47 protein-coding genes (2 of these 47 cut by a window edge) are annotated in these 57671 nt (G+C 70.9%); 20 read left to right on the forward strand and 27 right to left on the reverse strand.

Translation table 11 applies throughout. The features are described 5' to 3' along the window. Nucleotides 1–1362 carry the 5' portion of an ABC transporter substrate-binding protein gene (locus tag ACWEOE_RS21030; protein WP_452011719.1) on the reverse strand. 426 nt of this gene lie to the left of the window's left edge, so the window shows 1362 of its 1788 coding nt (coding positions 1–1362); it begins with the start codon at nucleotides 1360–1362; its stop codon lies beyond the left edge, outside the window. A gap of 342 nt (nucleotides 1363–1704) precedes the next feature. Here ACWEOE_RS21030 and ACWEOE_RS21035 point away from each other — a divergent pair, with 342 nt between their 5' ends. Together ACWEOE_RS21035 and ACWEOE_RS21040 are read left to right on the forward strand one after the other, a co-directional pair. Then, nucleotides 1705–2532 carry a M55 family metallopeptidase gene (locus ACWEOE_RS21035; RefSeq protein ID WP_452011566.1) on the forward strand — a complete coding sequence of 276 codons (828 nt, stop codon included), beginning with the start codon at nucleotides 1705–1707 and terminating at the stop codon, nucleotides 2530–2532. Then, nucleotides 2525–3847, forward strand: a complete 1323-nt coding sequence (locus ACWEOE_RS21040) for a M20/M25/M40 family metallo-hydrolase (RefSeq protein ID WP_452011568.1) — start codon at nucleotides 2525–2527, stop codon at nucleotides 3845–3847. The genes ACWEOE_RS21035 and ACWEOE_RS21040 overlap by 8 nt, the downstream gene beginning before the upstream one ends. Nucleotides 3848–3874: 27 nt before the next feature. Here the strand turns inward: ACWEOE_RS21040 and ACWEOE_RS21045 are convergent, their stop codons facing one another. From ACWEOE_RS21045 to ACWEOE_RS21055, 3 genes are all read right to left on the reverse strand, one after another. Next, nucleotides 3875–5884, reverse strand: a complete 2010-nt coding sequence (locus tag ACWEOE_RS21045; protein ID WP_452011570.1) for a cytochrome P450 — start codon at nucleotides 5882–5884, stop codon at nucleotides 3875–3877. Nucleotides 5885–6099: 215 nt separating this feature from the next. Next, nucleotides 6100–6513, reverse strand: a complete 414-nt coding sequence (locus tag ACWEOE_RS21050) for a hypothetical protein (protein ID WP_452011573.1) — start codon at nucleotides 6511–6513, stop codon at nucleotides 6100–6102. Between the two features lies 1 nt (nucleotide 6514). Continuing rightward, nucleotides 6515–7177: a class I SAM-dependent methyltransferase gene (locus ACWEOE_RS21055; RefSeq protein ID WP_452011575.1), complete on the reverse strand. Its 663-nt coding sequence runs from the start codon at nucleotides 7175–7177 to the stop codon at nucleotides 6515–6517. A 285-nt stretch (nucleotides 7178–7462) separates the two neighbouring features. On the opposite strand from ACWEOE_RS21055, the gene ACWEOE_RS21060 reads away from it, so the two are divergent. The 3 genes from ACWEOE_RS21060 (at nucleotide 7463) to ACWEOE_RS21070 (ending at nucleotide 17360) form a co-directional block, all read left to right on the forward strand. Further along, nucleotides 7463–11770 carry a GH92 family glycosyl hydrolase gene (locus tag ACWEOE_RS21060; protein ID WP_452011578.1) on the forward strand — a complete coding sequence of 1436 codons (4308 nt, stop codon included), beginning with the start codon at nucleotides 7463–7465 and terminating at the stop codon, nucleotides 11768–11770. 341 nt (nucleotides 11771–12111) lie between these two features. Beyond that, nucleotides 12112–15255, forward strand: coding sequence for a GH92 family glycosyl hydrolase (locus ACWEOE_RS21065; protein WP_452011579.1), 3144 nt, complete (start codon nucleotides 12112–12114; stop codon nucleotides 15253–15255). Continuing rightward, nucleotides 15252–17360, forward strand: coding sequence for an FUSC family protein (locus ACWEOE_RS21070; RefSeq protein ID WP_452011582.1), 2109 nt, complete (start codon nucleotides 15252–15254; stop codon nucleotides 17358–17360). Before ACWEOE_RS21065 ends, ACWEOE_RS21070 begins: the two co-directional genes overlap by 4 nt. Here the strand turns inward: ACWEOE_RS21070 and ACWEOE_RS21075 are convergent. Then, entirely contained in the window at nucleotides 17344–17706 is a 363-nt protein-coding gene (locus tag ACWEOE_RS21075; RefSeq protein ID WP_452011585.1) for a VOC family protein, read from the reverse strand. The genes ACWEOE_RS21070 and ACWEOE_RS21075 overlap by 17 nt on opposite strands. Then, entirely contained in the window at nucleotides 17706–18104 is a 399-nt protein-coding gene (locus tag ACWEOE_RS21080; protein WP_452011587.1) for a nuclear transport factor 2 family protein, read from the reverse strand. The genes ACWEOE_RS21075 and ACWEOE_RS21080 overlap by 1 nt, the downstream gene beginning before the upstream one ends. Before the next feature lie 116 nt (nucleotides 18105–18220). Here ACWEOE_RS21080 and ACWEOE_RS21085 point away from each other — a divergent pair, with 116 nt between their 5' ends. The 3 genes from ACWEOE_RS21085 (at nucleotide 18221) to ACWEOE_RS21095 (ending at nucleotide 20336) form a co-directional block, all read left to right on the forward strand. Continuing rightward, on the forward strand, nucleotides 18221–18661 hold the full coding sequence (locus ACWEOE_RS21085; RefSeq protein WP_452011589.1) for a MarR family winged helix-turn-helix transcriptional regulator: 441 nt from the start codon (nucleotides 18221–18223) through the stop codon (nucleotides 18659–18661). 81 nt (nucleotides 18662–18742) lie between these two features. After that, on the forward strand, nucleotides 18743–19732 hold the full coding sequence (locus tag ACWEOE_RS21090) for a malate dehydrogenase (RefSeq protein WP_452011592.1): 990 nt from the start codon (nucleotides 18743–18745) through the stop codon (nucleotides 19730–19732). A gap of 16 nt (nucleotides 19733–19748) precedes the next feature. Next, a complete protein-coding gene (locus ACWEOE_RS21095; RefSeq protein WP_452011595.1) occupies nucleotides 19749–20336 on the forward strand; it encodes an AAA family ATPase in 588 nt (195 codons plus the stop codon). Nucleotides 20337–20407: 71 nt separating this feature from the next. On the opposite strand, the gene ACWEOE_RS21100 is transcribed toward ACWEOE_RS21095, so the two are convergent. After that, the gene (locus tag ACWEOE_RS21100; RefSeq protein WP_452011597.1) at nucleotides 20408–21877 is read right to left on the reverse strand and encodes an amidase; all 1470 of its coding nucleotides are present in this window, start codon (nucleotides 21875–21877) and stop codon (nucleotides 20408–20410) included. Between the two features lie 67 nt (nucleotides 21878–21944). After that, nucleotides 21945–22826, reverse strand: coding sequence for an alpha/beta hydrolase (locus ACWEOE_RS21105; protein WP_452011600.1), 882 nt, complete (start codon nucleotides 22824–22826; stop codon nucleotides 21945–21947). A 79-nt stretch (nucleotides 22827–22905) separates the two neighbouring features. Here ACWEOE_RS21105 and ACWEOE_RS21110 point away from each other — a divergent pair, with 79 nt between their 5' ends. Continuing rightward, nucleotides 22906–23430 carry a helix-turn-helix domain-containing protein gene (locus ACWEOE_RS21110; RefSeq protein ID WP_452011602.1) on the forward strand — a complete coding sequence of 175 codons (525 nt, stop codon included), beginning with the start codon at nucleotides 22906–22908 and terminating at the stop codon, nucleotides 23428–23430. Nucleotides 23431–23531: 101 nt separating this feature from the next. Here ACWEOE_RS21110 and ACWEOE_RS21115 read toward each other — a convergent pair whose 3' ends face one another. From ACWEOE_RS21115 to ACWEOE_RS21130, 4 genes are all read right to left on the reverse strand, one after another. Continuing rightward, entirely contained in the window at nucleotides 23532–25583 is a 2052-nt protein-coding gene (locus tag ACWEOE_RS21115; protein ID WP_452011721.1) for a M3 family metallopeptidase, read from the reverse strand. A 111-nt stretch (nucleotides 25584–25694) separates the two neighbouring features. Beyond that, nucleotides 25695–26399, reverse strand: coding sequence for a histidine phosphatase family protein (locus ACWEOE_RS21120; protein ID WP_452011605.1), 705 nt, complete (start codon nucleotides 26397–26399; stop codon nucleotides 25695–25697). A 62-nt stretch (nucleotides 26400–26461) separates the two neighbouring features. Beyond that, nucleotides 26462–27304, reverse strand: a complete 843-nt coding sequence (locus tag ACWEOE_RS21125; protein ID WP_452011607.1) for an undecaprenyl-diphosphate phosphatase — start codon at nucleotides 27302–27304, stop codon at nucleotides 26462–26464. After that, nucleotides 27304–28347 (reverse strand): LLM class F420-dependent oxidoreductase, encoded by a 1044-nt coding sequence (locus ACWEOE_RS21130; RefSeq protein ID WP_452011610.1) that lies wholly within the window; start codon nucleotides 28345–28347, stop codon nucleotides 27304–27306. Before ACWEOE_RS21130 ends, ACWEOE_RS21125 begins: the two co-directional genes overlap by 1 nt. Nucleotides 28348–28470: 123 nt before the next feature. On the opposite strand from ACWEOE_RS21130, the gene ACWEOE_RS21135 reads away from it, so the two are divergent. The 3 genes from ACWEOE_RS21135 (at nucleotide 28471) to ACWEOE_RS21145 (ending at nucleotide 30784) form a co-directional block, all read left to right on the forward strand. Continuing rightward, nucleotides 28471–29439 (forward strand): aldo/keto reductase, encoded by a 969-nt coding sequence (locus ACWEOE_RS21135; protein ID WP_452011612.1) that lies wholly within the window; start codon nucleotides 28471–28473, stop codon nucleotides 29437–29439. Nucleotides 29440–29537: 98 nt separating this feature from the next. Next, nucleotides 29538–30563: a YncE family protein gene (locus tag ACWEOE_RS21140; RefSeq protein ID WP_452011615.1), complete on the forward strand. Its 1026-nt coding sequence runs from the start codon at nucleotides 29538–29540 to the stop codon at nucleotides 30561–30563. Continuing rightward, nucleotides 30560–30784 (forward strand): DUF5703 family protein, encoded by a 225-nt coding sequence (locus ACWEOE_RS21145; RefSeq protein WP_285967049.1) that lies wholly within the window; start codon nucleotides 30560–30562, stop codon nucleotides 30782–30784. The genes ACWEOE_RS21140 and ACWEOE_RS21145 overlap by 4 nt, the downstream gene beginning before the upstream one ends. 43 nt (nucleotides 30785–30827) lie before the next feature. Here ACWEOE_RS21145 and ACWEOE_RS21150 read toward each other — a convergent pair whose 3' ends face one another. The 4 genes from ACWEOE_RS21150 to ACWEOE_RS21165 form a co-directional block, all read right to left on the reverse strand. Next, nucleotides 30828–31562, reverse strand: a complete 735-nt coding sequence (locus tag ACWEOE_RS21150) for an SRPBCC family protein (protein WP_452011617.1) — start codon at nucleotides 31560–31562, stop codon at nucleotides 30828–30830. A gap of 1 nt (nucleotide 31563) precedes the next feature. Further along, nucleotides 31564–32154, reverse strand: a complete 591-nt coding sequence (locus ACWEOE_RS21155) for an ArsR/SmtB family transcription factor (protein ID WP_452011620.1) — start codon at nucleotides 32152–32154, stop codon at nucleotides 31564–31566. A gap of 31 nt (nucleotides 32155–32185) precedes the next feature. Next, nucleotides 32186–33004: an alpha/beta fold hydrolase gene (locus tag ACWEOE_RS21160; protein WP_452011723.1), complete on the reverse strand. Its 819-nt coding sequence runs from the start codon at nucleotides 33002–33004 to the stop codon at nucleotides 32186–32188. 88 nt (nucleotides 33005–33092) lie between these two features. Continuing rightward, nucleotides 33093–34415 carry a M20/M25/M40 family metallo-hydrolase gene (locus ACWEOE_RS21165; protein WP_452011623.1) on the reverse strand — a complete coding sequence of 441 codons (1323 nt, stop codon included), beginning with the start codon at nucleotides 34413–34415 and terminating at the stop codon, nucleotides 33093–33095. A 228-nt stretch (nucleotides 34416–34643) separates the two neighbouring features. On the opposite strand from ACWEOE_RS21165, the gene ACWEOE_RS21170 reads away from it, so the two are divergent. Next, complete coding sequence (locus ACWEOE_RS21170) at nucleotides 34644–35447, forward strand: carbon-nitrogen hydrolase family protein (protein ID WP_452011626.1); 804 nt, start codon at nucleotides 34644–34646, stop codon at nucleotides 35445–35447. Here the strand turns inward: ACWEOE_RS21170 and ACWEOE_RS21175 are convergent. After that, the gene (locus ACWEOE_RS21175) at nucleotides 35444–36061 is read right to left on the reverse strand and encodes an enoyl-CoA hydratase-related protein (RefSeq protein ID WP_452011628.1); all 618 of its coding nucleotides are present in this window, start codon (nucleotides 36059–36061) and stop codon (nucleotides 35444–35446) included. The genes ACWEOE_RS21170 and ACWEOE_RS21175 overlap by 4 nt on opposite strands. A gap of 245 nt (nucleotides 36062–36306) precedes the next feature. On the opposite strand from ACWEOE_RS21175, the gene ACWEOE_RS21180 reads away from it, so the two are divergent. Next, nucleotides 36307–37413, forward strand: a complete 1107-nt coding sequence (locus ACWEOE_RS21180) for a serine hydrolase domain-containing protein (RefSeq protein ID WP_452011631.1) — start codon at nucleotides 36307–36309, stop codon at nucleotides 37411–37413. A 146-nt stretch (nucleotides 37414–37559) separates the two neighbouring features. Here the strand turns inward: ACWEOE_RS21180 and ACWEOE_RS21185 are convergent, their stop codons facing one another. The 3 genes from ACWEOE_RS21185 to ACWEOE_RS21195 all read right to left on the reverse strand — a co-directional run bounded on the left by ACWEOE_RS21185 (nucleotide 37560) and on the right by ACWEOE_RS21195 (nucleotide 41347). Next, nucleotides 37560–38414 (reverse strand): LysR family transcriptional regulator, encoded by an 855-nt coding sequence (locus ACWEOE_RS21185; protein ID WP_452011634.1) that lies wholly within the window; start codon nucleotides 38412–38414, stop codon nucleotides 37560–37562. An 88-nt stretch (nucleotides 38415–38502) separates the two neighbouring features. Further along, nucleotides 38503–38871: a DoxX family protein gene (locus tag ACWEOE_RS21190; protein ID WP_452011636.1), complete on the reverse strand. Its 369-nt coding sequence runs from the start codon at nucleotides 38869–38871 to the stop codon at nucleotides 38503–38505. A 115-nt stretch (nucleotides 38872–38986) separates the two neighbouring features. Then, nucleotides 38987–41347 carry a glycosyl hydrolase family 95 catalytic domain-containing protein gene (locus ACWEOE_RS21195; RefSeq protein ID WP_452011639.1) on the reverse strand — a complete coding sequence of 787 codons (2361 nt, stop codon included), beginning with the start codon at nucleotides 41345–41347 and terminating at the stop codon, nucleotides 38987–38989. A 335-nt stretch (nucleotides 41348–41682) separates the two neighbouring features. Here ACWEOE_RS21195 and ACWEOE_RS21200 point away from each other — a divergent pair, with 335 nt between their 5' ends. Further along, the gene (locus ACWEOE_RS21200) at nucleotides 41683–42354 is read left to right on the forward strand and encodes a TetR/AcrR family transcriptional regulator (protein WP_452011642.1); all 672 of its coding nucleotides are present in this window, start codon (nucleotides 41683–41685) and stop codon (nucleotides 42352–42354) included. On the opposite strand, the gene ACWEOE_RS21205 is transcribed toward ACWEOE_RS21200, so the two are convergent. Then, nucleotides 42275–43072 carry an SDR family oxidoreductase gene (locus tag ACWEOE_RS21205; RefSeq protein ID WP_452011645.1) on the reverse strand — a complete coding sequence of 266 codons (798 nt, stop codon included), beginning with the start codon at nucleotides 43070–43072 and terminating at the stop codon, nucleotides 42275–42277. The genes ACWEOE_RS21200 and ACWEOE_RS21205 overlap by 80 nt on opposite strands. Nucleotides 43073–43159: 87 nt before the next feature. Next, complete coding sequence (locus ACWEOE_RS21210) at nucleotides 43160–43597, reverse strand: winged helix-turn-helix transcriptional regulator (RefSeq protein ID WP_452011648.1); 438 nt, start codon at nucleotides 43595–43597, stop codon at nucleotides 43160–43162. A 152-nt stretch (nucleotides 43598–43749) separates the two neighbouring features. Between ACWEOE_RS21210 and ACWEOE_RS21215 the strand changes: the two genes are divergently transcribed. Then, nucleotides 43750–44943 (forward strand): thiolase family protein, encoded by a 1194-nt coding sequence (locus ACWEOE_RS21215; protein ID WP_452011651.1) that lies wholly within the window; start codon nucleotides 43750–43752, stop codon nucleotides 44941–44943. Nucleotides 44944–45007: 64 nt separating this feature from the next. Here ACWEOE_RS21215 and ligD read toward each other — a convergent pair whose 3' ends face one another. From ligD to ACWEOE_RS21240, 5 genes are all read right to left on the reverse strand, one after another. Then, nucleotides 45008–45949: a non-homologous end-joining DNA ligase gene (gene ligD / locus ACWEOE_RS21220; protein ID WP_452011653.1), complete on the reverse strand. Its 942-nt coding sequence runs from the start codon at nucleotides 45947–45949 to the stop codon at nucleotides 45008–45010. Nucleotides 45950–45984: 35 nt separating this feature from the next. Continuing rightward, complete coding sequence (locus ACWEOE_RS21225) at nucleotides 45985–47496, reverse strand: hypothetical protein (RefSeq protein WP_452011656.1); 1512 nt, start codon at nucleotides 47494–47496, stop codon at nucleotides 45985–45987. A 13-nt stretch (nucleotides 47497–47509) separates the two neighbouring features. Beyond that, nucleotides 47510–49045: a hypothetical protein gene (locus tag ACWEOE_RS21230; protein WP_452011658.1), complete on the reverse strand. Its 1536-nt coding sequence runs from the start codon at nucleotides 49043–49045 to the stop codon at nucleotides 47510–47512. A 36-nt stretch (nucleotides 49046–49081) separates the two neighbouring features. Then, entirely contained in the window at nucleotides 49082–50569 is a 1488-nt protein-coding gene (locus ACWEOE_RS21235) for a hypothetical protein (protein ID WP_452011660.1), read from the reverse strand. Between the two features lie 180 nt (nucleotides 50570–50749). Further along, nucleotides 50750–52798, reverse strand: a complete 2049-nt coding sequence (locus tag ACWEOE_RS21240) for a DHA2 family efflux MFS transporter permease subunit (RefSeq protein WP_452011663.1) — start codon at nucleotides 52796–52798, stop codon at nucleotides 50750–50752. 140 nt (nucleotides 52799–52938) lie between these two features. On the opposite strand from ACWEOE_RS21240, the gene ACWEOE_RS21245 reads away from it, so the two are divergent. The 4 genes from ACWEOE_RS21245 to ACWEOE_RS21260 form a co-directional block, all read left to right on the forward strand. Further along, the gene (locus tag ACWEOE_RS21245) at nucleotides 52939–54051 is read left to right on the forward strand and encodes a threonine synthase (RefSeq protein WP_452011666.1); all 1113 of its coding nucleotides are present in this window, start codon (nucleotides 52939–52941) and stop codon (nucleotides 54049–54051) included. 247 nt (nucleotides 54052–54298) lie between these two features. Further along, complete coding sequence (locus ACWEOE_RS21250; protein ID WP_452011668.1) at nucleotides 54299–55690, forward strand: amino acid permease; 1392 nt, start codon at nucleotides 54299–54301, stop codon at nucleotides 55688–55690. A 108-nt stretch (nucleotides 55691–55798) separates the two neighbouring features. Next, a complete protein-coding gene (locus ACWEOE_RS21255; RefSeq protein WP_452011671.1) occupies nucleotides 55799–56797 on the forward strand; it encodes a LacI family DNA-binding transcriptional regulator in 999 nt (332 codons plus the stop codon). Between the two features lie 97 nt (nucleotides 56798–56894). Continuing rightward, a protein-coding gene (locus ACWEOE_RS21260; protein WP_452011672.1) for an extracellular solute-binding protein crosses the window boundary here: on the forward strand, nucleotides 56895–57671 show its 5' portion. It continues 513 nt past the right edge of the window; 777 of the gene's 1290 nt are visible here — the first part of the coding sequence; its start codon is at nucleotides 56895–56897; the stop codon falls past the right edge of the window.

Below are 57671 nucleotides of genomic sequence, written 5' to 3' on the forward strand. Positions count from 1 at the left end.
GTTGGGCCGGGCGGCGCAGGTGTGCAGCGCGAGCGCGTAGTCCGGGTCGGGGTTGGTGGCGTAGCCGGAGATCACGAGGTCGTAGTTGCCGGCGGTGGTGCGGTCGTTGAGCTCTTCGTCGGACACGAGCTCCTGCTTGACCGAGATGCCGATCTGCTGCAGCCAGCCGGCGACGTACTGCGCGGTGCGCTGGTCGAACGCGCGGTTGGCGTGGCCGGTGAGGCGCAGCTCGAGCCGCGCGCCGCCGGGAGCGACGCGGATGCCGTCGGCGCCCTTGGCGTAGCCGGCCTGGTCCAGCGCCGCGTTGGCGGCGGCGAGGTCGAATTTGCGGGCCTCGGTGGCCGAGGGGTCCCAGTGGTAGGCGGAGTAGATCGGTGGGATGACGCCGCCGCCGAGCTGGCCGTAGCCGCCCATGACCTTGTCGACGATGGTCTTGGTGTCGATGCTCTGGGCGATGGCCTGGCGCAGCTTGATGTCCTTGAGCACGGGGTTGCCGTTGCCGATCGGCTTGTTGTCCACGTCCTCGACGCCGAAGTTGATGTTGATCTCGTTGTAGCGGCGTCCGGGTGCCTGGTTGGTGGCGATGCCCGGCTGGCCCTTGAGCGCGTCGAACTGGGTCGGGGTGAGCCGATTGATCACGTCGACCTCGCCCTGCTTGAGGGCGTTCACGGCGGCCTCGACGTCCTTGAACACGAGCAGCTGCAGTTCGTCGACCTTGGGCGCGCCGCGCCAGTAGGACTTGTTGGCCTTGAACTTCACGTATTCGTTCTGCTTGTACTCGGTGAGCTGGTACGGGCCGTCGCTCACGCCGACCACCGACAGGTCGTCGGTCTTGGGGTCGTTGAGATCCTTGATCGAGGACCAGATGTGCTCGGGCACGATCGGCACGTCGAGCAGGTCCATGGTGGCCTGCACGGCCTTGGTCTTGATCACCAGCGTCGTGTCGTCGGGCGCGGACACGCTCTCGAAGTTGGCGACGTAGTTGCCGTTCGCGGTGCGCGCGGTCTCGTCGGTGAGCATGCGGCTGAACGTGAATGCCGCGTCCTTCGCCGTGACCGGCTGCCCGTCGGACCACTTCGCGCCCTGGCGGATCTTGAACGTCCAGGTGAGCTTGTCGGGCGAGGTCGTCCACGATTCCGCGAGCGCGGGCGAGGCTTCGGCCTTGTCCGCGCTGGGGATGGTGAGGAACTCGTAGATGAACCGGCCGACCTGCGTCGACGCCGCGAGCGACGCCGTGAACGGGTTCAGGTGGTCGATCCCGGTCGTGAGCGCCACCCGCAGCACCTTCGGCTGCGTCGGCTGCTGCGCCGGTTGGGCCGGATTCTGGGCCGCGGCGGTGCCCGCCAACGGCAGAATCGCCATGGTTCCCACGGCCAGAACCGTGATCACGCGGTTGACCCCGCGCCGAACGTGCTTGATCCGCACTTGAAGACCACCCCATCGTCTAGCCCCAGTTTCGAAAAGTAACCACATACCGAGGGAAGGGCGCAACATGTTCCGACAACTGTGCAGGTCCGATTGTTACCAGTCCGGCCAAAAGTAGGCCGACCCCCCCCGGCGGCACGTGAGCTCTGCAAAGGAGTCATTCGGCCGTGACTGTGGTCGGACTGGTAACGATCGGCACAGTATCCACGAGGCGGGGTCACGGTGGGTGAGCTCGGGTGTTCTGCCGCGGGCCGGACGTAGGATGACTAGAGTGCCCGCATGCGGATCATGGTCTCGGCGGACATGGAAGGCGCCACGGGCGTCACGTGGACCGACGACGTCGTGCCCGGCACCGAGCCGTGGCAGCGGTTCCGGCGGCTGTTCACCGGTGACGTGAACGCCGTGCTGGCCGGGTTGTTCGACGGCGGCGCGTCCGACGTGCTGGTGAACGAGGCGCATTCGTCGCAGCGGAACCTGCTGCTGGAGGAGCTGGATCCGCGGGCGCGGATGCTCACCGGCCGGCACAAGCCGTTGTCGATGATGCAGGGCATCGATTCCGGTGTGGACGGTGTGGTGTTCCTCGGTTACCACGCGGGCGCGGGGTTCGACGGGGTGCTGTCGCACACCTACCTGGAGAACCAGATCACCGGGGTGTGGCTGGACGACGTGCCCGCGAGCGAGGGGCGGCTCAACGCGGCGCTGGCGGCGGAGTACGGCGTGCCGGTGCTGCTGGTGAGCGGTGACGACCAGGCGTGTGAGGACGCCCGTGACTACGCGCCGGAGGCGGAGCTGGTGCCGGTGAAGGAGTGCGTGAGCCGGTACGCGGCGATCTGCCTGCCGCCGGCGCGCACGGCGGAGCTGCTCAGGGCGGCGGCGCTGGATTCGTGCGTGCGGGCCGGGCGGGTGGAGCGCCAGCCGGGGCGGCACCGGATCGAGGTGGAGTTCGACGCGAGCCATCTGGCGCAGGCGACGGCGGTGATCCCGACGGTGGAGCAGATCGGCACGCGCCGGGTGGGGTTCGACGCGCCGAGCATGACCGAGGCGATGAAGGCGTTCAAAGTGGTCACGGCCATCGCGGGTGGGGCGGTGCAGGGCATTTATGGCTGAGGGTCCGGAGATTCCCGCGGTGGACGTCGTCGGGTTGTGCGCCGATCTGGTGCGGTTCGACACGACCAACCGCGGCGGCGGCGACTCCGAGGGCGAGCGCGAGGCAGCGGAGTACGTCGCCGGGTTCCTGGGGCGGCACGGGGTTTCGGCGAAGATCGTGGAGTCGGCGCCGCGGCGGGCGAACGTGATCGCGCGGATCCCGGGCGCGAATCCGGCGTTGCCGGGCTTGCTGGTTCAGGGGCATCTGGACGTGGTGCCCGCGGACGCGGCGGATTGGTCCGTACCGCCGTTCTCCGGTGAGGTGCGTGACGGGTTCCTGTGGGGCCGCGGCGCGACGGACATGAAGGACTTCTGCGCGATGGTGCTGGCCGCCGTCGCGTCCGGGCTGCGGCCGCGCCGGGATCTGGTGCTGGCGTTCGTGGCCGACGAGGAGGACAAGGGCGACTTCGGCGCGCACTGGCTCGTGGAGCACCACCCGGAGCTGTTCGACGGCTGCGCCGCGGCGATCAGCGAATCGGGCGCCTACAGCTACCACGCGCCGGCGGCCGACGGGCGCACCGTGCGGCTGTACCCGGTCGGCACGGCCGAGCGCGGCACGGCACACCTCAAGCTGACCGCGCGCGGCCGGGCGGGGCACGGTTCGCGGCCCAACGACGAGAACGCCGTGACGCTGCTGACCGGCGCGCTGCACCGGATCGCCGGGCACCGCTGGCCGGTGCGGCTGACCCCGACCGTGCGAGCGTTCCTGGAACGCACCGGCGCGGCGCTCGGGGTGGCCGTGGACCTCTCGTCGAGCGAGGCGGTGGACGAGACGGTGGCGCGGTTGGGGCCGGCGGGGTCGCTGGTGGTGCCGACGATCCGCACCAGCACCACACCCACCATGCTGTCGGCCGGCTACAAGGTGAACGTGATCCCGTCGGCCGCCACCGCGCAGGTCGACGTGCGGGTGCTGCCGGGCACGGAGGACGAGCTGTTCGAGGTCCTCGACTCGCTGCTGGGCCCGGGTGTGACGCGGGAGTTCGTGGCGCACCAGCCACCCGTGCAGGCGCCGGTGGACTCGCCGTGGTTCGACGCCATGGCCGCCGCGCTGCGGAGCGAGGATCCCGACGCGGTGGTCGTGCCCTACTGCCTGGGTGGCGGCACGGACGCGAAGGCGTTCGCGAAGCTCGGCATGGCGTGTTACGGCTTCGCTCCCCTGTCGCTGCCCGAAGGGTTCCCGTACCGCGCGATGGCGCACGGCGTCGACGAACGCGTGCCGACCGAGGGGCTGCGGTTCGGGACGCGGGTGCTCAAGCGGTTCCTGGAGTCCTGCTAGCCAAGTCGTGTCCGAACCCGGTTTGAGTCAACCCAGCGGCGCCCCGGTGACCGGCAGGCGCACCGGGCCGTAGACGATCGCGTGGTCGCGGAAGGCGAGCCGGTAGATCGGCACGGTGGTGCGCAGGTCGGGGAAGCGGCGGAAGAGCGCCAGCAGCGCCACGCGCAGTTCGGCGCGGGCCAGGGGCTGGCCGACGCACTGGTGGACGCCGAACCCGAACGCGACGTGCTTGCGGGCGTCGCGGGTCAGGTCGAGCACGTCGGGCTCGGGGAACGCCGTCTCGTCGCGATTGGCGGACTGCAGGGGGCAGATCACGCCTTCGCCGGCGCGGATGACGGTGCCGCCGATGTCGAGGTCCTCGGTGGCGACGCGGCGCATCCCGAAGTGGATCACCGTGGTGTAGCGCAGCAGTTCCTCGACCGCGCGGGGCACCGTGTCCGGTTCGGTGGCGAGCCGACGGGCCTGCTCCGGGTCCCGCATGAGGGCCAGAACGCTCATCGTGAGGGTGTTGACGGTCGGTTCCTGACCGGCGAAGAGCAGGAGGGTGCCGATGCCCGCGGCTTCGACCGGGGTGAGCTCGCCGGTGCGGATCCGGTTGACGGCCAGGTCGGAGAGCAGGTCTTCGGCCGGGTGGCGGCCCTTGTGGTCGAGCAGTTCGATCAGGTGGGTCTCGAGCTCGATCCGTGCCGCGGTGACCTGCTCCCCCGTGGCTTCGAGGTCGGAGATGGTCAGGGCGATGCGTTCGAACAGGCCCTGGTCGGCGGCCGGCACGCCGAGCAGCTCGCACAGCATCCCGTTCTGCAGGGGCAGGGCGAAGTCGGCCAGGAGGTCGAACTCCGGGCGGGTGGCGACGTCGTCGAGCAGGTCGCCGGTGAGCTTCTCGAGGGCCGGTTGGAGGCGTTCGAGCGCGGCCGGGCGGAGCGCGCCGTTGACCATGCGGCGCAGGCGGGTGTGCTCGGGCGGGTCGCTGGTGATGAACGCGCCGGGGCGGGGTGGTTTGTCGTCGCCGCGAAGGCGCGGGTAGTCCGCGTGCGTGGGGTCGGCGCTCACGGTCTTGGCGGCGAGCACGTCACGGATGTCCTGGAATCGGGTGAGGAGCCAGTAGGTGCGCCCGGTCGGCAGGCTGACGCGCCGGATCGGGCTTTCGGCGCGCCACGCGGCGTAGCGCGAGGGCGGGTCCTGCGGGGAGACGTCGCGGTCGAAGGGCAGCAGGGGCTCGTTCACGCGATCAGCGCTCCGATCACGATGACGAGGCCGAACCACCGGTTGGACACGAAGAGCTTGAGGCAGCGTTGCGGCGAGTCGATGTCGAGGGTCGCGACCTGCCAGGCGAGGTGCAGTGCGCCTGCCGCGAGCAGGACGTAGAACCACGCGCCCGCGCCGGCGAGCAGTCCGGCGGCGGCCAGGCCGGCGATGGTCAGGGTGTAGCAGCCAGCGACCAACGCGGGGGTGGCCGCCGCCGAAGAGCAGGGACGTGGAACCGACGCCGATCCGGATGTCGTCTTCCTTGTCCTGGTGGCCGTAGATCGTGTCATAGCCGATGGTCCAGAACACCCCGCCGCCCCACAGCGCGAGCGCGGCCGCGGTGATGGTGCCGGTCGCGGCGAGCGAGCCGACGAGCGCGTTGAGGCTGAAGCAGATGCCCAGCCACACCTGCGCGAAGTTGGATCCACGTTTGACGTAGGGGTAGATCACGAAGAACGGGAAGCTGGCGAGCGCGGCGAGGACCGCGAGCCATCCGGTGGCGATGAGCAGGGCCAGCGCGATCACCAGCTGCACGGCCGCGAACACCAGTGCCGCGGCGACGCTGACCTCACCGGCGGGCAGCGGGCGGGACCTGGTGCGTTCGGCCTGGGCGTCGATGTCCTTGTCGACGACGTCGTTGACCGTGCAGATCGAGGCCCGCATCGCGATCGCGGACAGGCCGAAGAGCAGGAGCTGCCAGACCAGGGTGATGCCGGTGAGGGGCGAGAGCGCGAGCGCCCACCAGCCGGGCAGCAGCCAGAGCCAGGTCCCGATCGGCGCGTGCACGCGCATCAGGCGCAGGTAGGGCCGGATCCGGTCCGGCGCCGCGGCGACCAGGGGGCCACGAACCGGCCGTGGAGGAGCCGGCGGTCGGGCCGGTCGAGAATGTGGGACACGTGCGCAGCGCACCTTTCGACCGAGCCCGGGGGGAAGGGCTCGGGAGGGTTGATCGAGGCGTCTGGCTCGATCGTTCCTCGCGAATGGCCGCGAAACTCACTGTCAGTGAGCTAAATGACTCGACGGTGGGGACTTGATGTACGGAGAGCCACGAAACGCGGGTACTGACGGCGGTAACGCCAGGCGCGCCGGGCTCTGGGAATGTTCTGCGGGTGCGTGCGGTCCAACTCCGCCTCGAGTTCTGCTTGGCGGTGCTCGGCCGCTTCGGCGCCGGGAAGGCCGAGGCGTTCGGCGATGCGTTCCCAGGACCAGCCGCGCCGCCGGGCCTGGGTGATGAACTCGGGTTCCGACTGGTCGACGACGCGGCGGCTGGTCACGACTTCGCGGCCCCGGGCGTCGAGGACGTCATCGGGTGGTTCGTGGCCGGTCCGGGCCGCGAAGAGCGCAGCGGTGAGCACGTCGGACGGAGGTTGTCCGGCGGCGTTCTCGGCGAGCCAGCGTTCGAGGGCGGGATCGTGGGCCACGTCAGGGTTCCCGGGTGAACTGGGCCCACCAGCGGGCGCCGTCGCGGACGCGGTCGACGGTGGTGGCCTTGACGCCGTCGCGGGCGAAGGAGTCGAGTTCGGCGCGGTTGAGCGGCCAGGGCGGGCCGGTCCAGGTCGCCGGGTCGATGCTTTCCTCGGCGAAGGCGCCGACCACGAGGGTGCCGCCGGGGGCGAGGAAGCCGGACACGGACGTGATGGCCGCGTCGCGGAAGGCCTTGGGCATGGACTGGACGGTCATGATCTCGATCACGACGTCGAAGGCGTGGTGCCATTCGGCGGGGGGTTCGAGCAGGTCGGCGGTGCGGTAGGAGACGCGGGTTTCGGGGAAGCGGCTCAGGACGGCCTTGATCGCGCTCGGCGAGACGTCGAAGGCCGAGGTCCGATAGCCCGCGGCGGCGAGCAGTTCCGCGTCGTCGCCCAGGCCGCAGCCGACGACGAGCGCGCTGCGGTCACCGCCGGGGTTCGCCGTGGCCCACGCCGCGAGTTCGGGGCTGGGCTCGCCGCGGAACCACGGCACGACGGCCTCCCCCGCTTCGGCGGCGGCGTAGAGGGGTTCGAACCACCCCGTGGGGTCGCCGGCGGCCACCACGGGCTCGGCGCGGCGGCGGGCGTCTTCGTCGGGGTCGACCGGTTCTGCGGACATGGTTCCCTTATACCGGCGCCCGGGGTCCGGTGTGCCGGATTTCCGGATGCGTCGCCCGGTCGCGGCCGGGGTGATCGACATCGAGCACCCGGACGTGATCTTCGGCGGTTGCGCGGGGCGGGACCGGATGCGGGAGCGGGTGCGTCCGGCGTTGTCCGTTTCCGGCCAGGTTTGGCCGAGGGATCTTGACATCGATGTCACCCGCGGGTTTCCCTTCCGTAGCGCTGCCGCCGGGTTGCTCCCGCGCGGGCGCGCGAGACCCGCCCCGACAAGCTGGGAGCAACGATGCCCCGAAGCGCCAGATCCGTCCGCGCCGCGCTGGTCGCGGTCGTGGCGGCGGCCGGATTGGTCGCCACGCCGGCGATCCCGGTCGCCGTGGCGGACGCACTTCCGCCGGACTTCTCTTCTTCGTTCGAGCCGTCGGATCCGCAACCGACGTGGCAGGACACCGTTGACACCGACGCCGCCGGGCAGGCGCGCACGGCGGGGGTCAACGGTGCGAACGGGGCCACGATCCCGGGTGACATCCGGGGCAAGGTGACCGAGACGAGCGCGAGCAGCGAGAACACCGACGGTGGTGAGGTCTCGGCGAACCTGGTCGACGGCACCACGGACACGAAGTGGCTTTCGTGGGACCCGACGGCGTGGGCGCAGATCACGTTGTCGGAGCCGGTGTCGATCACGCACTACGCGATCAGCTCGGCCAATGACTTCGCCGGGCGTGACCCGCAGGACTGGACGCTGCAGGGGTCGAACGACGCGCAGCAGTGGACGGATCTGGACAAGCAGTCGGGTCAGTCGTTCGACGCGCGGTTCCAGGAGCACCAGTACCGGCTGGCGGCGCCGAGCGCGGCGTACAAGTTCTACCGGTTGGACGTGACGCGCAACCACGGTGACGACATCCTGCAGATGTCGGAGCTGCTGCTGGCCAACGACGACGCTCCCCCGCCGCCGTTGCCGAACATGCGCAGCTTCGTCGACGCCGGGCCCATCAGCGGCTACACGAACAAGAATCGGGTCGGGTTCACCGGAAAGAAGGCGTTCCGCTACGCCGGCACGCAGACCGCGGCCGGGCACGGGTACTCCTACAACAAGGTGTTCGACGTGAACCTGCCGGTGGTCGCGTCCACCGAGCTGTCGTACAAGGTGCAGCCGCAGTTCACGGGCAACGACCTGAAGTACCCGAGCACGAACGTGGCGATCGATCTGGCTTTCACCGACGGCACGTACCTGTCGGGACTGGGGGCGACCGACCAGTACGGGTTCCCGCTCACGCCGCAGGGCCAGGGTGAGAGCAAGATCCTTTACGCGAACCAGTGGAACCTGGTGCGTTCGGCGATCGGCACGGTCGCGGCGGGCAAGACGATCGACCGGATCCTCGTGGGTTACGACAACCCGAACGGGCCGGGTGCGTTCCAGGGCTGGCTCGACGACGTGAAGATCTCGGCGACCCCGACGCCGCCGGCGAGCGAGCGGCCGAGTGACAACGTGCTGACCACGCGCGGGACGATGGCCAACGGCACGTTCTCGCGGGGCAACAACTTCCCGGCCACGGCGGTGCCGCACGGGTTCAACTTCTGGACGCCGGTCACCGACGCGGGGTCGGACAGCTGGCTCTACAACTACTCGACGCAGAACAACGCCGACAACCGGCCGCAACTGCAGGCGTTCTCGGCGAGCCACGAGCCGAGCCCCTGGATGGGTGACCGGCAGAGTTTCCAGGTGATGCCGTCGGTGGCGGCCGGAGTGCCGGACGCGAACCGTGACGCGCGGGCGCTGTCGTTCTCCCACGACAACGAGGTCGCGCGGGCGCACTACTACGGGGTGACGTTCGACAACGGGATCAAGACCGAGATCGCGCCGACCGACCACGCGGCGGTCATGCGGTTCTCGTTCCCTGGCACCGATTCGAGCCTGATCTTCGACAACGTGAACAACTCCGGTGGGCTCACGCTCGACCCGGCGGCGGGCACGTTGACCGGGTATTCGGACGCGAAGAGCGGGCTGTCGGCGGGTGCGGGGCGGATGTTCGTCTACGCGACCTTCGACAAGCCGGTGACCGCCGGGGCGAAGCTGACCGGGCAGGGCCGCGACAACGTGACCGGGTACCTGCGGTTCGCCGCGGGCGCGGACAAAACGGTGACGATGCGGATCGCGACGTCGCTGATCAGCGTGGACCAGGCGAAGAAGAACCTGGAGCAGGAGATCGCGCCGGCGGCGACGTTCGACTCCGTGCGCGACGCCGCGCAGCAGGCGTGGGACAAGCAGCTGCGGGTGATCGAGGTGCAGGGCGCGTCGAAGGACCAGCTGGAGACGCTGTACTCGAACCTGTACCGGTTGTTCCTGTACCCGAACGAGGGCTTCGAGAACACCGGCACGCCGCAGGCCCCGGTGTACAAGTACGCCTCGCCGGTGGCGGCGAAGGCCGGTGCGGACACCGCGACGCAGACCGGGTCGAAGATCGTCGACGGCCAGGTCTACGTGAACAACGGGTTCTGGGACACCTACCGCACCACGTGGCCGGCGTATTCGCTGCTCACGCCGGACATGGCCGGGAAGATGGTCGACGGGTTCGTGCAGCAGTACCGCGACTCGGGCTGGATCGCGCGCTGGTCCTCCCCCGGTTACGCGGATCTGATGACGGGTACGAGCTCCGACGTCGCGTTCGCCGATGCCTACCTCAAGGGCGTGACGAACTTCGACGTGAAGTCGGCCTACGACGCGGCGTTGAAGAACGCCACGGTGACGCCGCCGAACTCGGCGGTCGGGCGCAAGGGCCTGGACCAGGGAATCTTCCTCGGTTACACGCCCAATACCGCCAGCGAAGGCTTCTCGTGGGCGATCGAGGGGTACGTGAACGACTTCGGCATCGCGAACCTGTCGAAGAAGCTCTACGACGAGGCTCCGGCCAGTGACCCGCGCAAGGCGGAGTACCTGGAGAACTACCAGTACTTCACCAGCCGGGCGCAGCAGTACGTGAACCTGTTCGACCCGAGTGTCGGGTTCTTCCAGGGCAAGGACGCGAACGGGAAGTTCACCAAGACCAAGGATCAGTACGACCCGCGCGCGTGGGGCGGCGATTACACCGAGACCGACGGCTGGGGCATGGCGTTCACCGTGCCGCAGGACGGTCAGGGCCTGGCGAACCTCTACGGCGGCAAGGCCGGCCTGGCGAACAAGCTGGACCAGTTCTTCGCCGACCAGGAGACTGCGACGATGACCGGGTCCTACGGCACGGTGATCCACGAAATGCGGGAAGCGCGCGACGTGCGGATGGGCCAGTACGGCGGTTCCAACCAGCCTGCGCACCACCTGCTCTACATGTACGACTACGCGGGCCAGCCGTCGAAGACGCAGGCCAAGGTGCGCGAGGCGCTCTCGCGGCTGTACTCGGGCAGCGAGCTGGGCCAGGGTTACGCGGGCGATGAGGACAACGGTGAGATGTCCGCGTGGTACGTCTTCGGGTCGCTCGGGTTCTACCCGTTGCAGATGGGCAGCCCGAACTACGCGATCGGGTCGCCGCTGTTCACCAAGGCGACGCTGCACTTGCCCGGTGGCGACGTGGTGATCAACGCGCCGAAGAACTCGGCGAAGAACGTGTACGTGCAGGGTCTGAAGGTCAACGGCAAGGCCTGGACGTCGACGTCGTTGCCGCAGGACGTGCTCGCGCACGGGGCGACGCTCGACTTCGACATGGGCCCGAACCCGTCGGCTTGGGGCACGGGTGCGAACGACGCGCCGAAGTCGATCACCACGGGCGACGCGGTGCCGACGCCGCTGCACGACGAGACGGGCGCCGGCAAGGGCACGCTGTCCACTTCGGACGGTTCGAACGCGGCGGCGCTGATCGACAACACCTCGCGCACCGAGGCGAAGGTGACCGGTGCGGTGACCTACCAGCTGAACTCGACGGACGAGGCGGTCACGCACTACACGCTGACCTCGCCGAAGGGTGCCGGTGACCCGAAGAGCTGGCAGCTGGAGGGTTCCTACGACGGGAAGACGTGGGCGGTCGCGGACAAGCAGGCTGCTCAGACGTTCCCGTGGCGGCAGCAGACGCGGGCGTTCGCGGTGGCCAACCCGGCGCACTACGCCTACTACCGGCTGACCGTCACCGACAGCAGTGGTGGCCCGGCGTCGCTCTCGGAGTTCGAGCTGCTGGGCCGGCCGGACGCGTCGTGCACGAAGACGCTGACGGGTGTGCAGAAGGGTCCGCTGACGGTGTCGAGCGGCACGCTGTGCCTGCAGGACGCGACGGTGTCGGGTCCGGTGACGGTGTCCGGTGGCGCGTCGCTGGTGGTTCGCGGCGGCTCGATCGCGGGTCCGCTCGCGGCGACGGGTGCGGGGCAGGTCGTGCTGAACCGCACGAAGGTCTCGGGGCCGGTGGCGATCACGGGCACGACCGGGGCGGTGTCGATCGAGCTGACCGACATCGGTGGCCCGGCGACGCTGACGGGCAACCACGGGCCGGTGCTGACCTCCAGCACCGTGGGCGGGCCGCTGGCCTGCACAGGCAACACGCCGGTGCCGACCGACCACGACCTCGCCAACACCGTGCGCGGTCCGGCTGCGGGGCAGTGCGCGAAGCTGTAGCCGGATTGAGGTGAGGGTGTGGCCCCGCAGGGTTTCCTGCGGGGCCACACCCTTTTCTCGCCGGTGTCCGGCCGGTCAGGCGGCAGGGCCGCTTGCCGGGGCGAGTGCGCGCCACGTGCCTCGATCAGGGTGTTCTTCGCGTGCTGGGAGACCGACACGTCGGGGCCACCTCCGTCGAGGACATCCTCGACATCCTCACCCAGCTCGGCCTCACCCAGCTCGGCATCTTCCCCCAGGCGGCTTGACCACCGAGGACCTGACCACAGCCGGCCCGGCCGCCGCGCCGGGCCGGCCATCGGCCACATCGGGTCGAGCCGTGGCGCAGCGACTACCGTGTGTGCGTGACCAGCGCCGGGTTCTTCTCATCGTTCGAGGCGGGTGACCCGCAGCCGGTCGCCTCCGGTGTCAAAGTCGGCCGCGGACCCGATCGGTCGGCGACCGCGAAGACCGGTGTGGGGTTCACCGGCGTACGGGCCCTGCGCTACGGCGCAGCGGCGCGCACGGCGCTGTTCGAGGTGGACGTCGAGCTCACCGCCCACAGTGCACTGTCCTACGTGGTCTTCCCGGAGTCCGACGGCGCCGTGCCCTCCTACCGCAGCACCTTCGTGGCGCTGGACCTGGAGTTCGACGACGGCGGCCGCGCCGGCTTCTCCCCCACCGAGCAGGGGCACGCGAAGACGCTGCTGGTGGACCAGTGGAACCTGGTGCGGCGGCCGCTGGGGGCGTTCGCCGGACGCCGGGTGCGGCGGATCGTGCTGCTCACCGACGCGCCGGGCGGGCGCGACATCACCGGCTGGGTCGACGACGTCCGCCTCGGCGAGCACCACCCGCGCACCGGCGACCCGGTCGAGTTCGTGCGCACCACCCGCGGCACACACTCGGGTTTCGGGTTCTCGCGCGGCAACACCTTCCCGGCCACGGCCGTGCCCCACGGCTTCAACTTCTGGACCCCGATCACCGACGCGCGAGCGCTCGACTGGTTCTACTCCTACCACCGGCACAACACCGCGGCGAACGAACCGGCACTGCAGGCCTTCGCCGTGAGCCACCAGCCGAGCCCGTGGATGGGCGACCGCCACACCTTCCACTTCATGCCCGGCACCGGAGCGCTGCAGACCGACCCCCGCCGCCGCGCGCTCACGTTCTCCCACGACGACGAGACCGACCTGCCACACCATTACGGTGTGCGCTTCGGCAACGGCATCACCGCCGACCTCGCGCCCGCCGACCACGCGGCGATCGTCCGGTTCACCTTCCCCGACGGCCACGGCTGGGTGCTGTTCGACAACGCCCGCAACCGCGGCGCCCTGCGCGTGCACCCCTCGACCGGCACCGTCACCGGGTACACGTGGGTGCGCAGCCGGCTGTCCACGGGCGCGCGGCGGATGTTCGTCCACGCCCAGGCCGACGTGCCCGCGTCCGGCGGCGGCCGCGGCCCGATCTGGCGGCGCGTGCTCGGGCACCTGGAGTTCACCGCACCGGAGGTGACGCTGCGGATCGCGACGTCGCTGATCAGCCTCGCGCAGGCCCGGCGCAACCTCGAGCTCGAGATCCCGGCCGGCACCACGTTCGACGAGGTGCGCGACAGGGCCCGCGAGAAGTGGCAGGACGTGCTCGGCCGCGTGGAGCTGGCAGGCGCGAGCGAGGACGAGCTCACGACGTTCCACTCCAACCTCTACCGCCTCTACCTGTACCCGAACCGCGCGCACGAGAACACACCCGACGGCATCCGCCACGCCAGCCCCGTCGCCCGCGGCCGCGCTTTCAGCACCCGCAAGCGCACCGGCGCGAAGGTCGTGGACGGCGAGCTCTACGTCAACAACGGCTTCTGGGACACCTACCGCACCACCTGGCCCGCATACGCGCTGCTCACCCCCGAACGCTGCGGCCGCATGATCGACGGCTTCGTGCAGCAGTACCGCGAAGGCGGCTGGATCGCCCGCTGGTCCTCACCCGGTTACGCCGACCTCATGACCGGCACCAGCTCCGACGTCGCCTTCGCCGACGCCTACCTCAAAGGCGTGCGCAACTTCGACGTCGAATCCGCCTACGACGCCGCCCTCAAGAACGCCACCGTCGCGCCACCGCGCCCCGGCGTCGGCCGCAAGGGCCTCGACACCGCACCGTTCCTCGGCTACACCTCCACCTCGACCCGTGAAGGCCTGTCCTGGGCGCTGGAAGGCTGCCTCAACGACTTCGGCCTCGCCAACCTCGCCGACGCGCTCGCCCGCGAGAGCGAAGGCCCCCGTGCTCGCCGCCGCGCCGACAACGCCGCCTACCTGCGCCAGCGCGCCCAGCACTACGTGCACCACTTCGACCCGCGCATCGGGTTCTTCCAGGGCCGCACCCCGGACGGCGGCCGCCACTTCCCCGCCCAGGGCTACGACCCGGCCGCGTGGGGCGGCGACTTCGTGGAGACCAACGCCTGGAACACCGCGTTCTCCGCACCGCACGACGGCCCCGGTCTCGCGGCCCTGCACGGCGGCGCCGCCGGCCTCGAAGCCAAACTCGACACATTTTTCACCACCCCCGAAACCGGTCGCAAACCCGGCTCCTACGGCGGCCTCATCCACGAAATGACCGAAGCCCGCGACGTCCGCATGGGCCAGTACGGGCACTCCAACCAGCCCTCCCACCACATCCCGTGGATCTACGCCTACGCCGGCGCACCCGCGAAACTGCAGCGCACCGTCCGCGAAGTGCTGCGCCGCCTCTACCTCGGCAGCGAGCTCGGCCAGGGCTACCCCGGCGACGAGGACAACGGCGAAATGTCCGCCTGGTACGTCTTCGCGGCCCTGGGCCTCTACCCGCTCACCGTCGGCAGCCCGCGCTACGTCGTGTGCGCGCCGCTGTTCAAACAGGCCACCCTGCACCTGGAAAACGGCCACGACCTCGTGATCCGCGCACCCGGCGCCGCGAGCGCGACCGACCCGCAGGACACGCCCTACGTGCACGGCCTCACCATCGACGGCCGCCCCCACCACTCGACCACCCTGCCCCACGCCGTGCTCGCCCGCGGCGCCGTGCTGGAGTTCGACGTGCGCAGCGTCCCCGGCACCTGGGGCACCGAACCCGTCACCCCGGCCCGCCCCACACCACTGACCGACCTCACCGGCACCGCCTACAGCCCCGACGGCGCCGCCGCGCTGCTCGTCGACGACACCAGCCGCACCGAAGCCACCTTCACCACCCGCACCCCGGTGATCGAGTTCTCCGTGCACGGCCGCGCCCGCGAAGTCACGATGTACACCCTCACCTCAGGCAGCCGCGCCGGCGACCCCACCTCGTGGATCCTCGAAGGCTCCGCCGACGGCCGCCGCTGGACCGAACTCGACCGCCGCAGCGGCGAGCTCTTCCGCTGGCGCCGCCAGACCCGGCCCTTCGTCCTCGACCGCCCCGCCGCCCACGCGCACTACCGTTTGCGAGTCACGGCGGCGAACCGCCGCCGGGTCACCCTCGCCCAGTGGGAGCTGCTCGCCCGATGATCGCCGACCTCCGCGACGCCACCCTCGACCGGCTGGCGGCAGCCGATCCCGGCCTCGTCCGCCTGCGCCTGGCCGGCTCCGCCGTGCTCGGCATCATCCTCGCGCTCCTCGCCCTGCAGCCGCTGGGCTTCCCCCTCACCACGTCGCTCGTGGCCGCGATCGCCGCGATGATGAGCGCCTTCACCGTCAACGACCCCACCAGCGGCGGCCAAGCCGTCACCCTGTGCCTCGCCGCCGTCGTCGGCGCCTGCTCCATCACCCTCGCCACGATCGGCGCCGCCTACCCACCACTCGACAGCATCATCTTCGTGCTGCTGATCTTCGTCGCCGTCTACGTGCAGCGCTTCGGCCCCCGCGGCACCGCCCTCGGCTCGATGACGTTCTTCCTGTTCTTCTTCCCCATGTTCCTGCAAGCCCACCTCACCCAAGCCCCACAGCTGCTCATCGCGATGGTCGCCGGCATCGCCGCCAACGCCCTCGTGCGCTTCGTCCTCCTGCGCCGCAACGCCGAATCCGAGTTCATCCGCATCCGCCGCGCCTTCCGCGCCCGCGTCGCCGCCGCCGTCCGCGCCACCGAGGCCTACATCGCCTCCGCCGGCAGCGACCGCAGCAACCGCCAGACCCGCACCGCACTCGCGCGCCTCCACGAATCCGTGCTGCTCATCGAAGACAACGCCCCCGACGTCGTCGACGCCCGCAACGCCGACCTCCTGCGCCGCCGCGCCATCGAGGTCGAGCTCGCCGTCCAGTGGCTCACCATCACCGTGCAGCGCACCTTCACCCACCCCATGCCCGAAGGCGTCGCCGACGACCTCGTCGCCCGCCTCGCCAAGTTCCGCTCCCTCATGGAACGCGATCCCCGCGAACTGCCCCTCATCAGCGAAACCGGCGAATACAGCCGCATGCTCGTCGAAGGCAGCCGCATCGACGAGAAAGCCCACCCCGGCGACGGCGTCCGCCGAGCCATCGCCGAACTCGCCGTCGCCGACGACCGCGCCCAGCGCGTCGCCGCCCGGAAGAACACAGTGGACTACTCACTCGACGACGAGGAAGACGGCGAACCCGAACCCACCAAGGCGTTCGCCTACGACAACCAGACCCGCAGCGCCATCCAGGCCGTGATCGGCGGCGGGCTCGCCGTCCTCGCCGGACAGCTCATCTCCCACCAGCGCTGGTACTGGGCCGTGCTCACCGTGTTCGTCGTCTTCGTCGGCACCTCCAGCGCCGGCGCCCGCTTCGTCAAAGGCGTCCGCCGCACCGGCGGCACCCTCATCGGCATCGTCGGCGGCGTCGCCCTCGCCCTGCTCGTCAGCGGCAACACCATCGCCATCCTGGCCCTGATCATGGTCTGTGTGTTCGGCATGGTCTACATGTCCCGCGTCTCGCAGTTCCTCATGGCCTTCTTCGTCACCAGCATGCTCGGCCTGCTCTACAGCCTGCTCGGCACCTTCAGCATCGAAGTCCTCTGGATCCGCGTCGCCGAAACCGCCGTCGGCGCCGCCGCCGGTCTGCTCGCCGCCGTGGTCATCCTGCCCGTGCGCACCCGATCCGTGATGCTCGACGACATCGCCGCCGTCCTCGACGAACTCCACGAGTTCGTCGAATCAGCCGACACCCTGCTCTCGGGCCGCGACAACGTGAACATCATCGAGATGTCCCGCGACCTCGACCGCGCCGTCGAGCAAGTCCGCAAGACCATCGAACCCCTCACCCACCCCATCAACCTGCGCAGCGCCCGGCGCGACTACGGCTGGCACGTGCTCACCACGCTGGAAACCATCGCCTTCCGCGCCCGCCACGTCGCCGCCCGCTCCCAGCCGGGCCTACTCGACGGACCCGTCGCCGACCGCCTCGACCTCTTCGCCGGCCGCGTCCTCGCCAACATCGACCTCGTCGGCGACGCCGTCCGCCACCCCAACACCACACCTGCGACCAAACTCGTCCGCGACGACGGCACCCCCGTCGTCGACCGCATCGACGACGCCGAAACCCGAGCCGTCATCTCCAGCTTCAGCCACCTCGACGAAGGCGTCATCGCGCTGGGCCGCGTGTTCGCCCTCGACGCGACCCAGCCCGCACCCGCCGCCGCTAACCGGCCTTCGTGAGCAGCTCCAGGTTGTGCCCGTCCGGATCCGCGAAGTACAAACCTCGGCCCCCGAACATCCGGTTGATCCCCGCCGTGCGGTGAAACGGATCCGCGTACACCGCGACCCGGGCGGCCTCCAGCCGAGCCAGCGCGGCATCGAACTCCGCATCGTCCACCAGGAACGCGTAGTGCTGGCCCGCGACACTCTCCGCCTGCGCGAAGTCCAACGTCACCCCATTGCCCAGCACCACCGGCAAGAACGGCGGCGTCTCGGACCCCACCGGCAACCCCAGGATCCCCGCCAGGAACGCAGCCGACGCGTTCCGATCCGTCGCCCAGACGATCGTGTGATCCAACCCGGCCATCACGCACCCCCACGCGCGAACGCCGGCGGCGCCCCGATCGGGCTCAAGTGCATCCCCGCCACCCGCCACCGGCCGTCCTCCCGCACCAGCACGTGCGTCGAGCGGAACCGCCCGTCCACCGCATTGCCCTGGTGCGAAGCCTTCTGATCGTGCACCCCGACCACGATCGCGGTGTCCCCGTGCTCGCGCACCGCGACCTCACGCCAATCCAGCTCGTGCGTGACCAACCCGCCCGGACCGTAACGGTTCAGCCACTGCGCGCGGTCCAGCACGAAACCCAGCGGACCGACCAGCTCGAAGTCCTCGGTCGCCAGCGCACCCAGCGTCTCGACGTCCCCGGCGGTCTCGGCCGCGACCCAGCGGGCGCCCCAGTCGGTGATCTCTTCGGTCGTGCTCATGATCCCTCCCACGGTCGGTGAAGCAGCCGGAGCAGCTTTACCGGGAAAACGTTAGAACTCTAATCGTTAGATGTCAAACGCTTAGGTATCGATCGGTCTGCGGTAGGGTTTCCCCCGTGCCACGACCAGCAACCGCGCCCATCGGCGTCGTCCTCGCCCGCACCGCCAAAGCCGCGGGCCAGGCCTTCGACCAAGCCCTCACCGCCGTCGGCGGCTCCCAACCCGTCTGGCAGATCCTCATCGCCCTCAAAACCCACCACCACACCAGCCAACGCGAACTCGCCGACGCCGTCGGCATCCAAGGCGCCACCCTCACCCACCACCTCAACGGCATGGAAACCGCCGGCCTGCTCACCCGCACCCGCGACCCCGAAAACCGCCGAGTCCACCACGTCGAACTCACCGAACACGGCGAAACCACCTTCCACCGCCTCGCCGAAGCCGCCGTCGCCCACGACAACCGCATGCGCGCCGGCCTCACCGACCACGAAATCGCGACCCTGGCCACCCTGCTGGGACGCCTCGCCGCCAACGTCACGACACCCACCGGAGAGTGACTGGACGCACCCGAACGAACGCACGCGCGAGTACTAGAGTCGCCTTACTAGCCAAAGTCGTCTCAAGCTGGAGAACCCGCTATGACCCAAGCCCCTGTCAACGTCACCGTCACCGGTGCGGCCGGCCAGATCGGCTACGCGCTGCTCTTCCGCATCGCGTCCGGCCAGCTCCTCGGCCCGGACACCCCGGTGAAGCTGCGGCTCCTCGAGATCCCGCAGGCGGTCAAGGCGGCGGAGGGCACCGCGATGGAGCTCGACGACGGCGCGTTCCCGCAGCTCGCCGGCATCGACATCTTCGACGACCCCAAGCAGGCGTTCTCCGGCACCAACATCGCCCTGCTCGTCGGCGCCCGCCCCCGCACCAAGGGCATGGAACGCGGCGACCTGCTCGAAGCCAACGGCGGCATCTTCAAGCCCCAGGGCGAAGCCATCAACGCCGGCGCGGCCGACGACATCCGCGTCCTCGTGGTGGGCAACCCGGCCAACACCAACGCCCTCATCGCCAAGTCGCACGCCCCCGACGTGCCGGCCGAGCGCTTCACCGCGATGACCCGCCTCGACCACAACCGCGCCCTCGCGCAGCTGTCGAAGAAGCTCAACGTGCCCGTCACGGAGATCAAGCGCCTGGCCATCTGGGGCAACCACTCGGCCACGCAGTACCCGATGATCACCCACGGCACCGTTGGCGGGAAGAACCTCGCCGAGGCCGTCAACGACCAGAAGTGGGTCGAAGAGACCTTCATCCCCACTGTCGCCAAGCGCGGCGCGGCCATCATCGAGGCCCGTGGCCTCTCCTCCGCCGCCTCCGCCGCGTCCGCCGCCATCGACCACGTCCACACCTGGGTCAACGGCACCGCCGACGGCGACTGGACCTCCGCCGCGGTCGTCTCCGACGGCTCCTACGGTGTCCCCGAGGGCCTCATCTCGTCCTTCCCCGTCACCGCCAAGGACGGCAAGTACGAGATCGTCCAGGGCCTCGAGATCGACGACTTCTCCCGCGCCCGCATCGACGCCACCGTCGGCGAGCTCACCGAGGAGCGCGAAGCCGTGCAGAAGCTCGGCCTCATCTGAGCTTGAGCGACCCGGTTTGAGCGACAGTCCCGAGGGCCGCTCCGGATCCGTCCGGGGCGGCCCTCGCCTCATCCACCTCAACGGCGCGTCGGGCATCGGCAAGTCCACGCTCGCCCGCCTCTACGCCGACCGCCACCCCGGTGTGCTGAACCTCGACACCGACCACGTCGTGTCCCTGATCGGCGGCTGGCGCGACGACTTCTTCGGCACGCTGCCCGTCGCGCGCCGCCTGGCCGTCGCCATGGCGGAAACCCATCTGCGGTCGGGATTTTCCGTCGTGATGCCGCAACTGGCCACCCGCCTGCACGAGGTTTCGCGCTTCGAGACGGCCGCTGCCGCCGCTGGTGCTTCGTACGTTGAGATCGTGCTGACGGCTGCGCGCCCCCACGCTTTCGATCGGTACTCGTCCCGCTCCGGCGACGGCCCCACGCCGGAGATCGACGCCATCCTCACCCGCGCCGGTGGGCTGACGCTGATCGGCCGCGTGCACGACGACATCGCGGCCTACCTCCCACAGCGTCCGAAGTGCACAGTGGTCGACACCGAAACCCTTGACGTGGAACAAACATACGCGGCCGTGGTCGAGATTCTCTCCGTTCCTTAGCTTGTTTTGTGTCGAGTTGTAAGACCTGGTAGGCGGCTGATTTTTCAGATCCTCGCCCGCTGTATAGGGCGTTATACATTTTGAACTGACTGCTCCGGTGGCGCGAAGCCGCCGATCTTCTGCTCGAGCAGTTCCGCCAGGCGCAGTGGGGTGCGGTCTTTGTACATCGGGCCGATGAGCTGCACCCCCACCGGCAGGCCCTCCGGGGATCGGCCCGTGGGCACGGCGGTGGCGGGCAGGCCGGGCAGGGTGGCCAGGCCTGCCCAGACGAGCTGGTCGAAGTAGGGGTACTCCACCCCGTCGATGTCGATCCGGCGTGCCAGCGGGTCGGGGTTGTGGTCGTGCGGGAAGGCGGGGGTCGGCGTGATCGGGCACACGACCACATCGAACTCGGTGAACAGCTGCCGCCAGTTGTGGCGGTGCAGCTCGCGGCGGGCGGCAGCCTCGAGCCAGTCCGAGTGGCTGAGCACCATGCCACGCAGTCGCGCCGCGTCGAGGCTGCGGTCGTCCGGGCTCAGCCGGACGGCGCGGGCCTGTAGGTGCTCACGGGCGTCGACGGGGAAGCGCGCCACCGAGCCCGAGAACAGGAACTGCAGGTAGAGCGACGCGGCCTCGGCCAGGTCCGGCAGCAGCGGGGTGTGCCGCGCGACGCGGGCGCCGCCCTCGGCGAGCACGCCGGCCACGCGGTTCACGCCGGCCCGCACGGCCGCCCCGGTCGGGATCAGCGGGTGCTCGTCGAGGACCAGGACCCGGAAGTCGCCGAGCCGCTCATGGCGTGCGGGCGGCAGCGTCAGCCGGTGTGCCTTGCCGAGGGTCAGCGGGTCCGGTCCGGCCATCACGTCGAGCAGCAGCGCGAGATCGCGGGCGGACCTCGCCATCGGACCGACGACGGCGAGGTCGAGGTCGACCGGCAGGGCCGGACCCGGCGGCGCGACCATGCCGCGGGTCGCCGCCAGTCCGATCGTCGGCTTGTGCGCGTAGATGCCGCAGAAGTGCGCGGGGGTGCGCAGCGAACCGGCGAGGTCGGAACCGAGCGACAACGCGCCGAACCCCGACGCCAGGGCAGCCGCCGAGCCGCCGGACGACCCGCCCGGGGTGCGATCGTGATCCCACGGGTTGTTCGTGGTGCCGTGGATCTCGTTGAAGGTCTGGATGTCCTGCAACCCCAAGGGCACGGTGGTCTTGCCGAGCACCACCGCACCCGCGGTCTTGAGCCGCGACACCTGCACCGCGTCCTCGGCCGGCTCGAAGTCCCGGTACTGCGGCATGCCCCAGCTCGTCGGCAGTCCGGCGATGTCGTAGCACTCCTTGACCGTCACCGGGACACCGAGCAGCGGCCGGTTCTCGCCGCGCGCCAGCGCCTCGTCCGCGGTGCGCGCGGCGGCCCGCGCACGGTCGAAGTCGGGTACGCACACCGCGTTGATGACCTTGTCGTCGCGTTCGATCCGGGTGATCGCCTCGTCGGTCAATGCCGCCGACGTCACCTCACCGGCTCGCAGTGCTGCCACGAGCCGTTCGGCCGTCTGAAAGCTCCAGTCCATGAATCAGACCATAGGAGCCCTTGGCACAGGCCATAAAATGCGATTTCGCACAAGGGGTCGATCGTCCTCAGAGGACCGAGCGGATGGCTGCCACCACGGCGTCCTCGTGGTCCAGGTGCATCGTCTGGTGGGCCGCTCCCTCCAGCACGCGGTGCTCACCCCTCGGAACCGCGGCGGCGATGGAAGCGTGCAGTGCCTTGATCCCCGCCAGCATCTCCCCCATCAGCTCCGGCGACGCGAACTGCGCCCAGTACGGGTTGGCCCCCAGCGCGCTCAACACGACGAGCGGCACGTCCGGCAGCGCTCCCCCGGCGCGAACCTGGTCGTACACCTCGGTTTCGAAGTTCTGCGTCTCCAGCACGGCCGTGCGCCACGCCGTGAGGTGCTTGTCCACCAGGGCCTCGCGGACACCGTCGGGCCAGGCGCCGTAGAGCGCCAGCAGAGCCTCGCGTGAGGCGGCCAGCTGTTCGGTCGTCGGTTCGGGCAGTGCGGCGGGGTCGGGCTTGAGGCTCTCGTTCAGCTCGGCCGCTTCCTTCGGCAGGAAGTCGAGGATGTCCTCGTGGCCGGGGTCGAGGAACACCAGTCCGGCCACCGCATCGGGGAACCGCTGCGCGTACCGGCGGGCGTAGAGCGCGCCGAGCGAGTGCCCGGCCAGCACGACGGGTCCGGGAACCTCCGCGGCCGCCAGCAGGGCGTGCAGCTCGTCGGTCACCTGGTCCGGCGTCCGCGGCAGTGCGGTGTCCTCACTCCAGCCCGTGCCGGCGCGGTCATACACCACGCTCGTGGTGAACTCGGCGACCCGCTGGTGGACGTTGAGGAAGTCGTACGCCATCAGGCCCGCACCGGGCAGGAACACCACCGCCGGTCCGCCTGTCCCGCAGCGGTGCAGCAAGAGGCGGTGTCCCGCCGCGTCGTAGTGCTCGCCCAGTGGTGCCTCGTCGAGTTTCATGCCGAACTCCTGTCCTCGGGCCCCCAGAGGCCACCTTTCTCAATATTGCGAACGGTAGCAGATGTGCGAACATAACGGCGTGGACGATCTCGAACTCCTGGTGCACCCGGTGCGGCTGCGCGTGGTGCACGCCCTCTCCGGCGGGCAGCCCCTGACCACCTCCGAGCTGGCCGAACGCATCCACGACGTGTCGAAAGCGACCGTCTACCGGCACGTGAGCCTGCTCGCCGAGGCCGGGATACTGGAAGTGGCGGAGGAACAGCGCGTGCGCGGTGCCGTCGAGCGCAGCTACCGGCTGCGGCGCGACCGCGCGGTGGTCGACGCCGACGCGGCGGCCTCGGCGACGCTCGAGGACCACCGGCGCGTGTTCGCGACCGCGATGACGACGTTGATCGCCGAGTTCACCGCGTACCTGGGACGCACCGGAGCGGATCCCGTCGAGGATCTGGTGGGCTACCGCCAGCATTCGGTGTGGCTGAGCCACGACGAGCTCGCCGACCTGATCACTGACCTGCGTGAAGCGCTGCTCCCCCGCTTGCGCAACGAGCCGGCACCCGGGCGGCGCCAGCACCTCATCAGCCCGATTTTGTTTCCGTTGGAGTGACAAGCCAGGAATCATGCCCGGCTGTATAGGTCGTTATACACTCCACAAGCGACAAAAAGTGGGGCCGACCCCGAGAACCCGGGCGGCCCCACCTCGCGAGATCACGCTCCGGCGAGGCCCCGGCGTTCCAGCAGCGGCTCGATCTCCGGCTCACGGCCGCGGAAGTTCGCGAACGCCTCCATCGGGTCCACGCTCCCCCCGCGGCCCAGCAGCGTCGAGCGGAAGTGGTCGCCGTTGTCGCGCTTGAGGCCGCCGTTCTCGCGGAACCACTGCACGGTGTCGGCGTCGAGGACCTCGCTCCAGATGTAGGAGTAGTAGCCCGCGCTGTAGCCGCCGCCGAAGATGTGGTTGAAGTACGTCGTGCGGTAGCGCGGCGGCACGCTTTCCAGTGCCACACCGGACTTCTCCAGTGCGTCGGCCTCGAAGCGCTGCACGTCGTCGACGCGGTCGTCCACGCCCAGGCGGTGCCACGCGAGGTCGAGCAGCGAGGCGGCGAGGTACTCGGTCGTCTTGAAGCCCTCGCCGTACTGCTGCGCGGCTTCCAGCTTGGCGACCTGCTCGGTCGGCAGCGGTTCGCCGGTCACGTGGTGCTTGGCGTAGTTCGCCAGCACCTCGGGCCACAGCATCCACATCTCGTTGACCTGCGACGGGTACTCCACGAAGTCGCGCGGCACGCTCGGGCCGGAGAACGTCGGGTACTCGACCCCCGAGAGCAGCCCGTGCAGCGCGTGGCCGAACTCGTGGAACACCGTGGTGACCTCGTCGAGCGTGAGCAGGGTCGGCTCCCCCGCCGGCGGCTTCGCGACGTTGAGCACGTTGACCACCACGGACTTGCGGTCCAGCAGGTCCGACTGCTCCACGAACTCGTTCATCCACGCGCCACCGCGCTTCGAGTCACGGGTGTAGTAGTCCACGAGGAACAAGCCCAGGCCGCGGCCGTCGGCGTCGAAGACCTCGAAGGTCCGGACCTCCGGGTGGTACTTCGGCAGGTCGTCGCGCTCGGTGAACGTGAGGCCGTACAGGTTGTTCGCGGCGAAGAACACGCCGTCGGTGAGCACGCGGTTCAGCTCGAAGTACGGACGCAGCGCGGCGGTGTCCACCTCGTAGCGCTCACGGCGCACCTTCTCGGCGTAGAACGCCCAGTCCCACGGCTGGAGCGTCGCACCGGGCACGTCGGCTTCGAGGTGCTGCTGCAGCTCGGCGGCTTCCGTGCGGGCGTTGGCCACCGCGACCGGCGCCAGCCGCTCCAGCAGGCCCGACGCCGCCTCGGCGGTCTTGGCCGTCTGGTCGGCGATCACGTACGACGCGTGGTCCGGGTAGCCCAGCAGCGCGGCCCGTTCGGCCCGCAGCCGGACGATCTCGGCGACCGCGGCGTTGTTGTCGTACTCGTTGCCGCGGTTGCCGCGCGAGACCGACGCGGTGAAGATCCGCTCACGCACCCCGCGATTCGTCAGCGACTCCAGGGCCGCCTGCGCGGTCGGCAGCGTGAGGTTCAGGACGTACTTGCCCTCTTCCCCACGGGCCGTGGCCGCCTCCGCGGCGGTCGCGATGGCGCCCTCGTCGAGCCCGGCCAGGTCGGCGGCGTCGTCGAGGACCACGGCGAGCTCGTTGGTGTCGCGCAGCAGGTTCTGCTGGAACTTCGTCTGCAGGGTCGAGAGCTGCTCGTTGAGCTTGCGCAGCTTCTCCTGGTCGGCCTCGGGCAGGCCGGCACCGGCCCGGCTGAAGTCCGTGTGACGGCGCTCCAACAGGCGCAGCGACTGGGGATCGAGGCCGAGGTCGGCGCGGCGCTCGTACAGCGAGTCGATCCGCGCGAACAGCTCCGGGTTCAGGTGGATCGCGTCGGAGTGCGCGGCCAGCTTCGGGGCCAGCTCGGCCTGGATCTCCTGGATCTCGTCGGTCGAGTCGGAGCCGGAGATGTTGAAGAACGTGCCGCCGGCCCGCCCCAGCAACTCCCCCGCCCGCTCGAGCGCGACGATCGTGTTCTCGAACGTCGGCTCCGCCGGGTTCGACGCGATCTCGCGGATCTCGGCGGTGTGGGCCGCCAGGCCCTCTTCGAACGCGGGCCGGTAGTGCCCGACCTCGACGCGGTCGAACGGCGGCAGGGCGTAGGGCAGCTCACTCGGGGTGGCGAACGGGTTGTCCGGCGAAATCATCGGGTTCTGCTCCTGGTTCTTCACGTGCTGTTCCCGCGTTTGATTCCGCCCACCCTACGGGTTTCGCCGTCGCGGTCGAGCGCCTTTCGGACTGCCGCGCGTCGGATCGGCTCAGCGGCCGGTGCTGCCGCCGACCACCGCGTCGCTGTCGCTCGCCTTGCGGCCCCTCTTCTTCTTCGGCGGCGGGGGCACGATGCCCTGGAGATCGCCGCCGTTCTCGTTCACGCGCAGCACGAACGGCCGCGTCTCGGTGTACCGGACCACCGACACGGACGCCGGGTCGACCACGATCCGCTGGAACGCGTCGAGGTGCTGGCCCAGCGCGTCGGCGAGCACGGCCTTGATCACGTCGCCGTGGCTGCACGCGACCCACACGGCGTGGTCACCGTGCTCGGCGGTGATGCGCGCGTCGTGGGCGCGGATCGCGGCCACCGCCCGCGCCTGCATCGCGGCCAGCCCCTCCCCGCCCGGGAACACCGCGGCGGACGGGTGGGCCTGCACCACCCGCCACAACGGCTCCTTGACCAGCGTCTTCAGCTCCCGGCCGGTCCAGTCGCCGTAGTCCACTTCGGACAGGCGCGGCTCCACGGTCTTGTCCAGCCCGAGCGCGGTGGCCAGCGGCGTCACCGTCTGCTTGCACCGCAGCATCGGCGAGACCACCAGCTCGGCAACCGGCACCCCGGCCAGCCGCTCCACCAGCTTCTCGGCCTGCGATCGGCCGGTGTCGTCCAGACCGACCTTCGGCGTGCGCCCCGCCAGGACGCCGGACCCGTTCGCGGTGGACTTCCCGTGCCGCAGCAAGATGACCGTACTCACGACGTAACCCTAACCGTTGATCTCGCGGGCCAGGTCCCTGCGGGTCCCGCGTCGACACAACCTCAGCTGCTGACCGGACCGGCGTTCGGGTCCAGCACGCCGCCGAAGATCAAGCCGAACAGCAGGGCACCGAGCACGATCCGGTAGATCACGAACGGCACGAAGCTCTTGCGCTTGATGTAGGACATCAGCCACGCGATCACCGCGTAACCGACGCCGAAGGCCACCAGCGTGGCCAGGATCGTCGGCCCCCACTGCGCGGTCTCGCCGTTCTCGCCGATGTCCGTGAGCTTGTAGAGACCCGAGCCGAACACGGCGGGCAGCGCCAGCAGGAAGGAGTACTCCGCGGCGTCCGCGCGGGTGTAGCCCATGAACAGGCCCGCGCTGGTGGTGCCGCCCGAGCGCGAGACACCGGGGATCAGCGCCAGGGCCTGGGCGAAGCCGAACCCGAGGCCGTGGGGCACGTTCAGGTCGTCGAGTGTGCGCCGCTGCCGGCCCACGCGGTCGGCGATGAGCAGGATCACGCCGAAGACGATCAAGGTCGTCGCGGTGATCCGCAGGTCGCGGAAGGTCTCGTCGATCTGGTCCTGCAGCAGCAGGCCGAGCACGACGATCGGGATCGAGCCGACGATGATCAGCCAGCCCAGCCGCGCGTCGGGGTCGTGGCGCCAGCTGCGGCGGTAGAGCGAGAAGAACCAGGCCTGCAGGATGCGGCCGATCTTCTTGCCGAAGTAGAGGATCACCGCGAGCTCGGTGCCGATCTGCGTCACGGCCGTGAACGCCGCGCCCGGGTCGTCCCAGCCGACGAGCGCGGCCACGATCCGCAGGTGCGCGCTGGAGGAGATGGGCAGGAACTCCGTGAGCCCCTGCACCAGCCCCAGCACCAGTGCTTCGAACCACCCCATCAGGCCACTCCCGCCAGCTCGATCGCTTCCACGGCGGTCCGCAGAGCCGCCTCGAATCCCGTGGGCTCCCCGTACGGAGTCACGGACAACGTCGTCACGCCCGCCTTCGCGAACTCCGTCATGCGTTCGGCGATCCGCTCCCGCGGGCCGAGCAGTGAAGTCGCGTCGAGGAACGGCAGCGGTACGGCCGCCTGCGCCCCCGCGTAGTCGCGGGCGAGGTACTTCTCCTGTACCTCGGCCGCCTCCGCCTCGAACCCCATGCGCGCGGCCAGGCGGTTGTAGAAGTTCTGCTTCCGGCTGCCCATCCCGCCCAGGTACAGCGCTGCGTGGGCACGCACGGCGTCGGCGCACTCGCGCCAGTCGGGCCCGACCACGAGCGGCACGCTCGGGGCGATGTCGAAGCCCGCCAGCGAACGCCCGGCGGCTTCGGCGCCCGCACGGAGGTGGGCCAGCTGCTCACCGGCGTGCTCGGGCGAGAAGAACACCGGCAGCCAGCCGTCGGCGATCTCACCCGTGAGCTCGAGGTTCTTCGGGCCGATCGCTGCGAGGTACACCGGCACCTGCTTGCGCTCGGGCCGGAAGCTCAGGCCCAGGGCCAAGCCGGGGCCGTCGGGCAGCGGCAGCTCGAAGTGCTCGCCGCTGAACCGCACCCGGCGCCGCGACTGCACGGCTCGCACGATCTCCACGTACTCGCGGGTGCGGCCCACCGGGTCGGCGAACCGCACGCCGTGCCAGCCCTCCGACACCTGCGGGCCCGACACGCCCAGCCCGAGGCGGAACCGCCCGCCCGACAGCGTGTCGAGCGTGGCCGCCGTCATGCCCGTCATCGCCGGCGTCCGAGCCGGGATCTGCAGCACGGCGCTGCCCACGTCGATCCGCTCGGTCCGCGCGGCGATCCAGGTGAGCATCGTCACGGCGTCGGAGCCGTAGGCCTCGGCGGCCCACACCACCGAGTACCCGAGTTCGTCCGCTCTCCCGGCCAGCACCAGGTTCGCGGAGTTGTCCCCGGTGCCCCAGTAACCGAGGTTGAGTCCCATTCGCACGGCCGGAAACGTACCGATGCCGCGCCGCGCGCCGTGCCGTGGGTGCACCGAGCGGGTGGCGGGCCGCGACACGGCGTCACCTTGGTCAAGTGCGGAGCGGGCCGACGGCTAGGCTCGGCGGTCGTGGAAAAGCGACAGCTCGGCCGGTCGGGACTGCGGGTCTCGCGCCTGGCGCTCGGCACGATGACGTGGGGCGGCGACACCGACGCCGAGGAGGCGGCCAGCCAGCTCGTCGCGTTCGTCGACGCCGGCGGCACGCTGGTGGACACCGCGGACATCTACGCCGAGGGCGAGGCCGAGCGGGTGCTCGGCAGCCTGCTGGGCGATCTCGTGCCCCGCGACGACGTGGTGGTGGCCACGAAGGCCGTCGCGCGGCGCACCGACGGGCCCTTCGGCGGCGGGGCCTCCCGGGGCGCGCTGCTGAGCGCGCTCGACGGCTCGCTGCGCCGGCTGGGCACCGACCACATCGACCTCTGGCAGCTGCACGCGTGGGACGCGGGCGTGCCGATCGAGGAGACCCTCGCGGCACTGGAGTACGCGGTGACCAGCGGGAAGGTTCGCTACGTCGGCGTCTCGAACTACGCGGGCTGGCAGCTCGCCACGGCCGCGTCGCGCGCGAGCACGGTGGCCCCGATCGTGTCGTGCCAGTACGAGTACTCGCTGCTCGAACGCGGGGCCGACCGCGAGGCCGTGCCCGCCGCGCTGCACCACGGCATCGGGGTGCTGCCCTGGGCGCCGCTCGGCCGGGGCGTGCTCACGGGCAAGTACCGCACCGGCACGCCGGCCGACTCACGTGGCGCGTCGAGCGAGTTCGCCGGGTACGTCGAGCACCACCGCACCGACCGCGCGGCCCGGATCGTGCAGGCCGTGGCCACCGCGGCCGACGGGCTGGGCACCTCGCCGCTGGTCGTCGCGCTGGCCTGGGTGCGCGACCGCCCGGGCGTAGCGGCGCCGGTCGTCGGCGCCCGCGACACCGGCCAGCTCACCGGTTCGCTGGCGTCGGAGGACCTCACGCTCCCGCCCGCGATCCGCAGTGCGCTCGACGACGTGAGCTGCGTCGACGTGGGCTATCCCGAGCGGGGCCCGAAATGAGACGCAGGTGTCTGTTGGATGACGCACACGTGACGGCACGGGAATCCTGGGGGATGCTGGTGAGGACACCTCGCCGAGGGACAGCTGGAGGCTTCAAGGTGCGTCGGCCCACCGCCGTGGCGCGGATCGCGATCCCGCTGGTCGGTGCCCTCGCGCTCTCGGCGTGCTCGACGTCGGGTTCGGGCGGCCAGGACAACACCGACTCGCTGCAGGTCGTGGCGAACCCGGTGGCCGCGAAGCCCGCGCCCTCCCCCGCCGTCGCGGTCAAACCCGCCGGTCAGGTCCTCGCCACGCCCGCCGTGTCGGCCATGGCGACCGACGAGAAGACCCACACCCTCGCGGTCGCGGTCACGCAGCCGCCGTCGGTGCTGATCTACGACCTCGACGCACTGGGCACCCCGAAGGCCACCGTGCCCCTGCCCGGGCCCGCCGAGTCGCTCACGGCGTCGAACGGCCAGGCGATCGCGAGCATCCCCGGCAAGGGCCAGCTGGCGAAGATCGCGCTGCCCGCCGGCACCCTCACCACCCAGCCCGTGGCGGGCCAGCCCACGGCCGGGGTGACCGACGGCGCCGACACGATCGTGTCCGTCCGCGACCGCAAGGCCGTGGAGGTCCTGGCCGGCCGCGCGGTCACCAAGACCATCACCGGTCAGCTCTACAGCGCCGACGACGTGGTGGACACCGGCCAGGGCGTGGTCGTGCTCGACCGCCTGCGCACCGCGGTGTTCAGCGTCGACGTGAACGCCGGCACGATGGGCGAGGGCCTGCGCGCCGGCGACGGCGCCGCCAACGCCACCAGCGACAGCTACGGCCGCGTGCTGGTCACCGACGCCCGCGCGGGCGCGCTGCTCGCGTTCTCCGTCGGTCCGCTCATCCTGCGGCAGCGCTACCCGGTGCCGGGCGGCATCTACGGCATCGCCTACGACCACCAGCGCAACCTGGCCTGGGTCACCTTGACCGGGCAGAACCAAGTGGTGGGCTTCGACGTCCGCGGCGGCGAGCCCACGGAGAAGTACCGATTCCCGACCGTGCGCCAGCCGAACTCGGTGAGCGTCGACGACCGGAGCGGCCGCGTGCTCGTGGGCTCGGCCGCAGGAGAAGGGACCCAGGTGATCCAGCCATGACGACGGTCGACGAGGCGGTGGTCGAAGGCGATTGGGAGTACCGCCGCCTGCGCCTGCCCCCGGGTGTGTCCCGGCGCGCGGCGGCGATCCAGCTCTCGATCCACGCCGAGTTCGCCGGCTGGGAGCTGCGCACGGTGCGGCTCTACGCCGACGGCACCCGGCGGGTCTGGCTGCGGCGCAAGCGCACCGCGGCCGATCGGCTGCCCGGGCTCGCCACCTGAGCGAGCCCGGCTCAACGGGCACAGGGCTCAACAGGAACAGGGCTCAGGCGGTAACGCGCCCGAGCCACTCCTGCCAGCTGCGCTCGTCGCCACCGTCCGCGGTGAACACGTGGTGGCACACCATGAGCGGACCCCGGAAGCCCTCGATGAAGCAGTACAGCGCGTCGGCCGTTCGCACGCCCACGGTTTGCGGGTTCACGAAGTAGACGACCCCTTCGGTGCTCCGCCCGGCGTGCTCGACGCGGACGCGGTCACCCTGCGCCGGCCGCTCGGCCAGCCCGAGTTCGGCACCGAGCGCGGCCCACTGCCGGTCCCAGTCGGCGACGGGCGGGCCGAACGCGGTGACCGGAGTGGCGACGCGGCCGGCGAAGTGCGTGACGTACTCGGCGAGGTTGGCGAAGAAGAGCGCGCCGCCCGCGGTCATGGCCTCGAACTCCTCCTCCCAGTCGTCGCCGGGGAGGAATCCACTCGTCACGCAGCGGATCACCGAACTGCCACCGTCGCGGCCCTCCACGAGGAACTCGTACCCGACCCGCCGGCCATCCGGCCCGGGCCCGGTCTCGTACGCGAGCCGCTTGAGCGGATCCCACCCCGTGATCGAGTACTCCGGCTCCCAGCCGGCGAACGCACCGCGCACTACCCCGCCGACGCCGCCTTCGACCTCGTTGCGGCCCATGAACCACGAGTCGATGCCCGGCCCGGTCGCGATCGCCGCCCAGACCTCCTCCGGCGTCGCCGCCACCTCGGCCGATCCCGGGATCTCGAATTCCTTGCCCACGTCAGTCCTCCTCGTCCGGCACAGCCGGGTGCACGGCCAGGACCATGCGGTACGCGCGGCCGTTCTCGGCACCCTCGTCGTGGTACTTGCCCACCAGTGTGGTCAGGGCCACCGTCAGCTCTTCGGCGAACGCGGCCCGCTCGGCCGCCGAGGCGAAGCGCACCTCGCCGTCGAGCGCGAACGTCGCCACGCGCTTGCGCGCCTTGGCCGCGCCCGTGATCAGGATTCCGACGTCACGCACGAGCCGGCCGGCCACGGCCAGCAGCCAGCGCGCCGACAGCCGGTCCGGCGACTGCGCCGGATCCGGCTGCACCGCGGCCAGGGCCGCCGGTGAGATCACGTACGACGCCGCGGTCGCGCGCATCATGCGCTCCGTGACGTTGCCCTTGCGCCGCTCTTCCACCAGCTCCACGAGCCCGTGCTTCTCCAGCGCGCGCAGGTGGTAGTTGACCTTCTGCCGGGGCAGGTCGACGCGCGCCGCGAGCATCGTCGCCGAAGCCGGCTCGGACAGCTCCGCCAGCAGCCGGGCCCGGACCGGGTCCAGGGACACCTCGGCCGCCGCCGCGTCCTCGATCACCGCAATGGGGAACATGCGCCCATCGTGGTACCGAAAAACTAAGTTGTCAAGATTTGCGAAGTTGTCGGCGGCCCTCGCGCACCGACGCCACGATCCGGGCAGGACCTGTGCCGCGGATCGTGGCGGCACGACGTGCCCGACGCCGGGCAGCACCACCGCCGTGCCGTGCTGCAGGCCACCGACGAGGTGCTCGACGTCCGCGGCCGCCACGATGCGGTCCCGCTCCCCCACGATGGCTGTCACGGGCAGGGCGCCCACGCGCGCCAGCGCCGCATCGCGGGCGTACGCGGCGAGCGCCGGGCGGAACGCGGCGACGGTGTGCGGCCAGGTGCGCCGGATCATGGCCACGGACAGCTCGACCAGCTCCGGCCGCGGATCGTCGCCGAAGAGCCACCAGCGCAGCCCCGCACCGCCCGCCTCGTGTGCTCGCGCACGAGCCCGAACAGCTTCGCGCCCAGCACGTGTTCCAGGTCCCGCGCCAGCATTCCGAGCGCACCCGGCCACGCGGCCGAGGCCTCGGTGGCGAGCCGCCGGACGACGTCGCGAGCAGCACCAGCCCGGCCACCCGCGCGGTGAACAGCTTGCGGTGGCGCTGGGTGAGCGCCATGATCGCGAGTCCGCCCATGTCGTGGCCCACGAGCACGACCCGGCCTTCGGGCACCTCGCGCTCCAGCACCTCGGCCAGGTCGTCGCCCAGCCGGGCCATCGTCGCCGTGCCCCGCCCGGCGCGTCCGGACTTGCCGTGGTCGCGGTGGTCGTAGGCGACCACGGCCGGCGGCTCCTCGACCGCCTCCGGCAGCAGCGGCGCGATCCGGTCCCAGCTGTACCGGTCGAGCGCGTAGCCGTGCAGCAGCACCACGGTCACGCCGGCCGACGGGTCACCCCACCGCACGAGGTGCAGGGGTGTCCCATCGGCGAGCGTGAACGCGGGCGCTTCGGGTTTGACCCAGCCCTCAGGACGAGCGCACGAACCGGTCGAGCACGCGCGTACCGAACTTCAGCGCGTCGACCGGCACGCGCTCGTCCACGCCGTGGAACAGCGCCGAGAAGTCGAGCTCGGCCGGCAGCTTCAGCGGCGCGAAGCCGAAGTTGCGGATCCCGAGCTGCTGGAAGGACTTCGCGTCGGTGCCGCCCGAGAGCATGTACGGCAGCGTGCGCGCGCCCGGGTCCTCGGCGAGCACCGCGGCGGTCATCGCGTCGACGAGCGCGCCGTCGAACGTCGTCTCGACCGGCGGCAGCTCCATCCACTCCTTCTCGATGTCCGGTCCGAGCAGTTCGTCGAGCTCCCGGTCGAACGCCTCGAGGCGCCCGGGCAGGATGCGGCAGTCGACCGACGCCTCGGCGAACGACGGGATCACGTTCGACTTGTAGCCGGCGGTGAGCATCGTCGGGTTCGCGGTGTCGCGCAGGGTCGCGCCGATCATGCGGGAGATGTTGCCCAGCTTGGCGACGGAGCCTTCCAGGTCGTCCTCGGGGAAATCCCAGCCGGTGATCTCGGTGACCCCGGCGAGGAACTCGCGCACGGAGTCGGTGAGCACCAGCGGGAAGCGGTGGTTGCCGAGCTTCGCGACGGCCTCGGCGAGCTTGGTGACCGCGTTGTCGCGGTGGATCATCGAGCCGTGGCCCGCCGTGCCGCGCACGCGCAGCTTCATCCAGCGAATGCCCTTTTCGGCCGTCTCGATCACGTACGCGCGCACGTCGTCCTTCAGCGTGATCGAGAAGCCGCCGACCTCGCTGATCGCCTCGGTCACGCCCTCGAACAGCTCGGGCCGGTTCTCCACCAGCCACTGCGCGCCGTACTTGCCGCCGGCCTCCTCGTCGGCGAGGAAGGCGAACACGATGTCGCGCGGGGGCACGATGCCGTGGATCTTGTAGTGGCGGGCGAGGGCCAGCGTCATGCCGACCATGCCCTTCATGTCGACGGCGCCGCGACCCCAGACGTAACCGTCCTGCACGGCACCGGAAAACGGGTGCACCGACCATTCGGCCGGGTCGGCGGGCACGACGTCGAGGTGCCCGTGGATCAGCAGCGCCCCGCGGGACGGGTCGGCGCCCGGCAGGCGGACGAAGACGTTGTGGCGGTCCTCGGCGCCGGACTCGACGTAGGTGATCTCGTAGCCGGCGTCGGTGAGCTGTTCCGCGACGTACTCGGCGGCTGCGCGTTCACCGACCAGGGTGTCGGGGTCTCCGGTGTTGGTGGTGTCGATGCGGATGAGGTCGCTGGTGAGCGTGACGGCCTCGTCAGCGGCGGCGTCGATCGAGTTCGGTTCGGTCACCCGACATTCCTATCATCGGCGGCTGCGGCAGGCCGCCCGTGCGCGCCGCTCAGGGGCGATCCAGCGCCGAGACCACCTCGGAAACGGGACGCAAGTGCCGGTTCAGGACCGATCCCGAGCCGCTCCGCCGTCCTCGACCGGGACCGGCTCGGTGCGGTTTCGGTCGTGTATACACGGAGTACACGTAGTGGTGACGGGTCGCCGTCGCTCCCTGAGAGGACGCTTGTCATGGTGCAGGTCGCCGTCGCGCAGTTCGCGCCCACCGACGACAAACCGGCCAACCTGGCCGAAGTCGCACGGCTCGCGGGCGAAGCCGCCGACCGCGGCGCCGAGGTCGTGGTGCTGCCCGAGTACTCGATGTTCACCGTGCCGAAGGTCGACGAGCGGTTCGTGGCCTCGGCCGAGCCCCTCGACGGCGCGTTCGCCACGGGGCTGCGCGAACTCGCGCGTGAGCGCGGGATCACCGTCGTGGCCGGGATGAACGAGGCGGTTCCGGAGGGCGGGCGGATCTGGAACACGCTCGTCGCGGCGGGTCCGGACGGCGAGTTCGCCGCGCTGTACCGCAAGATCCACCTCTACGACGCGTTCGGCTTCCGCGAGTCCGACGTGATCCTCGCGGGTGAGATCACCGAACCCGCCACGTTCAAGGCCGCCGGCCTGACCTTCGGCCTGCAGACCTGTTACGACCTGCGCTTCCCCGAGGTGACGCGGCGGCTCGTCGATGCCGGCGCGCAGGCCGTGCTGCTGCCGGCGGAGTGGGTGCCAGGGCCGCTCAAGGAGTACCACTGGACGACGCTGGTGAAGGCGCGCGCGATCGAGAACACCGTGTACGTCGCCGCGGCCGGGCAGATCGCGCCGATGGGGTCGGGGTCGAGCCTCGTCGTCGACCCGATGGGTGTGGTGTCGGCGTCGCTGGGCGAACGGCCGGGGGTCGCGGTCGCGGACATCTCGACCGACCGTCTCGAGCAGGTCCGGGCCACGAACCCGGCGCTCGCGCTGCGCCGGTTCTCCGTGGTGGCGAAGCGAAACTAGGCGAACCAGCTCTCGCCGCGGTGCGCGCCGAGGCCGATCTCCTTCACGGCCGCGGCCGCGCCGGGCGCGCTGCCGAGCGAGCGCGCGAGGTCCACCGCCGCGGCGAGTTCGGTGCCGGCCGGCACGACCCGGTGCACGATCCCGCACCGCGCGGCCTCCGCCGCCGTGAGCCTTCCCGTGCGGCACAGTCCGTGCACGGCCTGCTCGGAAAGGCGCTCGGGCAGCGGCACCGCGCCGCGTGGGTCGGGCAGCGCGAACTCGGCGTGGTTCGCGGCGACGATGAGATCGGTCATGAGCGCGAGCTCGAACCCGCCGCCGCGGGCGACGCCGTTGACGGCCGCGATCATGGGTTTGCCGAGCCGGAAGAAGTCTGCCACGCCGGCGAACCCGCCGGAGCCGGACGCGAGGTCCCAGCCCACCGAGAAGTACTCCGAGCCGGCACCGGTCACCACGCCCGCGAGCAACGCCGGGTCGTCGCGCAGCCGTGCCCAGGCGGAGTAGAGCTCGAAGCTCAGCCGGCAGTCGATCTTGTTGCCACCGGGCCGGTCCAGGGTCGCGACCAGCACGCCGTCGACCACCTCGGTGCGCACGGCACAGGGCGGGGCGGCGGTCACGCTCGGACGGTAATACCCGTGCCGCCGCCGGTCAAACCGGAGCCTGCCTGATCCGACCGCCTGCGCCGTGTCTCAATCCCGTTGCCCTGCACGGAAACCGCCCGAACGCGACAGTGTCCGGACCAGTGCGACCATCAGGCCGTTCCGCGCGACGGGCAGATCGTGGCAGAGGGTACGGTCGAGTCCGTGCCCAGCTCGCCCGCCCACGCCCGCACCGGCGAACTGCTGGCGACCCCGCTGCCGTCATGACCGTCCGCGGCGGGGTGCGGCCGGGGTTCGAGGCGGTGCGCGAAGCGTTCGACGAGGTCGCGGCGGCGACGTCGGGTGGGGTCGCGTTCAGCGTCTTCCGGCGGGGCACGCTCGTCGTGGAGCTGTGCGCCGGGTCGGCGGCGCCCGGCACCCCGTGGACACCCGCCACCCGCGTGGTGCTCTTCGGCGGCACCAAGGGGATCGTGGCGATCCTCGTCGCGATGCTCACCGCCCGCGGGAGGCTCGGCCCGGGTGAACGGGTGGCGCGCTACTGGCCGGAGTTCGCGGCGGCGGGCAAGGCCGACGTCACCGTGGCGCAGGTGCTCTCGCACACCGTCGGGCTGCCCTGGGTGGACGCCGACGTGCCGACGGCCGACAACTCCGCCGGCGCGGCGACCCTCGCGGCACAGCGTCCCCTGTGGACGCCCGGCACGCGAGTGGCTTACCACGCCCTGACCTTTGGTTACCTCACCACGGAGCTGCTCCGCCGCGTCACCGGCCAGGGTGTGGGCGAGCTGGTGCGCGAGCTGCTCGCCGCGCCGTACGGGCTCGACCTGCGGCTCGGCACCCCGCCGTCGGTCCCTGTGGCGACGCTGCGGCGCGCGCCCGGCCACTGCATCAGTACGTTCGGCGAAGACGAGGAACGCCGACGCGTGGTCGAGCGCGTGTACCCCGGCCTCCTCAGCTCCACCGACACCGTGAACTCCCCCGAGTTCCGCGGGGCCGAGCTCGCGGCGAGCAGCGGCGTCGGCACGGCGACGAGCATGGCGCGGCTCTACGACCTGCTGCTGGCGGGCTCGCTGGTGCCTTCGCCCGTGCTGAAGCTGGCGACCCGCACGTGGTCCGAGGGCGTCGACGTGATCACCGGCCGGCCGCTGCGCTTCGGCCTCGGTTTCGAGCTGGCCGACCCGATCGACACCTTCGGTCACGGCGACCCCGCCGCCTTCGGCCACTCCGGTGCGGGCGGCGGGCGGCACGGAGCGTGGCCGAGCCACGGGGTCTCGTTCTCCTTCAGCACCAACGAACTGCAGACCGAGGTCGTGGACACCCGGGCGTCGACCCTGCTCGCGGGGCTGCACCGGGCACTTGAGACGGCCCCCTGAACGGGGCGTTTCCCCGCGGTCCGCCGAGAGGAACCCACCGCCTGACCTGCGTCGCCGCCATCCGCTCCACCACCCCGAATTGCCCGGCGGCGGATTCCACGCGGATGCTCGACGCGCAGCCGAAAGTCCTCAGCCTCGAACCGCACTCAAGCAGTGATGAGTTCCGCGAACTCGTAGATCAACCGCGACCGTCGCGACGCGACCCAGGCCACGGCGACCTGGCCCGGCGGCAGGTCGGCGACCGGCACGTGCGTGACGTCCGCGCGGGTGTAGTACTCCGAAGTGGACAGTGGCACGATCGCGATGCCGAGACCGGCGGCCACGTGCTCCAATTTCTCCTCGATGCTGCGGAACCCGCGCGGCCGTGCGACGCCGCCGGCGCGCAGTTCGGTCGCGACGGCCCGCCACTCGGGCACGGCGTCCGGGTCGTTGAGCAGGTGCTCCTCGGCGAGGTCGGCCACGTCGACGCTTTCCTTGCCCGCCAGACGGTGTGTGGCCGGCAGCACGGCGACGCGCGGTTCGCTGAACACCGGCCGCACGGTCAGCCCGCGCGGGTCCACCGGGAGCCGGACGATGCTCGCGTCGGCGCGGCCGTCGTGGAGCACCTCGGTCTGGTCGTCCCACGTGGTGCGGACCAGGTCCACCGCGAGCCCGGGGTGGCGCTCGGTCAGCGCGCGCACGGGTTCGGTCACGGTGATGCCGGGCATGAAACCGATGGTGAAGGTCGAGGTCCCGCGCGCGGCCAGCGCGACGCGGCGGCGCAGCGCCTCGGCGGAGGCGAGGAGGGGACGGCTGTCCTCGAGCAGCTGCCGTCCGGCCGAGGTCAGCTCGGTCGAACGCCGGTCACGCACGAACAGCTGCGCCCGCAGCTCTTCCTCCAGCGCCCGGATCTGGCGCGACAGCACGGGCTGCGCGATGTGCAGCCGTTCCGCCGCCCGGCCGAAGTGCAGCTCCTCGGCCACGGCGACGAAGTAGCGCACCTTCCGCAGATCGACGTCCACCTCGGGGCCTCCCGTCCCTCGGCGCCCAGCGTAGGACAGCCCGGCCCGCGGCGACCGATCACGACCGACGCCCGGGTGAGGGCGGCGCTCAGCCGCCGAACCGGCCGATCGCGACGAACACGGTCAGCACGAGCAACACCATGTTCACCGGCACGCCCTTCGGCTCCTTGCGGCGGGCGTGCACCACGATGGCGCTGAGGGCGACGACGGCCAGGCCCACGGCCGCGATCGGCGTGAGGACCGCCGCGATGTCCAGCGCCCACGGCAGGATCAGGCCGATCGCGCCGAGCACCTCCGCGAGTGCGATCAGCTTGACCGAGGTGGCCGAGAAGTCCTCGACCCAGCTCATGTTGGGGTTCTTCAGCAGCTTCTCCCGCGGCGTCGCCAGCTTCATGCCGCCGGCGCCGAGGTACAGCACTGCCGAGATCCCTGCCGCGATCCACAACGCGATGTTCATGCCTGCTCCCGATCCGTCCGGCTCATGTAGTTGAACGCTACACTGTTCGAGGCCGAATCGGTGGCCGGGTGGCCGCCGGAAGGCGCGGTGGGGCACCTTCCGGCGGCGGTCGGCGTCAGTGCGGGTTCACGGTGATCTCCTGGCCCGGGCGCAGCCGGATCGTCTGCTTCCACTTGCCGGCCCGCAGTTCGGTGTCGGTGCCGCCGACGCTGCGGATCACCGCCTTGGTCACCTTGCCGCGGTCCCATTCGAGGTCGACCTCGAAGCCGCCCCGGGCGCCGATGCCGGTCACCTTGCCCGAGTCGGCCCAGGCCGCGGGCAGGGCCGGCAGGAACTCGATCACGCCGGGGCGCGAGTACAGCAGCATCTCCAGCACCGCCGTCGGCCCGCCGAGGTTCGCGTCGATCTGGAAGATCGTGTAGCTGCCCTGGCTGTACATGTCGAAGAAGTTCGCGGCCGTGCCGTTGCCGTTGTTCATCGACGGCCGCAGCACCGTGAGGAACAGCTCGTAGGCGCGGTCGGCGTCCTTGAGGCGGGCCCAGCACGCGGACCGCCACGCGCAGCCCCAGCCGAACGAGTCCATGCCGCGGGCGATCAGCAGGTTGCGCACGCCCTCGATCAGGTCCGGCGGCGCCGTGTCGAGGTTGATGCGGTCACCGGGGAAGAACCCGATGAGCGGCGAGAGGTGGCGGTGGGTCACCTCGCCGAGGTTCTCCGGCACGAGCCACTCCTGCAGCCAGCCGGTCACCGGGCTCACCGTCGGCATGTGCAGCCGGTCGCGCATGCCGGTGATCGTCTTGCCGTAGTCCCCGTCGCGGCCGAGCAGCTGCGTGGCCTCGGTGAAGTGGCCGAACAGGTCGTGCACCAGCTCCTGGGAATAGGTGTTGCCCTGCGCGTCCGGCCCCTGCTCGGGCGACCAGTCGGTGTCGCTGACGAGGTAGTCGTTGCCGTCGATCGTCTTGGTGACCAGGCGTGCCTCCCAGAACTCGGTCGCGCCCTTGAGCACCGGGTACACCTTGGCCAGGTACGCCTTGTCCCGGGTGAACTCGTAGTGCTGCCAGAGGTTGTTGCACAGCCACGCGTTGCCCGCCGGGTGCCACGCCCAGCCGGAGCCACCGTAGATGTTGGTGGAGAACGCCACCGTCCAGCCGGCGATCTTGCCCGTCGAGTTGCGGAACCTGTTGCGCGGATCGTTGAAAAGCCGGTTCGTCACGTCGGTCCACGCGGGCAGCTGCGCGAGGCAGTAGTCCGCCAGCGCCTCGAAGCACTCCTTGAGGCCCGCGCGGTCGGCGAGCCAGTAGTTCATCTCGATGTTGATGTCGGTGTGGTAGTCGCTGTACCAGTCGGGCGAGTTGTTGTTGAGCCACAGGCCCTGCAGGCTGATCGGCAGACCGGTGCGGGAGCCGGTGATCGTGAGGTATCGGCCGAACTGCACGTAGGTCGCTTCGAGCTCCGGGTCCGGCGTGCCGGGGTCGGTGTAGCGCACGGCGATGCGCGACCACGTGTCCAGCGTGCGCCGGTTGGCCGGCGAGCGGCCCAGGTCCACGGTCATCCGGTCGTAGAGCCCGCGGTAGTCCTTCACGTGCGTCGCGAGCAGCGCGGTGCCGGACGCCGCCGCCGCGGCCTTCACCTTGCCCGCCGCCACAGCCGCCGGGTTCGCGCCGGCGTCGAGGTACTTGCGCGCCGCGTCGGGCACGTAGTTCGTGCCACCGCAGAGCACGATCACGACCTCGCTGCAGCCCGCGAAGGTCACCTCGGTGCCCGAGACGGACACCCGGCCTCCCTTGCCCGCGGCGGTCACGGCGGTGCTGTACTTCAGGCCGTTGGCGAAGGTGCCGCCGAGGGAGACGACGCCATTGCCCGCCGTCGGCTTCTCGTCGCGGGTGGCTTCCAGCGTCACCGAACCGGTGTAGGAACCGCCGCCCTGCTGCGTCAGGCGGATCACGACGACGTCGTCGGGGTGGCTGGCGTACACCTCACGGCGGTAGGTGGCGCCCTTGAGCGTGTAGCTCGCGGTCACGATGCCGTTGCTGAGGTCGAGCGTCCGGCGGTAGTCGCCGACGCCGGTGTGCGACGGCAGCTTCAGGCGCATCTTCGCCAGGAGCCCGAAGCTGCCGAAGTCGTCCTTGCCGTAGGGCAGCTGCCCGTCGTCCTGAATCTTGTCGTTGAGCCCGCCGGTCCACAGCGAGGCGTCGGTGAAGTACACGAAGTCGGCCGCGGGGTCACCGCCGACGAGGCCACCGATCCGACCATTGCCGATCGGGAGCGCCTGCTCGATCACATGGCTCTCGACCGCGGGAGCGGGGTACCACAGCGTGGTCGCGGCGGCTTCGGACACGAGGTCCGCGGCCGGCGGTCTCACCGGCGAAGCCTGCGCCGTGAACGGCTGAAACCCGCTCAGCGCGAAGCCGGCGCCGACGGCGCCGCCCAGCTTGAGAAAGGTCCGACGGGAGGGTGGGGAGGGGAGGTCCGGCATGACAGGTCCGTTCGTCGTCGAAGGCGGAATCCGGCCGTGAGCGAGGCCCGAAGCCCGCCAAACATAGGATGTCTGCCCGAACCTGGTCAAGATTCGTCGGATTTATCTGCCCCGACGGACGGAGGCGGCTCAAATTTCGCCGCAACCGGATCACCCCACTCGCACGAGGTCGGATCACCGCGGGTCCGGGTGGCGGTCTCTCCCCCTTCTGCGTGCGCACGAGCTTGTCGACCGGCGACGCGAGCGCCAGCTCGCCGAACACGCCCTGGTGGCCGGATGACCTGGATCACAGTCAACGAAAAACGTCCAGGTGAGGGAGCTGTACGCTCCGCCCCATGGCCCCTTCGCGGACCCCCCGCCGCCGTCCGAGCCGCGCCGAGACCCGGCGCAGGATCATCGACGCCGCCGGCGAGGTGTTCGCGCGCCAGGGCATCGCCGCCACCTCGCTCAACGACGTCGCCGCGGAGGCGGGGCTCACGAAGGGCGCGGTGTACTCGAACTTCGAGGGCCGCGACGACCTCGTGCTCACGATCATGGAAGAGCACATCGTGAACCGGATGCGCTCGGCCACCACCGCGTTCGACGAGCTGAGCGATCTCGGCGAGGCCACCGCGGAAGCGGGCGCGCGGCTGGCCGCCGGCGTCGACACCGACGCGACCTGGCACCGGCTGCTGCTGGAGTACTGGGGCATCGCGATGCGCAACCCCACCGTCCACCAAGGACTCGCCGTGCGCCGCGCGCAGCTGCGCGACGCCATCACCGCGGCGATCACGCGGGCCGCGACCCAGCGCGGGGTTGACCTGCCGTTACCGCCGCAGCAGCTCGCCGTGGTGGTGCTGGCGCTGTCCAACGGGCTGGCGGTGGAGCGCGGCGTCGAGGCGTCCGCCGTGCCGGACTCGCTCTTCGCCGACGTGCTGAAACTGCTGGTCACGCCCCGCGAAGCCGACGTCGGTGGTAGTGCAGCGCCGCCGGATCCGGCTGCTGGGCCAGGTACTGCCGGAACGTGATCACGCCGTCGGCGTGGTCCGGCGCGAGGTTGCCACCCCCGGCATACGCGCGATACAGCGCGCCGGGCAGCCACACCGGCACCACGCGTTTGGTCCGTCCGCTCGCCGCCAGCACCGCCTTCGCGCAGTCGGTCGCCGTGAGCACCTCCGGTCCGGCGAAGTCCGGCGCCCGGCCCACGGGCTCGGCCTTGGCCAGCTCCGCCAGGCGCCCCGCGAGGTCACGCACGTCCACCGGCTGGAACCGCCAGCGCGGCACCGGGACCACCGGCAGCCGGCCCACACCGGCGAGCACGGCCCGCACGAGCGCGTGGAACTGCGTCGCGCGCTGGATCGTGTGCGGCAGCCCGGAGTTCACGAGCACCTGTTCGGCCGCGAGCTTCGCGCGGTAGTACCCGAGCGGCACGCGGTCGACGCCCACGATCGACACGTACACGACGTGCGGCGGGTTGCCCGTCCAGCGCGCGGCCTCCACCAGCCTGCGCATCGCGTCGACCTCGCGGCGGTAGTCGGTGGCGCAGTGCAGGACCACATCGCAGCCGGCGAGCGCGGTGTCGAGGCCCCGCCCGGTCCGCAGGTCCCCGACGGCCCATTCGGCGCCGGCCCCGCTGCGGCGCCGGCGGCTCAGCACGCGCACGCGCTCCCCCGCCGCCACCAGCCGCTCCACGACCGCGCTGCCGAGCTGACCGGTCCCGCCGGTCACCAGGATCCGTTCCGGCACGCCGCCCCTTCCCGGCACCACCGCCCGGCCGGACGGCTTTCCGCGACCATCCTGGCACGGGGGCGCCCGCCCCGAAACCCACGCGGGTCAGCGGACGGCGCCCACCCGGATCGCGTGCAGCCCCTTCGACGCCACCGGCTCACCGCAGTGCTCGCACACACTCTTCACGAGCAGCGGTTCCCCGCAGTCGTGCTCGTACACCGTCGGCGGCGGGCCCTGGTGCACGAACCGGTCGCCCCACTGCATCAGGCCGAGCAGCACCGGCTGCAGCGCCTTCGCCGACTCCGTGGGCAGGTACTCGAACCGCGGCGGGTGATCCTCGTACTGTTGCTTCTCGAGCACGCCGGAGTCGACCAGCTTGCGAAGACGCGCGGCGAGGATGTCGCGGCTCGCCCCGGTGTTCTCGGCGATCTGGTTGAAACGCCGCTCGCCGAGCAGGACCTCCCGAAGCGCGAGCAGGCTCCAGCGTTCGCCGATGACCTCGAGCGCGTCCGCGATCGAGCAGTCCCGGCCTCGTGTCGCCATCCTTCTCACCTCCGTCGCACCCCAGCTGGAATTTCCAACCTAGCACGTCACCGGCCCGGTGTGAGGTGGCCGACAACCACCACGGCCAGAGTTGTTTTCTCCAACCCACTGGGCGTAGAACGGGATCAACCGGCTAGGCGAGGAGGCAGGTCATGAGGGACGCGGTCATCGTCGACGCGGTGCGGACTCCGATCGGCAAGGGCAGGCCCACGGGCAAGCTCGCGGGGGTCCACCCGGTAGATCTCCACGCACACGCCATCAGGTCACTGGTCGAGCGCACCGGCATCGACCCCGCGCTGATCGACGACGTGATCAGCGGCGCCGTCGGGCAGATCGGCGAGCAGAGCATGAACACCGCGCGCTGGGCCGCGCTGGCCGCGGGCCTGCCCGAATCGGTGCCGGCCGTGACGGTCGACCGCCAGTGCGGCAGCAGCCAGCAAGCCATCCACTTCGCCGCGCAGGGTGTGCTGAGCGGTGCGTACGACATCGCCATCGCCTCGGGCATCGAGTCCATGGGCCGGGTGCCGATGGGCAGCCAGGTGGCGGGCAAGGACCCGTTCGGCGCGGGCGTCGCGGCCCGCTACCCCGAAGGCCTGGTGCCGCAGGGCATCAGCGCGGAGCTCATCGCCGCCAAGTGGGGCTTCTCCCGTGAGCAGCTCGACGCGTACTCCGCCGAAAGCCACCGCCGCGCCGCGCAGGCGTGGGCCGACGGCAAGTTCGCCGGCGAGGTCGCCGCCCTCAAAGCGCCGGGCCCCGACGGCGCCCTGGTGGACGTGACCACCGACGAGTCGGTGCGCCCCGGTACGACCCCCGAGGTGCTCGCGGGGCTCAAGCCGGCGTTCAAGGCCGACCTCTGGGAGGACCGCTTCCCGCAGATCGACTGGCGCGTGACCGCCGGCAACTCCTCCCCCATCAACGACGGCGCCTCCGCCGTGCTCATCACGAGCAGCGACACCGCGCAGAAGCTCGGCCTCAAACCGCGAGCGCGCCTGCACACTTTCTCCGTCGTCGGCGACGACCCGCTGTACATGCTCACCGGCGTCATCCCCGCGACCCGCAAGGTGCTCGACCGCGCCGGGCTGAAGCTGTCGGACATCGACGCCTTCGAGGTCAACGAAGCGTTCGCCAGCGTGGTCCTCGCGTGGCAGGCCGAGCTCGGCGCGGACCTGGCCAAGGTCAACGTCAACGGCGGCGCCATCGCGCTCGGCCACCCCCTCGGCGCCAGCGGCTCGCGTCTCATGACGACGCTGCTGTCGGTCCTGGAGCAGACCGGCGGCCGCTACGGCCTGCAGACGATGTGCGAAGCGGGTGGCCTCGCCAACGCCACGATCATCGAACGGTTGTAGAAGCTCGGCCCCGGGACGCAACCCCATCCCCAGCGTCCCGGGGTCGCTCCCTGTCCGGGGCGCCTCAGGAATCCTCTGTGTCCAAGCCCTCGCGGTCGGCCCATTCCAGCAAGGGTTCCAGGGAGAACACCGCGTCGTCGATGCCCGCGTGGAGGTCGCCGAGCTCGGCGAAGCGGGCGGGGACCGTGGCGATCGTGCACTCGCGCGGTTCGACGTCGTCGACCTCGTCCCAGCGGATCGGCGTCGACACCGTGGCTTCGGGGACACCGCGGACGGAGTAGGCGCTCGCGATGGTGTGGTCGCGTGCGTTCTGGTTGTAGTCCACGAACAGCTTCTTCGGGTCGCGGTCCTTGCGCCACCACGTCGTGGTCACCTCGTCGGGCGCGCGCCGTTCCACTTCGTGCGCGAAGGCCAGCGCCGCGCGCCGCACGTCGGCGAAGCCCCAGTTCGGTTCGATGCGGACGTAGATGTGCAGGCCGCTGCCGCCCGAGGTCTTCGGCCAGCCGACGGCGCCGAGCTCGTCCAGCACCTCGTGCGCGACGTGGGCGACGCGCCGCACCGTGTCGAAGGGACAGTCGGGCATCGGGTCGAGGTCGATGCGCCACTCGTCGGGCTTTTCCGTGTCGGCGCGCCGGGAGTTCCACGGGTGAAACTCCACAGTGGACATCTGCACCGCCCACGCGACGTGCGCCGCCTCCGTCACGCACAGCTCGTCGGCGAAGCGGTTGTAGCGCGGGAAGTGCACGCGCACGGTCTCCAGCCACGGCGGCGCGCCGTTCGGCACCCGCTTCTGGTGCACCTTCTCCCCCGCGACGCCCGAGGGGAACCGGTGCATCATGCACGGGCGCTCCCGCAGCGCCCGGACGATGCCCTCGCCCACCGACAGGTAGTAGTTCACCAGGTCCAGCTTCGTTTCGCCCCGCGCCGGGAAGTACACCCGATCCGGGTTGGAGATGCGCACCATGCGCTCGCCGACCGCGACCTCCACCGCCGAGTCTTTCGCCATGCCGTGACGGTAACCGCAAAGCCGCGCAGGCGCGATCAGATCCGCACGAGCCGCACCCAGCCGTCGCCGGTCGCCGGTGAGAACAGGTGCCACGTGTCCGGCCCGGAAAGCGGCGTCCAGCTCCACTCGAGACGGTAGTCCACGGGCCGCGGCCGGCGGGTGCGGTCGAGCCAGTGGTAGTCCACCCGCAGCAAGAACCCGCCCACCGGTCCTGCCGCCGTGACGCGCTGGTCGACCAGCGGCACCACGCGGCCCTGGTCGGCGAACGTGTCGACCATCGTGCACTCGCAGAAGTACGCGAGGGTGCCGATCTCCGGCGGCGCCGCCACCGTCGCGCCGCCGACCCGCACGCCGATCGCCTGGCCCACCCGCGCGTAGTCGGCGGCCGTGGCCCAGTTGCCGAAGATCGGCGGTGCCGTCCACGGCACGCCACGGCGCACATCGAGGTACGCCGCCGGCAGCACGGCCAGGAAAAACGCCAAGCCCGCCGCCGCCACCCGCACGGCTCCGCCACGGGCCAGCCACCCGGCGGCGACCGTGACCACCACGGTGAGCGCCACGATCGGGGCGACGTAGTACCACTGGTAGGGCGGCACGCCGAGCAGCGAGTAAGCGCCGTAGTACGCCAGGCCGCCCAGCCCCAGCACACCCACCGGCCCGAACCGCCCGGCCCGCTCGCGGCGCACGACCAGCCACCCGAGCCGGCCGGCAAGCGCCACCAGTCCACCCACGGCCGGTGCGAACGCCACCACCGTCGCCGGCCACCGCTTCGGGTCGAGGTAGTACACCGGGCCGTTGCCGTAGGTGTACTCGCCGAACGCGCCCTGCGTGGTCTTGATCAGGAACGTGTCCGGGATGGCGGAGCCGAGCGCGAACCAGCTGAACACGAACCACGGCAGGCACACCGTGAGCGCCACCCCGGCCACCGGCAGCAGCCGGCGGCGCAGCGCACCGACCCCGAGCGCGAACAGGACCACGAACACCACCAGGTCGAGCCGCACCAGCACCGCGAGCCCGGCCACCACGCCGAACCCCACCACCCGGCCCTCCAGCGCATACGCGGTGAGCAGCACCAGCGACGCCGCGATGAGATGCACCTCGAGCCCGGTCGCCGACAGCACGAACGGGTTGACGAGGATTGCGGCCGTGCCCGCGACGGCGGTGAAAAACGGCAGCCGCAGCGCTCGGGTGATGTGCGCGAAACCCCAGCCCAAGGCCGTCATCGCGCCGACGAACACGAGGCCCGCCCCCGCGACCGGGTGGACCTGGCCGCCCGCGACCCGCGTGAGTGTGCCGCCGAGGGCGAGCAGCAGCACGTTGAGCGGTGAGGTCGCCGAGTTCGCGGTCTCGGCCTCGACCAGGCCCCAGTGGAAGTGCTCGGCGAGGTTGCGGGCGTAGCCGAGCGTGATGAACGCGTCGTCGATCAGGCTGCCCCGCACGCCGAGGAAGACCACGGCCGAGACCACGGCCACGGCGGCGGGCCACAGCAGAGCCCGGCCGCGGCTCGGACGCTCCCCGGAGCCGGCCGGGAGGCGCGGGCGAGCCACGCCCCGGCCCACGTCAGGTCCCGGCGCCGCGCACGAGGTAGAGCACCTGGTCACCGGCCCACGGCGACGCGATCGGCCACTGGGCCAGCACGTTCGCCGGCGCCGGCGTGCCGGCCGTCCTCGGGACCAGCGCGTACTGCGGGGTCACGGCGACCAAGTCGAAGTCGAGGTTGTGGAAGTTGAGGTCCACGAGCTTGCGGCCCAGCGGGCCCATCGTCGCCTCGCGTTGCGCGATGGCCGGGACGACCGCGCCCCGGTCGTCGAACAGGTCCACGATCGAACAGCCGCAGCTGTAGGCGAGCACGCCGATCTCACCGCCGCTGCGCACGGTGCCCGAGCCCACGAGGCGCCCCAGCTCGGGCCCGATCCGCTCGTACTGCGCGGTGGTCGTGTGGTTGGACATGATCGGCGCGAACGGTCGCGGCAGTCCGCCCCACGCGTAGAACGCCGCGCTCACCACCACGAGCCCGGCGGCCGTCAGCACCGCCGGCACGCCCGCCGTCCAGCGGGCCACGGCCGGCGCGCGCCCGGCCACGGCGGCGACCGCCGCGGCGAAGAAGATCGTGGACACCGCGATGCTCGGCCCGTAGTACCAGTGATACGGCGGCACGTGCAGCCGCGAGTAGGCCAGGTAGTGCACGATCCCCGCCGGCACCAGCGCGGCGAACGGCAGCAGCGCCGTCGCGGCCGGTCCACGCCGGATCAACGTGGGCAGCCCGACCACGAAGGCGACCACGCCCAGCGCCGCCGGCAGGAACGAAAGCCAGGTGGCCCAAGGGAAAACGCGCTCGTACAGCGCCGGCCCGTTGGAGAACCCGTACTCGCCCCAGGACTTCTGCAGGGTCTTGATGATCAGCGTGTCCGGCACCGCCGAGCCGAGCACGAACCAGCTGAACACGAACCACGGCAGCGCGACCGCGATCGCCGTGAGCACCGACTTGCCGAGCCCGGCCCAGAACCGGGCCCGCAGCAGCACGACCACCACGGCGATCAGCACGAGGTCGACCCGGATCAGCACGAGCACGCCGGTGGCCACACCGACGAGCACCGGCCGCCGCTCCGCGGAGAACACCAGCAGGCACACCACCGCCGCCAGGCCGAACCCGACCTCGAGCCCGATCGACGAGATCAGCAGCGGGTTCACCGTGAGCAGCCCGACGGCGAGCGGCGAGAACCACCGCGGCAGGCCCGCCCGGTCGCCCAGGCGGGCCAGGCCGACGGCGACGACCACCTGGCACAGCACGTACAGGATCGCCGCGGCCACCACCGCGTCGCGCACCACCAGCGTGAACCCGGCCAGGACCAGCACGCTCAACGGTGAGGTCGCCGTGTTCGACGTGCCCAGCTCGATCAGGCCCCAGTGCCCGTGGAACGCGAGGTTGCGGGCGTAGGAGAGCGTGATGAACGTGTCGTCGATCAGGTGGTTGCGGAACAGGAGGAACACCCCGGCCGAGGCCACCGCGACCACGAGCGCAAGCGCGCCGTGGCGGCGCGGGGCCGGTCGGGCGTCCTCGACGTCGCCGGGTGTGGTGGTGCTGGTCGATGCCACGCGGACTCCTCGGGTCAGGAGGCGTCGGGCGGGGTCTCAGCGCGCGGGCACCAGCGTGAAGTGCCCGATGCCCTTGGCTGCCGAGTACACCGTCCACGAGTCCGGACCCGAGGCCGGGCCCTTGTCGTAGAGAAGCCGGTAGTCTACCTGCCGCGGCTGCTGGTTCCGGTCGAACCAGTGGTAGTTGACCTTCAGGCCCAGCCGCGACACGGTGCCGTCCTCCGCGATCCGCTTGCGCACGATCGAGGCGACCTGGCTGCGGTCGGAGAACACGTCGAGGATCTGGCAGTCGCAGTAGTACGCGAGCGTGCCGATCTCCCCCGGTCCGGCCACCGACGCGCCGTTGAGCCGCTGGCCGAGCTCGCGGCCCACCCGGGCGTAGTCGGTCGAGCTCGCCCAGTTGCCGAAGATGACCGGCGACGGCCACGGCACACCCTGCGCGAGGTCGATCGACACCATGCCGAGCGCCGTCACCCAGGCCAGGCCCAGAGCGGTCAGCGGCGCGGCCTTCCTCAGCCCCGGCCGGCGCCCCGACTCCGCGAGCCAGATGCCGGTCATGAGCACCGCGAACGACCCGATCGTGGCCGTCGGCGTGACGTAGTACCAGTGGTAGGGCCCGACACCCAGCGTCGAGTACACGATGTAGTAGACGATGCCGCCCACGCCGAGCCCGACGACCGGCGCCAGGGCCGGGAAGTCGTCCCAGCGCCGTGCGAAGCGCACGCCGAACCAGGCCATCAGCACCGCGGTGCCGGCGACGGCCGCGGCGAAGGTGAAGATCACCGTGACCGGCTGGTACAGGAAGTACATGACCGGGCCGCTGAAGTAGCCCCACGCCCCGAAGAGGCCTTCCTGGTCCTGCTTGATGACCAGCGTGTCGGGGATGAACGAGCCGAGCGCGAACCAGCTGAACAGGAACCACGGCGCGGCCACGAGCACGGCCGTGCCGAATGCGCGCCAGAAGTGCTCGCGGATCACCCGCGTGCCGAAGGTGATGACGACGACGAACACGACGAGGTCGAGCCGGGTGAGCACGGTCAGCGCCGCGACGACCCCGTACAGCACCGGCCGGCCTTCGACGGCGAACGCCGTGAGCCAGAGCAGGATCGCCGGCACGAGCAGGACCTCGAGGCCCGTGGCCGACAGCAGGAACGGGTTCGCGACCACGATCACCACGCCGAGCAGGCCGACCCACTTCGCCAGCCCGAACGCGCGCGCCAGGCGCTGCCACGCCCAGCCGATGGCGGCCGACGAGAGCACGGTGAGCGCACCCAGCGCCAGCACCGGGTGAGCCGCGCCGCTGATCCGCGTGACGAGCGTGAGCAGCCCGAGCAGCAGCACGTCGAGCGGCGAGGTCGCCGAGTTCGCCGTGGTGCCCGGTACCAGGGCCCACTCGCCGTGGAGCGCCAGGTTCTTGGCGTACGCGAGCGTGATGTACCCGTCGTCGGTCAGGCTCCCGCGCACCAGGAGGAACGACAACAGGCCCAGGAGGGCCGCGACCCACGGCAACCAGCTGAAGCGCACGGAGCGTGACCGTACGGCATCGCGGGACCGGGGCTCGACGCGGCTGTCCGCGCCTTCCGGGATCGTGACCACTGATTCATCCACCGACATGGTCCGGGAACAATAGGGGGTGTCCGTCGCGGCGATGCTAACGCCCCGCCCGTAGCGCCCGTGTTTTTTCGGTTTTTCCCGCCCCTGTGTTCAGACCAGAGCGTGACGGCCGGTGCGCTCGGCATCCGCGCTCTGGTCGAGCACCCGGGCCGCCACCCGGCCGATCGCCGCGTCGAGCTCGGCTCGGTCGCCGGTCCCCCAGTCGGCGAGCCGCTCGGCCAGCCAGTCGTGCCACGCCCGCACGAGCTTGCCGAACTCCTCCTGCCCGCCCTCGGTGAGCGCCCAGCCGCCGCCGGAGAACGAGAGGTAGCCGGTGAGCTCGAGCCGCGCGAAGGCCGGCTCGAGCACCTGCGGGGGCACACCGTAGTGCTGCCCGATCGCGGTGAGCGTCGCCGGTTCGCCGCGGCGGCGGCGCAGGTGGACCTGCACGAGGCACCACAGGCCGCCGTGGTCGAGGTCGGAGCCCGAGCGCGCGGCGATCGCGGGCGCGACCTTGCGCCGTTCGCGGAAGAACAGCGTGGCGATGGCCCGTTCGAGCTCGCGGTCGTGGTCACGGGCCTCCGGCATGGCGAACCCGTCGCCGAGGTCGGGCGCGGCCGCGCGGGACGTGTCGCGCAGCGGCACCTCCTTGAGGAAAAACGCCAGCGCGAGCGCCACCAGGCCCACGGGCGCGGCCGACAGGAACACCACGTGCAGCGAATCGCTGTACGCGCCGATCACCGGCTGCGACACCGAGGCCGGCAGCTGGTGCAGCGCCTGCGGCACCTGCGTCGCCCGCGGGTCGACGCCCGGCGGCAGCGGGTGCGCGGCGAGCGCGCCGGCCAGGTTCGGGGCCAGCTGGTTGGCGTAGACCGTGCCGAAGATCGCCGCGCCGAACGAGCTGCCGATCGAGCGCAGGAACGTGACCCCCGACGTGGCCACGCCCAGGTCGCGGTAGTCGACGGTGTTCTGCACCGCGATGGTGAGCACCTGCATCCCGAGGCCGATCCCCAGCCCGAGCACCGCCATGTACAGCGCCGACTCCCAGAAGCCGGTATCGGGACCGAGGCGCGAGAGCAGGTAGAGCCCGGCCGTCATGAACACCGAGCCGAGCAGTGGGAAGATCTTGTACCGGCCGGTGCGGCTCACGAGGTTGCCCGACAGGATCGACGCGAACAGCAGCGCGAGCACCATCGGCAGGAGCCGCACCCCCGACGACGTCGCCGAGACGCCCTGCACGTACTGCATGTAGGTAGGCAGGTACGACAGCGCGCCGAGCATCGCGAAGCCGACGACGAAGCTCATGATCCCGGCCACCGTGAACACCGGGTTGCGGAACAGCCGCATCGGCAGCATCGGTTCCTTCGCCCGCAGCTCCACCAGCACGAAGAGCCCCAGCAGCACAACCGAACCGATCGCCATGGCGATGATCGTCGGCGAGCCCCACGCGTACGTGGTACCGCCCCAGCTCGTGACGAGCGTCAACCCGGTGGCGGCGAGGCCGATGAGCAGGATGCCGAGGTAGTCGATCACGGGTTTCACCACGGCCCGGGCGTTGGGCATCGCCGACGCGGCCACGATCAGCACCACGACGACCAGCGGGATGTTCACGTAGAACGCCCAGCGCCACGACAGGTGGTCCACGAAGAATCCGCCGAGCATCGGCCCGGCCACGGTCACCACCCCGAACACCGAGCCGAGCGCGCCCTGGTACTTGCCGCGCTCGCGCAGCGGCACGACGTCGGCGATGAGCGCCGTGGACGTGACCATCAGCCCGCCGCCGCCCAGGCCCTGCACGGCCCGCCACACGATGAGCCACACCATGCTGTCGGCGAAGCCGCAGAAGAACGAGCCGACACCGAAGATCACCACGGACAGCTGGAACATCAGCTTGCGGCCGAACAGGTCGCCGAGCTTGCCCACGACCACCGTCATGATCGTCTCGGCCAGCAGGTACGCGGTCACGACCCACGACAGGTGCCCCGCGCCGCCGAGATCGCCGACGATGGTGGGCAGCGCCGTGCCGACGATCGTCTGGTCCAGCGCCGCGAGCAGCATGCCGAGCAGCACGGCGCCGAACACCGCGTTGATCTTGCGCCGCGAGAGACCGGCCCCCGGCGCGGCCGGCTCGTCCTGCGTCACCTCGGCGGTGGCTGTCATGCCGTCTCCTCGTCACCCGTCGTTCCCGCGGGTCCACCGTAGGGCGATGTGTCCACTGTGGATAGCCACTCGTTCCGGTGACGAACCGCGAGCACGGCATCACATTGACCCAGCGGGCGCGCGTGGCCAGAGTGTCCCTCGTGGACTACGTGGACGAACGCTCCGGCCGCCGCTACCCGCTCGACGCGCTGCGCTGGCGCGGCGACGACGGCGCGCCGCTCACCGTGGAGCCCCTGCCCGGCATCACCCGCGAGCAGGTGGACACCGCCGAGCGCTCGCTGTGGCGCTACCGCGCCGCCCTGCCGGGCGACCTGCGGCCGATCTCGCTCGGCGAGGGCTGCACGCCGCTGGTCGAGCTGCCGTGGCGAGGGCACGCCACCCGGTTCAAGCTCGAGTGGTTCAGCCCCACCGGCAGCTTCAAGGACCGCGGCAGCAGCGTCATGCTCTCGGCGCTGGCGCAGGCCGGGGTGCGCGAGGTCCTCGAGGACAGCTCGGGCAACGGCGGTTCGTCGGTGGCGGCGTACGCGGCGGCCGCGGGTATCGCGGCCACGATCCTCGCGCCGGAATCGACGTCACCGGCGAAGATCCTGCAAAGCCGCGCGTACGGCGCGACCGTGGACCTCGTGCCGGGCACCCGCGACGACACCGCCGCCGAAGCACTGCGCCGCTCGGGCGAGACCACCTACGCGAGCCACAACTGGCACCCGTTTTTCCTGCAGGGCATCAAAACGCTGGCCTACGAGCTGTGGGAGGACTTCGGCTTCACCGCGCCGGACACGGTCGTGACCGTGGCCGGTGCGGGCAGCATCGTGCTCGGCCTCGACCTCGGGTTCGGCGAGCTGCTCGCGGCCGGCGCGCTCGCGAAACGCCCGCGACTGCTCGTCGCCCAGCCCGCGAACTGCGGGCCGATCGACGCGGCGTTCCGCGCCGGCGCCCAGGCAGCCGTGCCGACGGAGTTCGCGCCGACGATCGCCGAAGGCACCGCGATCCGCGAACCCGTCCGCCTGCCCGAGGTGCTCGCCGCGATCCGCCGCTCCGGCGGGGCGACGGTCGCGATCGCCGAGAACGCCATCGCCCGCGCCGCGCGCGAGCTGCCCCGGATCGGTCTCTACGCCGAACCCACCAGCGCCACCGCGGCGGCCGCCGTCGACGTGTTCCGCGCCGAGGGTGTGCTCGCGCCCGGCGAGACCACCGCCGTGATCCTCACCGGGTCGGGGCTGAAGGCGGCCGCCACGATGACCATGCTGGTCTGAACCGGCCGCTCGCGGTTCTACCCTCGCGGCCACGGAAGTGTTCCCAAAATTCCCTCCACGAACGCGAGAATGTTTCCGAAACCGCGACCGTGGTGAATCAAGCCTTGATCAAGTCCCGGAAGAATGGCACCGATGTCAAATCGAGGGAGCGTTTTCCGGTGATTTCCCCACCGTGACATGTCGCACACCTTAAGTCTTCCTAGGTGCGCTTGGTCACGCGCGCTCGCACCGCTAGCGTCACGCAACCATGGATTCCACAGTGGTCGCCAAGGAAGGCGACAGCTACACGAAAGCACTGGGCAACCGCCAGGTGCAGATGATCGCGATCGGCGGCGCGATCGGAGTCGGGCTCTTCCTCGGGGCCGGCGGCAAGCTCCAGCAGGTCGGTCCGTCGCTGGTGCTCTCCTACGCCCTCTGCGGCGTCGCCGCATATTTCGTCATGCGTGCCCTCGGTGAGCTCGTGCTGCACGAGCCGAGCTCCGGCAGTTTCGTCACCTACGCCCGCAAGTTCATCGGACCGTGGGCCGGGTTCGTCTCCGGCTGGATGTACTGGGTGAACTGGGCGATGACCGGCATCGCCGAGATCACCGCCGTCGCGATCTACGTGCACAAGTGGCTGCCCGGCGTGCCGCAGTGGATCACCGCGCTCGTGGCGCTGGGCGTGCTGCTCGGCGTGAACCTGGTGAGCGTGAAGCTGTTCGGGGAGCTGGAGTTCTGGTTCTCCGTGGTGAAGGTGCTCGCGATCGTGGTCTTCCTGATCACCGCGCTCGGGCTCGTGTTCACGGGCGCGAACATCGGCGGCACCACCGCCGGCGTGCACAACCTGACCGACCACGGTGGGTTCTTCCCCGCGGGCATCGGCATCGCGCTCATGACGCTGCAGGCCGTGATCTTCGCCTACTCCGCGATCGAGGTCGTCGGCATCGCGGCCGGTGAGACCAAGGACGCGCGCAAGGTGCTGCCGAAGGCCATCAACGGTGTCGTCTGGCGCATCGGCGTGTTCTACGTCGGTTCGGTGCTGCTGCTGGCGATGCTGCTGCCGTGGCCGTTCTACAACGGCAACGAAAGCCCGTTCGTCACGGTCTTCTCGCGCCTCGGGATCGCCGGCATCGGCGACGTGATGAACGCCGTGGTGCTGACCGCCGCGCTGTCGTCGTGCAACTCGGGTCTCTACTCCACCGGCCGCATCCTCCGGGCGCTGGCCGACCACGGTGAGGCCCCGAAGTTCGTGGGCCGCATGAACAGCCGCCACGTGCCCTACGGCGGCATCCTGTTCACCTCGGTCGTCTACGTGCTCGGCGTGGTGCTGAACTACCTCGTGCCGCAGGAGGCCTTCGACATCGCGATCGCCGTGGCGTCGCTCGGCGTGGTGGCCACGTGGGCCACGCTCATCTACTCGCAGATGCGGATGCGCCAGGCCGCGCTGCGCGGCGAACTCGAGCGGCCGAGCTACCGCATGCCGGGCGCGCCCTACACCGGCTGGGCCACGCTCGGTTTCCTGCTCCTGGTCGTGGTGCTGATGGGCTTCTCCGACGGCGCCGAGAAGATCGCCTTCTACTCGATCCCCGTGCTCGTGGTCGTCCTCGCGGTCGGCTGGCGGATCGTGTCGCGCCGGCAGGGTGCCCGCACGAAGGCCTGACCCCGCTTCCGCACCCGCCCGGCCGGGCACCGCTGCGGGCCCGGCCGGTGCGGTGCGGGCATACTCGGACGCGGCGGCGCGAGCGCGTCGCACGGCGGGAGGTCCGTGATGGTGTCGTCGGAGGCGTCCCGGCGGGTGACGATCCACGACGTCGCGCGCAGCGCCGGGGTCTCACGCCAGACGGTGTCGCGGGCGCTCAACGACAAGGCCGAGATCGACGGGTCCACGAAGCAGCGCGTGCTCGACGCCGCGCGCGAGCTCGGGTACCGGCCGAGCCGCTTCGCCCGCGGCCTGGTGCGCCAGGACACCACCACGATCGGGCTCGTGATCCCGGACCTGCTCAACCCGTTCTTCACCGAGGTCGCCGCCGCCGCGCTCGAGGCCGCGCGGGCCCGGGGCTGGCACGTGGTCGTGTACGACACGTCCGACAGCGCCGAGGAGGAGCTCGGCACGCTGCAGGTGATCGGCTCGCAGGTCGACGCCGTGGTCGGCTACTTCAGTCGGCCCGAGGACGAGCTCGACCGCTTCACCCGCGGCATCCCGGTGGTCCTCATCGGGCGTGAGCACCACACGCCCCGCTTCAGCTCGATCCGCGTCGAGGGCGCGGACGGCGTGCGGGCCGCGATCACGCACCTCGTGCGGGCCGGTCACCAGCGCATCGGCATGCTCGACCACGCCGGGCGAGCGGAGCCGAGCATCCGGCGCGACTGGTTCGCCGCCGCGGTCGCGGAGCACGGCCTCGAAGCCGAGGTCGTCGAACGCGCCGCCCAGTCGGTGGACGGCGGAGCCGCGGCCCTGGAGGCACTGCTGGCCGAGCACCCGGACGTGACCGCGGTGTTCACGTTCAACGACATCATCGCCATGGGCGCCCTGCGCGCCGCCCGCCGGCTCGGGCGCCGGGTGCCCGACGACCTCGCCGTGGTCGGGTTCGACGGCCTGGCCCTCGGCACCGTCGTGGACCCGGCCCTCACCAGCGTCTCCCTCGACACGCGCCGGCTCGGTGCACTCGCGATCGACCAGGCCGCGCGCCTGCTCACGGGCGCCACTCCCCTGGCCGACGACGAGCTCGTGATCCAGGCGACGCTGCTGGTCCGCGAGTCCGCCTGATCTTCCCCGCTTGACACCCCGCACCGGTTCACGCACACTTCCGAGTCATCCGTGAACGTTCACGGGAACGTTCACGGACCTTCCCGGAGGGTCCCCGATGACGTTGACTCGACGACGGTTCCTGACCGGCGCGGCGGCACTCGGCGCCGCGGCGTTCGGGGCAGGCGCCTGCACCAGTCCCACGACCGCGAACCCAGGGCGGATCACGCTCTGGTACAACACGAACGCCTTGTCCGAGAAAGTGCTCGGCGAAGCGGTGAAACGCTTCGCCGCGCTGAAGTTCACGCCCGCGCACGTGAGCGGGGAGTTCAAGCAGCGGTTGCTCGCCGCGCTGGCCGGGCAGGCCTATCTGCCCGACATCACCATGCTCGGCGACGACATCGCCACGTATTTCGCCGATACCGACCACTTCGTCGACCTGAACACGCTCGGTGCCGACAGCGTCCGCGACCAGTACTTGCCGTGGAAGTGGCAAGCGGGGGCGAGCCCGTCCGGGTTCCAGCTCGGGTTCCCGATCGACGTCGGCCCGGCTGCGCTGTACTACCGCCACGACCTGTTCGCCCAGGCCGGTTTTCCGAGTGAGCCCGACGACGTCGCCGCGGCGGTGCCGACCTGGGACGACTACTTCGCCTTCGGGGTGAAGGTCCAGAAGAAGCTCCCCGGCCGGTACATGATCACCGACACCAAGACGGTGTTCACGTACTCGCTCGCGCAGGAGCCGAAGAAGTACTTCGACCGCGCCAACCACTACCTCGACGACCAGTCGCAGGTGCGCCGGGCGTGGGACCGGGCCGTGCAGGCGTTCCGGATGGGGCTGACCGCCGGCTACGCGGGTTCGCAGAGCATCACCGGCGAGTCCATCGACCGGCACGCC

Source organism: Amycolatopsis sp. NPDC004368 (assembly GCF_053602515.1).

Bases quoted from the DNA above. Each gene is read 5' to 3' on its own strand.
- ACWEOE_RS21035 (WP_452011566.1), top strand. From the start codon at position 1,705: ATGCGGATCATGGTCTCGGCGGACATGGAAGGCGCCACGGGCGTCACG.
- ACWEOE_RS21040 (WP_452011568.1), top strand. From the start codon at position 2,525: ATGGCTGAGGGTCCGGAGATTCCCGCGGTGGACGTCGTCGGGTTGTGC.
- ACWEOE_RS21045 (WP_452011570.1), bottom strand. From the start codon at position 5,884: ATGCGCGTGCACGCGCCGATCGGGACCTGGCTCTGGCTGCTGCCCGGC.
- ACWEOE_RS21055 (WP_452011575.1), bottom strand. From the start codon at position 7,177: ATGTCCGCAGAACCGGTCGACCCCGACGAAGACGCCCGCCGCCGCGCC.
- ACWEOE_RS21060 (WP_452011578.1), top strand. From the start codon at position 7,463: ATGCCCCGAAGCGCCAGATCCGTCCGCGCCGCGCTGGTCGCGGTCGTG.
- ACWEOE_RS21070 (WP_452011582.1), top strand. From the start codon at position 15,252: ATGATCGCCGACCTCCGCGACGCCACCCTCGACCGGCTGGCGGCAGCC.
- ACWEOE_RS21075 (WP_452011585.1), bottom strand. From the start codon at position 17,706: ATGGCCGGGTTGGATCACACGATCGTCTGGGCGACGGATCGGAACGCG.
- ACWEOE_RS21080 (WP_452011587.1), bottom strand. From the start codon at position 18,104: ATGAGCACGACCGAAGAGATCACCGACTGGGGCGCCCGCTGGGTCGCG.
- ACWEOE_RS21090 (WP_452011592.1), top strand. From the start codon at position 18,743: ATGACCCAAGCCCCTGTCAACGTCACCGTCACCGGTGCGGCCGGCCAG.
- ACWEOE_RS21100 (WP_452011597.1), bottom strand. From the start codon at position 21,877: ATGGACTGGAGCTTTCAGACGGCCGAACGGCTCGTGGCAGCACTGCGA.
- ACWEOE_RS21105 (WP_452011600.1), bottom strand. From the start codon at position 22,826: ATGAAACTCGACGAGGCACCACTGGGCGAGCACTACGACGCGGCGGGA.
- ACWEOE_RS21115 (WP_452011721.1), bottom strand. From the start codon at position 25,583: ATGATTTCGCCGGACAACCCGTTCGCCACCCCGAGTGAGCTGCCCTAC.
- ACWEOE_RS21125 (WP_452011607.1), bottom strand. From the start codon at position 27,304: ATGGGGTGGTTCGAAGCACTGGTGCTGGGGCTGGTGCAGGGGCTCACG.
- ACWEOE_RS21145 (WP_285967049.1), top strand. From the start codon at position 30,560: ATGACGACGGTCGACGAGGCGGTGGTCGAAGGCGATTGGGAGTACCGC.
- ACWEOE_RS21155 (WP_452011620.1), bottom strand. From the start codon at position 32,154: ATGTTCCCCATTGCGGTGATCGAGGACGCGGCGGCGGCCGAGGTGTCC.
- ACWEOE_RS21170 (WP_452011626.1), top strand. From the start codon at position 34,644: ATGGTGCAGGTCGCCGTCGCGCAGTTCGCGCCCACCGACGACAAACCG.
- ACWEOE_RS21180 (WP_452011631.1), top strand. From the start codon at position 36,307: ATGACCGTCCGCGGCGGGGTGCGGCCGGGGTTCGAGGCGGTGCGCGAA.
- ACWEOE_RS21190 (WP_452011636.1), bottom strand. From the start codon at position 38,871: ATGAACATCGCGTTGTGGATCGCGGCAGGGATCTCGGCAGTGCTGTAC.
- ACWEOE_RS21195 (WP_452011639.1), bottom strand. From the start codon at position 41,347: ATGCCGGACCTCCCCTCCCCACCCTCCCGTCGGACCTTTCTCAAGCTG.
- ACWEOE_RS21200 (WP_452011642.1), top strand. From the start codon at position 41,683: ATGGCCCCTTCGCGGACCCCCCGCCGCCGTCCGAGCCGCGCCGAGACC.
- ACWEOE_RS21210 (WP_452011648.1), bottom strand. From the start codon at position 43,597: ATGGCGACACGAGGCCGGGACTGCTCGATCGCGGACGCGCTCGAGGTC.
- ACWEOE_RS21215 (WP_452011651.1), top strand. From the start codon at position 43,750: ATGAGGGACGCGGTCATCGTCGACGCGGTGCGGACTCCGATCGGCAAG.
- ligD (WP_452011653.1), bottom strand. From the start codon at position 45,949: ATGGCGAAAGACTCGGCGGTGGAGGTCGCGGTCGGCGAGCGCATGGTG.
- ACWEOE_RS21240 (WP_452011663.1), bottom strand. From the start codon at position 52,798: ATGACAGCCACCGCCGAGGTGACGCAGGACGAGCCGGCCGCGCCGGGG.
- ACWEOE_RS21250 (WP_452011668.1), top strand. From the start codon at position 54,299: ATGGATTCCACAGTGGTCGCCAAGGAAGGCGACAGCTACACGAAAGCA.
- ACWEOE_RS21255 (WP_452011671.1), top strand. From the start codon at position 55,799: ATGGTGTCGTCGGAGGCGTCCCGGCGGGTGACGATCCACGACGTCGCG.